This window comes from Bradyrhizobium genomosp. I (2014) (genome assembly GCF_000261685.1).
Classification (GTDB): Bacteria; Pseudomonadota; Alphaproteobacteria; order Rhizobiales; family Xanthobacteraceae; genus Bradyrhizobium.
Map to the genome: position 1 here is coordinate 1 of NZ_AJQE01000098.1, position 57,671 is coordinate 57,671.

Below are 57,671 nucleotides of genomic sequence, written 5' to 3' on the forward strand. Positions count from 1 at the left end.
AGGCGCTTGCGGGCATTCCATCGGTTTAGGCCGCCATGAGCCTCGATTGCATTCGCCAGCAGCGCAATCATCCGTCGATTTTCCTTCGTGAGAACTACCCTGACAGGTATGCCCAAATGCGGATGATCGCTCGTTAAGCGTTGTTAAGTGGCGCTGCATAACCGAAGAAAACGGCGTAGAAACCCGGATCTCTCATCCAAGCAGCAGAGGTGCCGTCCAGCCGAACCTCGGATCGGCCAGGCGGTCGCGCTTCGATCAGACGTCGGCGGTAACGTCCATGATGGCAGCGGCAAATGCCTTAGGCGCCTCTTGCGGCAGGTTATGGCCCACGCCTCCCTTGATCGTGCGGTGAGAATACTTGCCTGAGAACATCTTGGCATAGGACGACGGATCGGGATGTGGAGCCCCGTTCGCGTCGCCCTCCATGGTAATGGTCGGGACACCAATGACAGGAGCCCGTGAAAGTAGCGCCTCATAACCATCATACTTTGCTTCGCCTGCGGCAAGGCCGAGACGCCAGCGGTAGTTGTGGATCACGATCGCAACGTGGTCCGGATTATCGAACGCCTCGGCGCTGCGCTCGAAAGTGGCCTCGTCGAAGCGCCACTGCGGGGACGCGAGCTGCCAGATCAGTTTCGAGAACTCCCGACGATACTTCTCGTAGCCTTCGCGACCACGCTCGGTCGCGAAGTAGAACTGATACCACCACTGAAGCTCTGCCTTAGGCGGCAAGGGCATTCTGCCGGCTTGCTGGCTGCCGATGAGATAGCCGCTTACCGAGACCATCGCCTTGCAGCGCTCCGGCCACAGCGCCGCGATGATGTTGGCAGTCCGCGCGCCCCAGTCGAAGCCGGCGATCGTGGCTTTGTCGATTTTGAGCGCTTCCATCACAGCGATGATGTCCGCCGCGATCGCCGATGGCTGCCCGTTCCGCATCGTCCCATCAGACAGGAAGCGCGTGGTGCCATAGCCACGCAAATAGGGCACGATCACGCGGTAGCCCGCGGAGGCGAGAATTGGCGCGACATCGACGAAGCTGTAGATGTCGTACGGCCAGCCGTGCAGCAGGATCACGGCTGGACCGTCGACCGGTCCTGCTTCGGCATAGCCGACGTTGAGCAGGCCGGCATCGACCTGCTTGAGCGACGGGAACGAAGTGTTGCCGCCTGCTTTGACGGCGGCAGCAGGCTTCGCAGGCTTGGCTACGGCTGTGCTTGACGCAAGCTGGGCTGCTGCGAGCATCGTCGCGGCGCCTGCGAAGAAGCGGCGGCGTTCGTGGTCAACATCATCTGACATGAGAGGCTCCTATCGTGGTTCCGTTGTTTTCAGCGCGGCCAGGATTGTGTTGTTCAGCCCTTCTGCCCCTCGAGCCGTGCAAGAAAGTCGCGGACCAAGGTGGCGATTTCGTCGGTCGCCTCATCCAATGCGAAGTGGCCGGCTTCCAGGATGTGGACGTCCGCAGTCGGGACATCGTCGCGATAGGCGCTCGCGCCGGCGACGGTGAAGGAGGGATCGTACTTGCCCCACATCACCAGGATCGGAGGTTGCCTCCTGCGCAGCCAATCCTGCCATTTCGGATAGGCAGCGACATTGGTCCGGTAGTCCAGGAACAACGTCGTCTGAATCTCGGGTTGGCCGGGACGCGTGAGGAAGGCGTATTCATCGCGCCAGGCGTCGGGTTCGTAGCGCTCGGGATGTGGACTTGAGCCGAGGTGACGCTGACGCGTCGCCTCGAGAGAGGTGAAGTTGGCCTTCAGCGCCTCTAGTTCATGTGCGGGATCGGCCCAATATTTGCGACGCGCTTCCCAGAGCTGGCTCAAGCCCTGCTCGTGTGCAACAGCGTTCTGGATAATCATGGCGCGAACACGTTCCGGATGGTCCAGCGCCATGCGGAAGCCTACCGGGCCACCATAGTCCTGCATCAGCAGAACGTAGCTGGTGAGACCGAGCCGGTTCGCGAGCTCGCCGATCACGCCCGCGATGTTGTCGAAGGTGTAGGTGAAGTCGGAGGGCGACGGCGCACTGCTGTTGCCGAAGCCAGGATAGTCGGGCGCGATCAGATGATATCGGTCCGCAAGCAGCGGCAACAACGGTTCCCACATCCGCGACGACGAAGGGAAGCCGTGCAGCAGGAGCACCGTCGGCGCGTCCGGCGGGCCGGCTTCGCGATAGAAAACCTTGAGGCCGCCGATATCGACCGTGTGATAGCTTATCGTACGGCGGCTCGACCGCAGATCGTGGGCCGAAGCCTGCACGGTCGCGCAAGCCAGGGCCGCTGAGAGGGCGAGGGTCGCTGGAATGCTCATGTCATCGCTCCGATGTCGCGAGCGCAATCTGCACCCGAAGCGGCCTGTTAGCTCGTTAAGTATTGTTAGGCGTTGAGAGCGAGACCCGGACCGCAGCTTTTTGCTTTAACGTGAGCAGCTTATGGCGGTGCCGCGGCAACTCGACAGCGCGCTCGACGATCGTAACAGAATTTCGCAACGTCTAACGAGCCAAACCCACGCTGTGCAGCCAGTATGACGCTCACGCCAGTTTCAACCAACGGGGAGGCTATCATGTCCGCCATCTACTCCATTCCGAACGGCAGCACCGTTCGATCTCAGTTCGTCTCTGCCCTTGAGGAGCAATCGCGGGATTGGGAGCTCGTGCTGCAGGAATCCCACCACCGCATGAAGAACACGCTGACACTGCTGGGCGCCTCGGTCCGCCGCGACTTCACCCGAGCCGGCAGTCGGGACGTCTCCGGGGCGGTGGATCGGTTCGAGCGGCGAATCTGTGCCTTTGGCAAGCTCTACCAACTGCTTTCGAACAGCGACGAGCCGTCCGTGTCCGTCGCAACCTTCTTTGAGAACCTCTGCGAAGCACTTTCGGCAGCGGTCCTGGAGCCCGCCGGCGTGCGGTGCGAGGCTTTGGTCGAAGGCGGCGTTCTCCCGCATCACAATGTCATCGGCTTGCGCTGATGATCACCGAGCTGGTCACGAATGCGGCGAAACACGCCTTCCCGAGCAAGGCGGGAGCCTTGATCCGGATCGAGGTCGTCTGCCGAGATGGCACATGGATCTGCACGGTGGCAGACAACGGCATTGGTGCGACGGATCAGCTCCGGGGCACCGGCAGCCGTATCCTGGAAGGGCTTGCGCGCAGCATTCAGGCCCGCCTGAATGGCGAGGCGGGACAGGGTGGCACTCGGATCACCATCGAGATGCCGACGACCGCCTGAAGATGGACGGCTCTCACGAACGCTGCGCCATAACCTAAGAGCAAATTGGTAGTGCAACAGCGGGTTCGGCTTTCGGCCCGCCTTACATCGGGAGTTCGACATGGCAAAACTTGAAATTGATCGCGAGGCAGAGAAAAGGACCCCGGCATCGCATAGCGCTGATCTGAAGCTCGAAGTCGTCGTAATTCCGGTGTCCGACGTGGACCGCTCCAAGGCGTTCTACGAGCGTCTCGGCTGGCGACTGGATGCCGATTTCGCCTCCGGCGATGGATGGCGCGTGGTCCAGTTCACACCGCCGGGCTCTGCCTGCTCGGTGATCTTCGGCCGCAATGTTACGTCAGCATCGCCGGGCTCGGCACGCGGTTTGTACCTGATCGTATCAGATCTCATTGCCGCAAGGAATGAGCTGATCGAGCGCGGAATTGCTGTCAGCGAGGCTTTTCATGGCGGCGGCGATGTCCATATTGGCGCCGATGACCCCTATCTCTTCGGCAGCGTCCGGATCGGCGGCGTCGATCCGCAGCGCGGCAGCTACAGCTCGTTCGCCTCTTTCAGCGATCCTGACGGCAATGGCTGGTTCCTGCAGGAGGTGACCACGCGGCTGCCCGGGCGCATCGAGCGCGACGGCGCGACATTTGCCTCCATGGCCGACCTGGCTGCCGCGCTGCGTCGTGCGGCGGTAGCGCATGGCGAGCACGAGAAGCGCACTGGCTTGCACGACGAGAACTGGCCCGATTGGTACGCCGAGTACATCGCGCGCGAGCAGGCCGGTCAGTCCCTGTCGTCATAAAGGCAAGAGCATTTTCTGTCCACGGCGCACGACGGCTCGCTGTCGTGCGCCGTTTTGCGTTGGCTCGCCCGAAGCACCATCGCAGCGCGTCTGATTGTGCAGACTCGCAATGGCTAACGAGGCCTAACAACCGATAACTCGCCAAGCAGAGGGGGCTGCGTCAATCTCCATGCACGAAGCAACGACGGCCCGATATCGAGATCGGCCATCGCCACCGACCATAGCAAGGGAGATTCGCAATGACCACGCAGGCACGCGCCGACATCCTCAACCCCGACCGTCGTCAATTGCTGGGCCAGGCCGCGATGGCCGCCGTTGCCGCCGGCGTGTCGAGCCTGCTGCCGCTGCATCCGGCGAAGGCGGCCACGAGCGAGGCGATCCGCCCGTTCCGCGTCAACGTGCCCGAGGAGGACCTGCTCGATCTGCGCCGCCGCCTGGCAGCAACGCGCTGGCCGGATCGGGAGATCGTCAACGACCAGTCGCAAGGTGTGCCGCTGAGGACCGTGCAGGAGCTCGTGCGCTATTGGCAGAGCGATTACGACTGGCGCAGGATGGAGACGCGGCTAAACGCCCTGCCGCAATTCGTCACCGAGATCGACGGCGTCGACATCCATTTCATTCACGTCCGCTCGCGGCACGAACACGCGCTCCCGATGATCGTCACCCATGGGTGGCCAGGCTCGATCATCGAGCAGATCAAGATTATCGGACCGCTCACCGATCCAGCCGCGCACGGCGGGCACGCCAGAGACGCGTTCGATCTGGTCATTCCCTCACTGCCCGGTCACGGCTTCTCCGGCAAGCCGACCACGCTCGGCTGGGATCCGCAGCGCATCGCGCGCGCCTGGATCGTGCTGATGAAGCGTCTCGGCTACACTCGCTACGTGGCGCAAGGCGGTGATTGGGGCAATGCGGTCACCGAACAGATGGCGCTGATCGCGCCGCCGGGGCTGCTCGGCATCCACACCAACATGCCAGCCACCGTCCCCGACGATATCGCCAAAGCACTCCAGCCGGGCGGAACGCGACCGGCGAACCTCTCGGCTGAGGAGCGCATCGCCTACGACCAACTCGACGATTTCTACAAGCACGGTCTCGGCTATGCGATCGAGATGTCCAACCGGCCGCAGACGCTTTACGGCTTGGTCGACTCGCCCGCGGGCCTCGCGTCCTGGATGCTCGACCATGATGCGCGCAGCGCCGCGATGATCTCGCGCGTCTTCGAAGGCAAGACGGAAGGCCTGTCGCGGGACGATGTGATCGACAACATCACGCTCTACTGGCTCACCAACACCGCGGTCTCGTCGGCGCGGCTCTATTGGGAGAACAAGCTGGTGTTCTTCGCGCCCAAGCATGTGAAGATCCCGGTCGCGGTCAGCGTTTTCCCAGACGAGATCTATGCCGCGCCGCGCAGCTGGGCCGAGAAAGCCTATCCCAGGCTGATGCACTACAACCGTCTCGACAAGGGCGGTCACTTCGCAGCCTGGGAGCAGCCCGCATTGTTCACCGCGGAGATGCGCACCGCATTCCGCCCGCTGCGCCAGTCGATCTGAAATCGGCCTAGATCAGGAGTGAGACCATGAACCGTCCCGAAAGCATCTTCGCGACCGACGAGATCCGCCTTGAACGCCGGCTGCCGACCTACTGGCGTGTCACCTTCGACATGCCGCCGGTCAATATCTTCGGACCGAAGCACCTTCCGCTGCTCAGCGACATTGTCACCGCGATCGAGACCGATCCGCAAGTGAAGGTGGTGGTGTTCGACAGCGCCGTCGAAGGATTCTTCATCACGCATTACAATTTCCTCGCGCCGCTGGAGGAATCGCTTGCCGTTCCGCCCGGACGGACGGGCCTGCAGTCACTGCCCGACACCTTGGTGCGGCTCAGCCGGGCGCCTGTTGTCTCCATCGCTTCGATCCGCGGCCGAGCGACCGGTGTCGGCAGCGAACTCGCGCTCGCCAGCGACATGCGCTTTGCCAGCCGCGAGAAGGCCATCCTGTCGCAATGGGAGGTCGGCGCCGGCCTCGTTCCGGGCGGAGGACCGATGGCACGATTGCCGCGCCTGATAGGCCGTGGCCGCGCGCTCGAGGTTCTACTGAGCGCGGACGACGTTCATGGGGACCTCGCCGAACGGTATGGCTATGTGAACCGGTCCTTGCCGGATGCCGAGCTCGACGGCTTCGTCGAGGCGCTCGCGATGCGTATCGCCACGTTCGACAAGGACGCCATCGCCGAGACCAAGCGCCTCGTCGATATCGCGAGCCTGCCGGCCGATGTCGAGATCAAGCCCGAGTGGGACGCGTTCCTGGCCGCTCTCGCACGCCCCGCAGCCCAGAGCCGCATTAAGGCGCTCATGGCGCGCGGCTTTCACCGTCCCGGCGACGTCGAGAATCGACTCGGTTTCCACGTCGGCCAGCTGGGCAAATGAATCAACGGCCCGCGCGCGACTGCGAGTCGTGCCGTTCTGCCGGAATACAAGGAGAATCATATGAGCTTCACGATCGATATAAACGGAATCCCTCGCAGCGTCGACGTCGATGGCGACACCCCGTTGCTCTGGTTGTTGCGCGACGTGCTCGGCATGACCGGTACGAAATTCGGCTGCGGCATGGCATTGTGCGGAGCGTGCACCGTCCATCTCGACGGCGCGGCAGTCCGGTCCTGCATCACCACTGTCGATAGCATCGGCGACGGCAAGGTCACCACGATTGAAGCGATCGGCGGGACTCCGGCAGGTGCGAAGATTCAGAGAGCCTGGCTCGAGCACGAAGTGCCGCAATGCGGCTATTGCCAGTCCGGCCAGATCATGTCGGCCTCGGCGCTGCTTGCTGACAAGCCTCATCCGACCGACGCGGATATCGATGATGCCATGAGCGGCAACATCTGCCGCTGTGGGACGTATGTCCGCATTCGCGAGGCGATTAAGCTTGCCGCCGGATCGCAGGTGAAGGAGCGTTGATCATGACATCGGATCGCACGGCGTCTCACGCCACTGTCGCGCTGTCCCGTCGCAGCTTTCTGGTGAAGACGGCCCTCGCCGGCGGCGGTCTGGTGCTGAGCCTGAGCTTGCCGCTTGGCGAGAGCAGAAGCTCCTCCGCCGGGACGTTCGAACCGAACGCCTTCATCCGGATCGGCCGTGACGGTCAGGTGGTCCTGACCATGCCGTATGTCGAAATGGGGCAAGGCACCTACACCTCCATTCCGATGCTGATCGCCGAAGAGCTGGAAGTCGGCCTCGGGCAGGTGCGGCTCGAACATGCGCCGCCTAACGAAAAGCTCTATGCCAACCCGCTGCTGGGTGTGCAGGCCACCGGCAATTCGAACGCGATACGCGGCGCCTGGAAGCCGTTGCGAGAAGCCGGCGCGACCGCGCGGATGATGCTGATCGAAGCAGCCGCGCGGCGCTGGGGCGTCGATGCGAAACGCTGCCGGGCCGAGGCAGGCGAGGTCATCCATACGCCGAGAGGGCGTCGCCTCAAGTACGGTGAGCTCGCCGCCGAGGCTGCGATGATCCCTCCGCCTGCCAGCGTGGTTCTGAAGAATGCGGATGAGTTCAAGCTGATCGGCACGCCGGCCCGGCGGCTCGACGTGTCGGGCAAGGTGAACGGCTCCGCCCTCTATGGAATTGACGCGCGGCCACCCGGGCTGAAGATCGCGACATTGGCTCAATCGCCGGTGTTTGGCGGCAGACTGAAGAAGGTGGATGACAGTGCGGCGATGGCCATCAAAGGCGTGCGCCAGATTGTCCGGCTCGACGATGCCGTTGCCGTGGTCGCGGATCACATGGGCGCAGCCAAGAAGGGTCTGGCGGCACTCAAGATCGAGTGGGAGGACGGGCGCCATGCTGGTCTCAGCACGCAGGACATCGCCCGCGAGCTCGAGGACGCCACTCTGAAGGCCGGTCCGGTTGCGCAAGACATCGGCGACGCTGCGAAAGCGTTGGCCGGCGCCGCGACCCGGGTCCAGGCAAGCTATCACCTGCCATTTCTGGCGCATGCAACGATGGAGCCGATGAACTGCACGGTCCACTTCCGCGGCAATGAGTGCGAGATCTGGGTCGGCACGCAGGCGATCGCAAGAGTCCAGGCGATGGCAGCGAAGGCAGCTGGCCTGCCGCCCGACAAGGTCACGGTTCACAATCATCTGATTGGCGGAGGTTTTGGACGCCGCCTTGAGGCCGATGGCGCGGTACGTGCGGTCGAGATCGCCAAGCAAGTCGATGGTCCCGTGAAGGTCGTGTGGACGCGCGAGGAGGACATCCAACACGACATGTACCGTCCCTATTGGGTTGACCGCATCGAAGCCGGTCTCGACGAGAGCGGTAGACCCGTGGCATGGACCAATCGTTTCGCCGGCTCCTCTGTGATCGCGCGGTGGCTTCCGCCCGCATTCCGGAACGGGCTCGATCCCGATACGACGGAAGGCGCAATCGACCTGGTCTATTCGCTTCCGAACTTCCATGTCGAATATGTTCGCGTCGAACCGCCGGGCATTCCGACGGCTTTCTGGCGCAGCGTCGGTCCCTCGCACAACGTATTCGTCACTGAGAGCTTCGTTGATGAATTGGCGGCGGCGGCCAAGCAGGATGCCGTCGCCTATCGCCGTGCGCTGCTGGACCACAATCCGCGTGCGAAGGCTGTGCTCGAACTCGCGGCGGAAAAGGCGGGATGGGGCACACCATTGCCCCAGGGGCGAGGCCGGGGCGTCGCCCTGCAAAATGTGTTCGGAAGCCACCTCGCGCAGGTTGCGGAGGTCGAGGTGGCCAAGGACGGATCGGTCCGCGTGCACCGCGTGGTGTGCGCCATGGACTGCGGCATCGTGGTCAATCCCGACACGGTGCAGGCACAGATCCAGAGCGGCGTCATGTTCGGCGTCACCGCGGCCCTGTACGGTGAGATCACGCTGAAAAGCGGTCGCGTCGAACAGGCTAATTTCGACACCTATCAGATGCTGCGCATCGATCAGGCGCCTTCCATCGAGGTCTACCTCGTGAAGTCCGCGGAGCCACCCGGCGGAATGGGTGAGGCGGGAACCTCGGGCATCGTCCCGGCCGTGGCGAACGCGGTTTTTGCAGCCACTGGCAGGCGATTGCGCAAAATGCCGATCGACCCCGACGCGCTCAAGACGTGAGTGCCTGATGCACATCTCGGCAAAGGAGACCAAAATGCATCAGCCTGATGAAGACAGGTTCCGAGCCATCCTGCCCGAGGATATCGCGTGGAAGCCGTTTCCAGCCTTTCCGCCGGGCGCGCGGCTGGCCGTCATGGTCGGCCATCCGGCTGAATCTGGTCCCTACGTCGTCCGAGTGAAAGTGCCGGGCGGCACGAAGTTCATGCCGCACAAGCATCCGGAGGATCGGATTTACACGGTGATGTCCGGCGTCTTCTACATAGGACTCGGCGAGACCTTCGACGGTGGCAAGGTTGAGGCCTATCCGCCGGGCACCGTCCTCGTGCTGCCCGGCGATACCTGGCATTTCCATTGGGCAAAGTCCGGCGAATACGTCACGCAGGTGTCCGCGATCGGCCCGCTTGGCCTCGAATATCGCAATAGGCACGATGACCCGCGCCTGCGTGCGGGAGAGAGCCTCGGCACGCAGTCAGGCTAATGCGCGTAAATGCCGGAGGACGGGCGGAGCGGGCCGGGTTTGTGCGGGTCCTTGAAAGTCTCGAAATCGCTCGAGGGCCCGATGGGCCGAACAAGTGGTACACGGCGGTGGTCACAAAATCCGACGGGACTTTTCTGGAATCCTTGTTTTCCGCGGTTTTTCGAGCAACCTGGCCGAACGGGAAGAGAGTCCCACTCTCTCCGCCGCCTGTAGATCCTAACCTCAAAGGAAGCCGTCCTAAGTCCGCTGACGTGGGCGGAAGCGGTCGCCCGGTTGGCGCAGAAGAGCTTCCGGGTATTGTCCGGCGGAATCACTCCACCTCCTTTGCCGAAACGCATGCTATCGCCTCATCTTCGGCACCGGCATGCCCAATGTAACCGCAATCCGCGCTCCGATCTTTTCCAAAAATTTTGACCTCGAAACGCAGCTTCGCTGAAGATCCCGTGCTACGGGTGTAATGTGATTTATCACATTGCACGAGGGTCATTTGAATTACCGTCGATACATCGTGAGCGATGCCTGGCGCTCCAACAATGAAAGACTGCGCGAACTGAAGGTCGCCGGCGGACACTGTCGCTTGTGTTTCGAGGCGGCGACCGAGTGCTCGCCTCTTCAGGTACATCATGCGACTTATCTGCGCCTGGGATGCGAGGCACGCGGCGATCTAATCGCGCTCTGCGCACACTGCCACCGCGACGTCGAGGACATCCTGCGCCGGCGCCGCTTCGCCCGCGCTGTCCCGTTGCGCGCCGACGTGATCCGTATGCGCGACGTCCGCACGCGCCTGTCCGATCCCACCCGCTAGGAGACCTGGTCCATGGAAGCTGAAAGCGTCACGCTGAAGATCGTCGGCACCAAACGGCTCATCATGCGCAGCGGACGGATGTCGGATCCCCTCGATCCAACGACCAAGGCGCTGGCACGCCTGACGTCCAAGCGCATGAAGACCGCCGCCGATCACGAGGAGATCGCGCGAATCGAGTGGAACGGCTGCTTGTGGCTGGAGTCCGGGCGTCCCTGCATCCCGGCCGAGGCGCTCGCGGCGACGTTCGTCGCCGCGGCTAGGTCGCGCAAGCGCAAGGACGCGGGGCGCGCCGGTCTGGTCGTGGAGCGCAACGCGCAGCTCGATTATGCCGGTCCGCGCGATCTGGATGAACTGTGGCTGTTGCCCGAATTCCGGCTGCGCGCCTCCGTCAAGATCGGGAACTCGCGGACGATGCGCACCCGCCCGTGCTTCCACGACTGGTCGGTCATCTTCACCGCGCACTTTCTCCCCTCGTTCTGGAATCGCGAGGACGTGATCGAGATGTACCGCCTCGCCGGCTTCTCGAAGGGACTGGGCGATTGGCGGCCGACGAACGGCACCTTCTCGGTGGAGGAAATCGCGTGAGAGTTCAGGGTGGGGCGTGGTCCGGCGAGTTATGGCACGGCCCGGCGTGGCGGCTGGGAGGGATCGGCATCGCCGGTGCCTCCCACGTCTCGCTTCGCGACCCCGCGCGCGCGATCGGCCTCGGCGAGAACGAGAGCTTCGAGTTCTCCATCCTGGAGTCTAGCCATGTCTGACGCCCGCGCGCACGCGGCCACGCGCCACGGAGCTTCGAAGGCCAAGAAGACCGGCTTTCGTCCCGCTCCCATGGGGCCGCTGCAACGCGCCGTCTTCCGCCGTGAAAAGAAGCGTTGGGAGGCAGCGCGCGCGACGACGCGCTTGGCGTCGGAGGCCCCCTCGGGCGGCGAGCCGCCGCACGCGGAAACGGCGTGGAATCGCGTACCGACGGCGGACGCGGTCGCCACGAAGCTCATGCTGGCGAAGGCGTTCGACGAGCCCGAGAGCCTAGCGCTGGCGATGCGCTGCGCGTCCCCGGTCGTGATCTGCGACGTGCCGGACCCGGCCGTGCTCGGAATGGTCGCGGCCTGCTGGAAGGAGGTCGTACTCGGGGACGCGGCGGCCGCAAGCCATTCCGTGCTTTCCGACATCCTGCCGTCCATTGCCGCCCGGAGCGCTACGCAATGTCTCCATATGATCGTCGCGGATCCGCCGAAAGAATCGGATCGGCACCGCGCGCAACGGCGCTCCCTGGCTGCGCTATCGCTCGCGATACCCATGGTCGCCTTCTCTCCGCTCGCCGCCTCGTACCTCCCCGACGCCCTGCTCCGCGCCTGCGACGTCAGGCTCGCGGTCGGACGTCCCGACGCGGACATCATCGGAAAGACCGTCCATCTCGTCACCGGCTCGATGCCGCGGGACGTGCCGGACGAGGGCTTGCTCAACGAGATCGGAGCGGACGAGATCTCGCTCGCCGTCAGATTCGATCGTTCCGCCGATGAATGCATGGGCAAGCTGCGCCGGCTCGCGGCGTCCAAGGCGGAAAGCGCGAGCGTCCGCAGCCTCTGCCTCGACGATCTCCGCGGCATGGACGATGCCGTCGCCTGGGCCAAGGCGTTCGTGAAGGACGTCGCGGCGTGGAGACGTCGGGAAATTCCCTGGAGCGCCGTCGAAGCCGGAGTGGTGTTTGAGGGTCCTCCCGGCACGGCCAAGAGCACGCTGCTGCGCCTGATCGCCGCCGAGAGTGGGATCAACCTGGTGATCGCGAGCCTCGCGAAGTGGCAGGGCAGCGGCGAGGGGCACCTCGGCCATCTGCTCCGGCAGATGCACGCGGACGTAGCGAGAGCGAAATCATTGAGTCCTTGTGTTTTCGGAGTAGACGAAATTGAAGCATTCGGCGACAGGTCGTCGATGACGCACGCATGGAGGGATTATTCCCGGCAAGTGATCGACGGCTTCCTAGCCGCCTGTGATACGCTCTCGGCGTCCCACGACTTCCACGGCGACGGACGTGCGGTCGCGCTGATCGGTACGACCAACGACGCGAGCCGCTGTGATCCGGCCATCCTGCGGTCGGGCCGTTTCAATAGGGTGATCCGCGTTGGCCTGCCCGACGGCGCGGCGCTCGAGGCGATCTTCCGGCTGAGGCTGCGCGGCGACCTCGCCGATGCCGACCTCGGCGACCTCGCGCTGGCGGCGCTCGGCTGCACCGGCGCCGACGTCGGACGCATCGTGGACGAAGCCCGACGCAGTGCCAGACACGCCGGACGCGGCATGGTTCTCGACGACCTCAAGCGCGCGCTCTGCGGTGGTGTCGAGACGCCGTCGAGCCTCTTGCCGCGCCACGCCGTCCACGAAGCGGCACACATCCTCGTCGACGTCATCCTGAACGGCCCGGCAGGCGCCGTCGCCATCATGACCGGCTCGGCGAGGACCGCGGCCTCAGTGTTCCGGTTCCGCGCGACGCCGCTGGCCGGCACCTACGCGGAAAATTTCGCACGCCTGCAGGTCAGGCTGGCCGGGCGCGCCGGTGAGCGTCTTGTCTTCGGCGAAGCTGGATGGGGCGGCGCCGGCGTGGACGGCTCCGATCTTCACGAAGCCACCAGGCTCGCGGCAGCGATGGTCGGATCGTTCGGCAACGACGAGGCAAACCTCGTCTACCTGGGTGCGGCGCGCGAAGCGGAATCCCTGCTGGTCTTTCCCGAGGTGCGCGACGCCGTACGGCAGGAGCTCGCCGCGGCCGACGGGGCCGCCTCGCGCATCCTGTCGGATCACCGCGAAGCGCTAGACGAGATCGCCGCCCGCCTCCTCGCCGACGGACGCATCGATGGCGACGCGGTCGCCGAATCGCTCGCCAGACGCGCCGGGCCCCGACGGCCGGCGACGATCCACACCCTCGATCCGAAAGGAGACAAACGATGACGAAGATCGAGAGGGGAAAGTCGTCCGTTCCGGCCCTCCCGCCGGCGCGCCACCAACCGCGCCCGTGCGCCGAAGCCGCACGGCGCAACGACCTCCTCCGCCGCGGGGTGCTCGCCGCGCTGCGCCGATCGGGCCGCTATTCCGTTGTCACCAACATGCGCGTTCCCGTGCCCGAGGAGGCACGCGAGGCGGTCCGCCGCGGCCGCCGGTCCGTCGCGACACGGGCGCGGTGCGACACGGTGGTGATCGACATGGTCGTCGTCGATGCCCCCAATAGCTGGGCCGGCGGCTACGCATTCTGCAGCCCCGGCGCCCAGTCGCTCCGGGCGCGCCGCCGCATCGAGGAGGACCTGCGGGCAGCAGAACTCGTGCTCGGCCCTCACGTGAGCCGCACCATGGCGAGCAGAATCGACACGGTGACGGTCGGCATCATCGACGGGTGCGCCGATCCTGAGGAGTGCGACGACCTCACGATCGCGGCCAGCGAGATCTCCGACCGCTTCGACATCCCGTTCGTCGACCCCGAGGCCAAATCCTTTGAATCTGCGGCACGAGCTAGGCGATCGGAAGACGGCCCGAAGTATTCGTATCCTTCAGACCGCTCGCCGCCCCCCGACGAACACGCGCGGAAGCCAGCCGCAGCAAGCGTCGGTGGATTCGATGCCTTCGATTGCCCCTGGCCGAAATCGCCGCCACGTCACGAGGCATGATGGAAGAGGTTTCCCCGAGACCCCGACGCCGGTTTCGGCGGCTGGCACGAATGCCGCGGGAGCGCGCGGGCACCCTGTTCGCAGTGCCTCGGCCGGCGGCCCGCGGTGACAGCGTCCAGGATCTCGATGCGGGGTATGGACGGCAGGTGGTCCGGATCGTCAATAGGCCGGCCCGGTACCCCAAGGACGGGGTATGGCCGCTCGAGCTTCGCGCCGACATGCTCGCCGCACTTCTCGACTTCGATACGACCCGCCAATTGTGCAAGGCCATCGCCGCGGGAACAGCACCAAAACCGGGTGCCGTACGTCTCGTCGGCCGCTCGACTGAGTTGGTCTGGTCCCTAGCGGCCGTCCGCAGGTTCGTCGCGGCCCGGCACGGTGTGGCGGACGAAAGCCGCGACTGGGAACAATAGCGGTCGGCCCGTAGGACTTCGTCGCCTTGGCTTGGATTCTGCTCTTGGAGGCCGATCTCTTCACCATGCCGACAACCGACCCCGATGGATTCTGCCCGTGCGAAAGTGGTCTCCTCTACCGCGACTGTCATCAGGCCGTTCGGGAGGCATCCCCGGAGGACGTGCTGGACGTGGGACGGCGTGTCTATGCGGACCGCTGGGGTACGAATGCCGGCTTCTACGAGAAGCAGGGTCTCTACCGGAAGCTGGCGGATCACCTCTTCTCGTTCACCCGTGCCACGAAGGTCATCGACATCGGCTGCGGACGCGGTGAAGGTCTGGCCGCTCTCGTGGAGGCCGCCGGCGCCGGCGCCCACCTTTTCGTGGGTCTGGACGAGAACCCCGATTGTTTAGCGGCTGCGGCACGTCGTCTGGGCGTAGGGACGCCCGATACGCGTCTCCGCCGCGTCGGTCTGGACCAACGGGAGTACGACCTCGAATTCGTTCCGGGCCGGTTGCCCGCGCCGGGACGAATCGTGCTCGCGCAAACGGACCTGCTGCGGCAGGATCCCGAGCTGGACGAATTGCTTCTCGTGGCCAGGCCCTACGACGCCGTGACGCAGTGGTTCAGCGGGATGCATTCCGCGCGCGAGCACGACCGCATCATGAAGGACATGCAGATCGGGTCCGACCGGGTGCATCGGATGGCCACCGACCTGGCCGCGCTCGAATACGCCGCCAACGCCGTGCGCGATGGCGGCATCTTCCACGTGGTGACGCGTGTCGCCGGCGACGACGTCCGCCTTCTGCGGGAGGATACCGCGGAGGAGGTGGGGGCGCTTGCCTCCCATGGTCCGATCACGCTGGAGGAGTTGGTCCTGCTGCCCTACACCGAGCCTCCCTTGGGTCCGCGCATCGGCGTGGGCGCGCCCGGGTCGTCGTACGCCGCCAAGAGCAAGTTCGCGGCTTCGGCGATCTTCCGGCTGGACCAGTCGTCCGCGTAGCGCGTCGATCGACGTCGCGAATCCTAGCCGACCTGCGTGGCTTCGGCGAGCCGGCACTAAAAAGCCCCGCCGAAGCGGGGCTTTGGCAACGGTGCCGGTCCGTCAGGTGACGATGTCGATACCCCGCTTGCGCTTCCGGCCGCGAAGATTGATGCGCTTGTGCTGACCGTTCATCGCGAGTTCGGGGTTGTGCTTCTGGGTGTAGTGTTTGGCCACCGTGCCGTAGTTGGCGTGCAACGACGTGGCGGTGAATTCGGCGGGGGTGAGCCCCGCCAGGTGCGCCTCTTCCATGCCGCCTTTCCTGAACTGGCTCAGATTGAGGGGCGGCAGTCCGGCTTCCTCGCAGATCTCCTTAATGGCCGCGCGCAGCTCGGCGGGCCTCCACGGGCGGGTACGGTCGGCCCGCTCCGACAGGAAGAGCGGCTCGTCGCCGAAGCGGTTTCCCTTGAGTTCGGTCAGACGCTCCCTCAGGGCGTGGTACATCTCGTGTCCGTCGTCGTCCCACAGCTCGAACCATCCCTGCTCTCCGACCTTTTCCGCATCGACGAAAATCTGGTCTTCGTGGTTCGGGCCCCTGAACTGGTCGCACGTGAACTTGTACGGATAGTGGGTCACGCGGACTTCCAGCTCCCAGCAGTAGAGAACGATCGCCGAGACGCTCTTGAGACCTTTGCGGTCCGCGGTGCGGACGAACGGAGCGAGCCATTCGAGCTTCACGGGCGGCGGGCTGACCGTCCGGTGCGGCATGTACACGCCTGCGAAAGAGTTCGCCTTGTTGTGCATAACGAGGTTGGGGTGCTTGCGCTTCAATGCGTTGAGCATCGTGCGCACCGTCTGGATGTCGTTTCTCGCCGTCGCGGAGCGCTTCCGGACGGTTTCTTTGCCTTTGTCGTCAACCCCGGTTATGCGGACGTATTCGGAGTAGAAGTTGTCGACGTCGGCTTCGGTCATCCATCGGACGGGAACGGTGCCGAAGCGCCGTCCCGCGAAGCGGCCGGTCTGGGGGACGTAATTGCAGCAACGCCGGATGCTTTTGCCGTAGCTGAGCTTGGTCTCGTCGGCCAGGGCATCGTACCTGTCCGTCGTCTGATACTCGACGTAGGCCCACTCGAGGCTGCCCACGACCGGCTTGAGGTCGAGCGCGACCGCGGCCGCGTTCTCCTTCCACTCCTTGAGGACAGGCGCGAACTGGGCGTCGTAGTTCGACAGTGCCTGATGGAGATCCGTGCCGAGCGAAAGGTTGGGCAGCGGAAATCCCGCCTTCCGCATGCGCGTCGAGACGTCGCATCGGAAGTGGACGCTTCCGGTCCGGCGGTTCTCGTGGGCTCGCATGTAGGGGGGCAGCGGCGGATCCTCGTCCACGATGGACGCCGGCGGCAGCAACCGGACCACCGTGGGTCCGCGGGTCGGCGGAGCCAGCCGGGACCGTGCAGCCGCTCCCTGGGTCCTCGTCTTGGTGTTCGTCTTGGCCATCTGAAGTCTCTCCTGTCGTCGTCGTTGGCATCGTTGTCGCACGACGTTCGGTCGTGATCGGACGAAACGACACCAGAAATCTCGACGGGACGACACGAAGCCGGAGCTGTATTATTGGTAATTTTTTTGGAGCGCCTCGCGGAAGCCTCCGACGCCGGACGGCGGCGCCCCGCCGCCCGGCGTCGGGCCGGCCCGAAGCCGTTACCAATTCGCCGTTTCGAGTCGGGACGATCGTTCGCGGGAGTCGGCACGGACCGCTCCGGACCTAGCCGGCTAGGCTTTCGTTACCGTCGCATGCCCCGGAAAGGCTGGCACGAATAACCAACTGGCTGTCCTGATAATCGCGCGTACCCCTTAATTTATAGGGCTTATTGATAAACGTCCCGACTCAGAAGTCGAAAAGATGGAGCAAAATAGGCAGGATTCGAGACCAAAGAGTCGGTATAGAAGCTGCGAATGCTTGTTACCAATTGACTCGAACTTCATTGCCTTTGGGTCTGTTTTCCTCCTTCCCGCCGGTTAGCCCGGCGGCGAGGTTCGATCCGCTATTCCGCACCAAAGGGCGAACGCGGAAAAGGACTCGGGTAACGCCTGGTTACCATTGATTGAAGCTTCAGGTTGTGTTTGGGGCCCTCTGACGCTACCCGGATGTGGGAAGTGCTGGAGGGAAAAGGACATGCCGGACATCGGTCAGGTGAGGACCGCCTGCTACCGCGTGATGCGCGAGCGGGGTCTGGTCGGTGTTACGATTAGCGCGGTCGCGGAGAAGATGCGGAAAAACCGCATTTCCCCCGGCTCAGACCGCGACCTCAGCGTGATGGTGCGCGCCTGGAGGGCCGAGCAGAAGGACCTTCCCGAACTGCCCGTCCAGGTCGTAGAGATCGCGCAGAACCTTGCGAGGACGGTTTGGGAAATCGCCTTGGCGACAGCCGCCGAACTGGACGTCCAGAAGACCGGGGCGGAGGATTTTCAAAAGCAGGTCCGCGCTCCCGCGAAACGGCCCCCGGTCCTCGTAAAGGTCGCGCTTCTTCGGAAGGGGATCGAGGAGCTCCTGCGCGAAGACGCCAAAAATTCGTTCAAGCGACCGCCCTCGGCGCGCGAGATATTTCGAAGGCTTTCGAACAAATTGGCGGACCTGACCGACGAGCAGCACATCAACCGCGATCTTCAGGAAATCGTTGATTTGTCCAATGTCCTCATCCGGCTCGACGACGGCAAATGGTGGCGCAACGACCGTTCTCTGCCTGCTGACTACGCAGCCGGGCAAAAGACCCAGAAGGGCTACAAGCGGACGGGCACCGCTGCCTCGCTGACCCGGTCTGCAAACAAGCCGATCCTAAACGATATTGCCGCAGTCCTCTACAAGGCCCGGCGCGGGATGGAGCGAAGGGAAATCGCCGCGGCTCTCGACATTCCTCCGGAGAAGCGGACGCGTTTCTATCAGATGCTCCGCAATCATACGAGAAATGAGCCTGAAAACCGCCTGTACGAGTACAAGGACGGTAAGTACACCGTCATTAGGCGGGTTGGCGCGCCAGGCTCGTAACGGCGTTAGCGCCGCTCCCGGGTTTGACCGAGGCGACACGGTCAGCCGCTCCGAATTTCTCTTTCATCTTGTCATAGTCCCGCGGGCGCGCGCCGCTCCAAGGATTGCATTACGGCCGCTCCGCCCGCGCACGGCCGCGTTCCTCGCGCCGGCCCCGTCGACGTTGGCGCGACGGTGGAAATCTCCAGACGAATATCGAATCCTTCCTCCTATGGATGGTAGGTTGGGTATGCTAGTCCGCTCCGTCCGGGAAGCGACGCGCCCCTGATGCAAGGACTCCCGCCCCTTGAACAAGCCGACGAGGACCGCCACGAAGCGCAAGGCCGGACCGAACCGCGGGCCGAGAGCAAAGATCGGCGCCGAGAAGGCCGAGGACGAAAAGACCAACAAGCCATTCGCGGAGAGATTCAAGGAAAGCCGGCTGTCGACCGCAGAGACCCTCGGTGAGAACGTCAAACGGCTCCGGACCGTACTCGATCTCAGTCAGGCCGATCTCGCCAAGGCGATCGGTACCGACCAGTCCGCCATAGGGCTGATCGAAACCAAGCGCGCCAATCCGACGCTGATGACGATCGAGAAGCTCGCGGCGGTTTTGAAGACCACTGTCGTGGATCTTCTAACAAGGCCGGGCCGGCGGCGGACCCGCGCCTAACCGAAGTTGCGATGGACGACCCAACGGTTACTGGCGTGCGCAGGTTGAAGTTTCGACGAAGCATCGGACCAGCCCGGAAAGACCGCGGTCCACCGGAACGCGTCACCGCGCTCGGCAGCCCAGCTCGAAATCCCAAGTTTCGCGAATAATCGCGAGCCATTCGGGCTGCAAAGCCGCGTCGGGGTGGTACGATGAGTTCGAAATGTGCAACCATGGGGAGCTCCAGCGGCGATGGTCCAACTGCGAACCTCGATAGTTGGTAGTGCGCTCGCGTTTCAGATGCGCCGTGCGGCCGCAGCCCGAGCTAACGAAAGCGGTCTGCAGATCCTGACCCTTCCCAATCTCGCGGCGCGCTTGGCCGGAGGCTTCAGGTCGCTTGTACCTTCTGAGCAACTCGATCGCGCTATCCAGCAAGCTCTCGCGGCAGGCGGCTTCCTGGAAATCGAGAAGGTGCGCCACCTCCCAGGCATGACGCGAGCGGTCTCGCGTGCCCTGCGCAAGGTCTGGGATGCCGACATCTCGCTTAGGGCGGACGCGACGAATGCACGTCTCGCCGATCTGGCTTTGATCGAAAACCGCCTGCGACGCGAACTGCCGCTCGCGGCAGCGCTTCCGATCGATCTGCGGGACGCTGCTTTGTCGCGGGTGCTGCACGCGGACCGTACGATCGGACCGCTGATGATCGATCGCCTTTCCTGGATTCCCCCGCTTTGGCGACGGCTTATCGATGCGTTGGCGAGAGAGGTCCCGGTCGAATGGATCGCGTCACCTCACGCGGAAACCGCCTGGTTCGCGGGAAGGATCGTGCGGCCGCCGGAGACAGATAGTCCCGCGCCGGCCGCAGTGTCCTGCGCCGATCCGCATCACGAGGTTATCGAAAGTCTGCGGTGGGCGCGCCATCTGATCGCCTCCGGCGTCGCCCGGCCGGACCAGATCGCGATCGTGTCGGCGGGAACGACCCCGTGGGGCGATCACTTCCGCGCCTTAGGGCCGGACGCCGGCTTCAGATTGGCCTTCCCGCATGGGATTCCCGCGCTTTCGACCCGCGACGGTCAGCGCTGTGCCGCTCTGGCCGACGTCCTCCAACACGGTCTGAACCAGCAACGGTTGCGACGCCTCGTTTCCCTCTGTCGTGGTGAGCGAAGCGCGTTCGAAAGCCTGCCGCCGAATTGGCTCGCCGCGCTGCCACGCGGCGCGACCTTGTCGCGCCCGGAAGAGTGGCGACGCGCGATCTCGGCTGCCGCGGCGAACGAACCATCTCTGGCGGGCGCACTGAATGCATTGCCGATCGTGGATGTCCTCGCGCGTGGCATCTCGGCGGCCGCCGAAGCCGCGGTCCTCATTCTGCACAATCGGGCGCTCCAGCTATGGCAAAGCGCATTGCGCAGTGCCCCTCCAGAGGCCATCGAGCTCTCATTGCGGACCTCGCGCTTCGAATCCGATCACGACCCTGCTGACTCCGTGGTGTGGTGCTCGGCACGGGAGCTGGCCACCTCGCCGCGCCCGTACGTCCGGCTTCTCGGGCTGACGGACCGGCACTGGCCTCGCCGCCAAGCCAACGACTCCGTCGTCCCGGATCACGTCCTTTCGAGCGCCATCGTCGATGTCGATCCGGTCGCCGAAGCCGATCGACGACATTTCCGCATCATCGTCGAGGCGGCGACGGGCCGAGCCGTGCTCTCTCGCGGCCGCCGAAGCGCGCAGGGAGGCCGCGTGGGCCGGAGTCCCCTTTCGGAGGGCCAGCCAGAAGAGTACCTCTCGAGAGCGCGCGTTCCGGAGCACGCCTGGAACGAGGCCGATCGCATCATGGCCCGACCGCAGGATGCGGCCGAGATTGGGCAAGTACGATCGGCCGATGCATGCTGGCGCGATTGGCATCTCGAGCGGTTTACGCCGCACGACGGGAAGTTCGACGCCGAGCATCCGGTCGTCGAAAGATCAATCGAACGCGTGCAGTCCGCAACATCCCTACGAAGGATGCTGCGGGATCCGCTCGGTTTCGTGTGGCGCTACGCGCTCGGCTGGAATGCGCCTCGCGATCGCGAGCAGCCGCTGACTATCTTGCCCGACGAGTTCGGCAAGCTGGTCCACGAGCTTCTTCGGCGCGCGGTGGACGCGCTCGAACCGGTGCCCGGATATGCACGAGCGTCGGACGCTGAGATCGAAACCGCCGTGGCGGACGCCTCATCGGCCGTGAGGGACGCGTGGCCGCTGCGGGGACAGACGCCGCCGGCGCTGCTATGGCGCAACACTGTGGACTTCGCGGCATCGTTGGCTCTCGCGGGATTGCTGCGCAAGGAGATAACGGACGCGGGCACCCGAAGTTGGACCGAAGTACCATTCGGCCAACCGAACGCCGACGCCACTGAGCGGCAACTGCCGTGGGATCCGACCATACCGGTCACGATACCCGGGACGCCCGTCAAGCTCGGTGGCTCCATCGACAGGCTGGATCTCAACAGTAGAGGTACCGCCGTGCGCGTCTGGGACTACAAGACCGGCCAGGCGCCCAGAAACCCGGCGCGCATCGTGATCGACGGCGGAGCCGAGCTGCAGCGGGCATTGTACGGCCTCGCCTGCCGACAACTTCTCGATGGCGAACCGACGGTCGTCGCCCGGCTGCTCTATCTCCGCGGCGATACTCTCGCCGTCAGGCTACCCGATCTCAATGCCGCCGTCGAGCAGATCGCCGCCTTCGTCAACGTCGCGGTCTCGATGATGCGCAAGGGCGTCGTTACCTCTGGCCGGCTTTCTTTCGACAGATCGAACGAACTTCGATTGGCGCTCCCGGCGTCGCCCGGATACGAAAGGCGCAAGCTGGCCGCAAGCAACAAGATCAACGCAACCATCTCGCGATATTGGAGCGCTCCGTGATGGAGATGGTGGACGGGGCCGAACGTCTCAGAGCGTTGACCGATCTGGAGTCCTGCCTGTTGGTCGAAGCCGCAGCAGGCACGGGGAAGACTTCCCTGCTCGCTGGTCGCGTGGTGATGCTGCTCGCGCACGGAGTCGATCCGCAGTCGATCGCGGCCATCACGTTCACCGAACTCGCGGCGGGCGAACTGCGTCAGCGCATCGCCTCCTACCTCCATCGCATAATCGAGGGCCGGATTCCGGACGAGCTCCGGCCGGCCCTGCCCTCCGGTCCCGACGCCGCCCAGACCGAGATGCTGCGCGCCGCCGCGAAGCGCCTCGACGAACTGACCTGCGGTACGATCCATTCGTTCTGCCACGACCTCCTGAAGACGTATTCCGTCGAAGCCGCGATCGATCCCGGCGCGGATGTCCTGGACGGAGATCAGGCCGACTTCGCGTTCGACGCGATCTTCGACAGGTGGTGGCGCGGCAGGCTCGACCGGACCGCGCCGGCGGCCGGGGATCCGATCGCATCGGTTGCTCGGCGTGATCCGATCAACGCCGAAGGACTGCTGCGCAGCTTCGCCAAATTTCGCCGACGCCATCGGGGAGCGCGGCCGTTGCCCGCCGATTTGGATGCGCACGCGGACGTCGAATTCGCGGAGAGCGTACGGGAATTCCGGCGCTGGTGCGACCAGGTCGACGTGCCCCCCGAGGCTGATCCGGACATCGTCGCGCTCGAGACGTTGGTCTCCCACTTCCGAGGACGCTTCGATCCGATGCCCGCCTTCGAAGGCCTGCTGGAGCTCGCGCATCCCGCGTGGCTGCCGATCATGCGCAAGGATACGTCCGATCTTCGGGAATACAGACGCCGGACGCTATGGCGGAAGGCTGGCGGCGCGGACGGCGAGCGATTGGCGAACCAGGCCGAAGAGCATTTCGGCCGATGCCGCCAGGCCTACCGCAAACTGATGGGACGGATCGCGACGGCCATCATCGGGATCTTCTCGGCCGAGCTCGACGACGTGATGACGGAGTACGAGACGTTCAAACGGCGGGCCGCCGTCCTCGATTTCGACGACCTTCTGTTCACGTCGCGCGAGGTGCTGCGCGACCATCCTTCAGTCCGGGCGACCGCCGCCGAGCGCTTCTCGCGACTTCTGGTGGACGAGTTCCAGGACACTGATCCCGTGCAGGCGGAGATCATCTTTCTGTTGTGCGGAACGGCGAAGGATGACCGCGCCTGGCACGCGCGATCGCTTAGGCCGGGCCACCTCTTCGTAGTCGGCGATCCGAAACAGGCCATCTATTCATTCCGCGGCGCGGACCTAGCGACGTATCTCAGGGTGCGCGAGACGATCAAGGCGCAATTCCCCGACAATATCCTCAGGGTCACCGCGAACTTTCGGTCTCGCGGCCAGATTTTGGACCACGTGAACCGGTGCTTTGAGGAGCGGCTCTCGTCGCAGCAGGCCGGTTACGTGGCCTTGCAGACCACGAGGGCGGCCAGCGAGCACGGCTTGCCGTGCGTGGCGAAGGTTTCCATAGAGCTTCCCCCGTTGACGAGGGTCGACAGTGCCCGCGACGAGGAAGCCCAGGCCGTGGCCGAAGTTTGCGCGCGCCTCATCGGTAACGTCGACATCAAGCTTAACGACGGAGAGACCAGGCGCCTTTGTCCGGGCGACATCGCTCTGCTCGCACCGGTTTCCACGGACCTCTGGCGGTACGAACGCGCTCTCGAGGAGGCTGGACTGCCCTTCGCCTCGCAGGCGGGCAAAAACCTCTACAAGCGGCAGGAAGCGCAGGATCTGGTGGCGCTGATCCGCGCCTTGGCGGACACCCGCGACACGCTGGCGCTGGGAGCGCTCATGCGCGGTCCGCTCGTGGGCCTGACCGAACAGGAGCTGCTCGACATCACCGCCGATCTTCCCGTCGACCGCGACCGGATCTCAGGTCTCTCTCTCCGGACCGACCCGGCGGCGGTCCGAAACCCGGTCGCACGGGAAGTGCTGACCGTCCTGACTGACCTGCGCCGCCGCATCAACGCGACCGCGCCCGCCTTTGTTCTCGCCGAGGCCATCGAGCGTCTGCGCATCCGCGCCATAGTCGCGGCTCGCAGCGGCGACCAAGCGGCGCGCGCGCTCGCGAACGTGGACGGCTTCGTCGAACGGGCACGAAGCTACGACGTCCGCGGCTTCGTCCAGTTCGCTAGGGACATCGATGACGAATGGTCGAGCGGATCGGCATCACCGGAAGCGATGATGGAGGCCGACGGACAGTCGATTGAGATCGTCACCGTGCATTCGTCGAAAGGTCTGGAGTGGCCGGTCGTGATTCCGATCAACCGCTCGTCCATGCCGCGGCGGGGGGAGGCGTTCGTTCACCGGAGACGGGACGAAAGCCTGCATTGGGCGCTGGGCCAGGTGGTGCCGCCGGGACTAGGCGAAGCGCTGCGGACGGAAGAGGCCGAGAAGAGGGACGAGAACGTGCGGCTCCTTTACGTCGCATGCACGCGGGCGATGGAGCTCCTAGTCATTCCGGACTTCTCTTGGAGCAACGACGCTTCATGGGCGAAGCTTCTCGACTTCAAACTGGACACCGCTCCCGAACTCGACATCGGCCGTCTTCCCCGCGCGCCCGTCGCCTTTCGCGCTCCTGTGGCGAACGGGCAGACCGCGCAGATCTTCGCGGAAGAGCGATCGCGCATCGAAGCCGCGCCGCGCATCCGTTGGATCAAGCCTAGCGACGGCGATCCCGACGTCATTACGGGCGAACTGTCCTTCGAGACGGGCGAACACGTGCCTCGCGCCGCCGCCACGGTCGAAGGAGGCCGCATCCGGGGCATCCTTCTCCACAAGCTGATGGAGGAGCTCATCTCCGGCGAGTTGAAGGAGAACCTGGAAGCCGCGACGGCCCGGTCCAACGAACTATTTGATCAATTGTCTTCGATGGCGCCGACGCACGCCGCGATCGACGTGCGGGAGCTCGCTTCGACCGCGCTGCAGACCTTGCGACTACCGGACGTCGACAGATACCGCGGAAAGCTCGTTGCGGAGGTGCCGGTCTACGGTACGGCGGCCGGCCCCGACGATCTGATGGGCGGCCGGGCCGACGCGATCGCCCGCGACGACGAAGGCACGGTCGTCTTCGACTGGAAGAGCGACGTAGATCCCAGGGAAGCTGAGTTCTCGACCTATCGGCGACAACTCGCTCATTACCTTCGGGCGGTCGGATCGAGCCGCGGCGCCATCGTCTATATGACTTCGGGCCAAGTCGATTGGATCAAGCTTGCACCCTGACCGACCGAGTTCCGGATCGATCGAGAAGATGTGCAAAAACCTACAGCGCATCTTACCGCGAAGAACTTCACTGCAGTGCGCGCAACCTCTCGATCTTGTCGACGAGGCGGCTGAACTCTCTCTCAGGATCTCGATACCAATCGGTCGACCAAACCCTGTAGATTTTCCAATTCAGCCCTTCGAGGACGTCCTGCCTCAGACGATCCCGATCTCGCGCCGACTTCGAGGAGTGGTAGGTCGCTCCATCACACTCCACACCCAAAATGTAACTACCTGGCTTGTCGGGATGCACAACGCCGATGTCGATCCGGTACTTTGCGACGCCGACTTGAGGATGCGCCTCGTAGTTCGCCGCCTTCAAGCGCGACAGGAACCACCGCTCGAAGTCGCTGTCTGGCTCCTCCCCTGTCCCGCGGCCGGGTGTAAAGGAGCCCCGGCTTGCATATTCGAGAAACTCCTTCAAAACCCTGACGCCTCGGCGATTTCCGTCCGCGACGATGCGACCGGGATCGAGGGAGGTAAACACCGCGAGCCGACGCTTCGCGCGAGTGAACAGCACATTGAGGCGCCGATGACCGTAGGCACGGTTCAAAGGGCCGAAGTGTTGATGGAAAACACCTTCAGCAGTTGGCCCGTAGACCGTCGAGATCAAGATGACATCCCGCTCATCGCCCTGCACGTTTTCGAGATTCTTGACGAAGAAGTCTTCCAATTTATCGGCCCATTTCTCGCGATATGCCTGGACGTCCGGATCGCTCGTAGCCCGTTCGTCCATCAGCGTCTCGATGAGATCCCGCTGGGCTTGGTTCATCGCGACGATGCCGATCGAACGATCGGCCCGCGTCCGCATCAATTCCGCAGCCTCTTCTACGATCGCGCGAGCTTCCGGAAGATTCCGCCCCTGCCCAACCTCGTAGGCGCTGTCGATCTTACGGCACGACACTCCAAAATCCGGGTCTTCGAGCACCGGGCTGGGGTACACCAATAGGCGCTCGCCATAGAATTCGCGATTGGAATACGCGATCAAGCTTTGATGCCGAGATCGATAATGGACCTCCAGCATTCTCATCGGATGCCAACAGCGACGGCCGAGTTCGAGGATCGATTCCTCGGGCGCATCCTCCGCCTTTTCGTCGCTCGGATCGTCCGATGCGCTGAAGAAATCGGTGGGTGGCAACTGTTCAGGATCGCCTACGATGACAGCTTGCTTGCAACGCAACATCGCGCCCAGCGCGTCCTCGGGGCGCATCTGTGAAGCCTCGTCTATCACGAGTATATCGAAGCTATGTCGGCCAGGTTCGAGGTACTGCGCTACAGACATCGGGCTCATCATCACGCAGGGCGTGTACGCTCGAATGGCGTTTCCCGCATTGGAGAACAGTCGGCGCAGTGCGATCCGCGGCTGCTGCAGGCCGGTTTGGTGCGTCAACATCTCATTGTCGGTATAGTCGCGCGTCGAGCCCGCGCGTCGACCGGGAGGAATCGACCGGGCGCGAAGCTGGGCGGCGACCATCTTGCGATTCAGTTGAAGTATCTCGCGATCCAGGTCCTGAAACCGCTTGCGTACCTGCTCGTGAGTGTTCCCGGCATGCCTCGTCAAAACGGGATGCTCCCTCATGAGCTTCTCCGCAGCCGAACGATAGAATGCGGCTTCGATGGCGAGGGCGACGCCCGAGTAGCGCAGCCCTTCCGCCGGCCAGCAACTGATAAGGTCGCTCAAACCAAGGCTTGCGGCTTCCAGCTCCGTCGACAGCAACGCAATTTGCTTTTCGAGAGCGTCGGGAGCCTGAGACGCTCGCTCGCACTTTTGCAATAGCGTCCGGATCGGCACGGCTTTCCAGGGGCCGCCGCACCATTCCTCGGGTCGAAGCTTGAGGAGCTCATCTGCCTCCCCGGCAGCTCGGTCGACGTCGGCGATCGCGACCTTCAGATCCTCTGCGGTGCGCTTTAAGCCGGACGATCGATCGCCGTAGCCCTCTTGTAGGAGATAGCGAGCGGCTGAAGGCGGGAGTTGCATCGACTGCACACCTTCGACGAAGCGAGTCGTCGCTCGAACACGGCCAGCCCGCTCCAGTTCAGATCCCGCAGCAATCGACGCGCAGGCGTTCGTTGCCATGGCATCTGCGGCCATTTGCTGCCGGAGGACCTTGGCCTCTGTCTGCATCTGCAGGGCCTTCGGAAGAGAGGCCACCGGCTGGCTGGGCTGAATACCAAACTGTTGACTGGTCGTGACGATCAAATCGAGGGCTGACGCGCGAGCTTCGTGGCGATCGGCCTCCGCGTGGATCGTGGATCGCGCAGCGAATGCCGTCTGGAACGCATCGGCGAGATTCAAACTGCCGGCGGCTTCCGCGAAGCGGACGAGCATCGCGAATTCGTCGGGGCCGCCTTCGAACGCCAACCGTCGCAATTCTCGCGCGCCTGACTCGCCCGGAGGAGTTACTTTTTGGACCGACCGCATCCATTCCGATACTTCAATGAGGCGCTCGAACGGAGTTTCAGCCCCTTTCCAGTGTCGACCGGCAGCAGCTTTTGCTTCGGCGCATTCCTCCAACCGCTGCAACCGATCCTTCCACAGAGCCGCCGCTATGAGCCTTTTTGCAGCATCGACCGGAGGAAGCTTGGGATCGTCCGGAAAGGTTTGGCGGCAAACGGCGCGTGCAGCCCGCCATTCTCTTCCGAAGAGTTTGCCGAAGAAGCCGGTAGAGCGAAACGTTCCTGCAGCTCGACGCAGTTCGGCCACGGACGGAATGGAGTCAGCAAGCCGCGTCGTAGCCTGCTCCGAGAAGCTTGCTTCGGCCGCCGCGGATTTGACCTCACCAGCAAGCTCGTGGGCGGCAGCCAAATCGTCGATCGCCGCTTCCGCCGTGAGTGCCTGCGAGCGATAGCGAAGATTGTCCTGCCGGATCTTGGGAACGACGAGAAGGTAGCCCGCGGCCATCGCCTCTGACTTGACGTCGGATGGGGCATTCGGATCACGCTTCGCCGCACTGAGCAGGTCCGCCATCAGTTGAACCAGGGAACCGAGTCTGGTTGCGGATTCTCTCGCCAATTCGAGAGCCCTCGATATCCCTTCGACGGGTAAACCGGCTACTCCGAGAGCCGTCGCCCGCTCAAGCAGCGGCCCGACGGCTTCGCCGTCGGTTTCGAGCGCCTGCTTGGAGCAAATTCCGTCGACCTGCAGTTCGAGATCGTGGGCTCTTATGCAGCGATCGACCCAATCGTCTAGCGACTTCCGAGCCGATTCGCCGGTCGCGAGGGTGAGCAACTTCTCCTCCACATCCGCTGGGGTTGCTGGCAGATCGGAAACGACCCTCGCGGCCGCGGAGGCGTCGGCCGGCGAATTTAGGCCGTCCCACGACGCCGCGCTGGCGAGTGCCTCGACGTGCTGCAGAAGCTGCCTCAGCGCGGTTCCCCAACCCGCCACGACCTCAACGGCCTTGGTCCGATCGAAGCGGTTTAGGTTGAGGTTGCCGACGCCGCGCCAAGGCTGATGCTTCGGCTCGGCGGCGGCCCCCATCGCCGTCGCCCAGTCGTCCAAGGCCTTGCCGAGTCCGACTAGTTCGGCGAGCTTGAATCGATCGATGCCCAACGGGTCCGGAAAGCGGAACTCCGTCGTCGGTTTTGGAGGTGCCGGCTCCAGACCGGCTCTGGTGAAGTCACCCCAAAGAACCTGATGAATGCTGAGGCCGGTAGCGCCGGCCGGGCTGTTGATCAGACTCGCATATTCGGTGAGACGCTGACGCACCTGGCGAAGAGCTTCGCGGGCGCTCTCGACTTCCTGGACGTTCGCGGCGCTGCGCGGGGTTTCCATGCGCTCGCGTATCGATTTGAGGACCGACGCCTTCGAAGCTTTTGCCGAGTGCACCTCGAGGCAATAGAGGCCGAGGCCCATATGATCGAGCCGGTCCTTGACCACCTTCAGCGCGGCCATTTTTTCGGAGACGAACAAGACCGTCTTGCCGTGCCAAAGCGCGTTGGCGATGATGTTGGTGATCGCCTGCGACTTGCCGGTGCCCGGCGGCCCCTGGATGACGAGGTTCTTTCCGCTTGTGGCGTCGATCACGGCGCTGAGCTGCGAGGCGTCGGCCTCGATGACCAACGCGGGAGCTTGAGACTCGAGCTCTGGATGGTCGACGTCGTAGACCGCAGCGACGTTGTCGCCGTGCTCGCCGGCGACATCCCCGTAGACTTGCCCCAGCAATTCGTGAGACTCGGGACGGGAGTCGGCCGGCCATCGAGCCGAGTCGAGATCGCTCCACATCGCCTGCCGGGCGAACGAAAAGAGCCCGACGGTCGCGAAGCGCCGAACCGTCCATCGAGGTTTGTTGGTGAGGCAGGCAGCTACGCCGGAAAGATAGGCTTCAATTCCGGCCTCTGGATCGTACTCGGGCAGATCTATCGCGAAGCGCTTCAGCTTTTCGCGAAGCGCGACATTGCTCGCTTCGTCGTCGTCCCGTCCGGCGATGGAATAGACGTACTCGCCGCTCGCGATGCGCTTCTCCATGTTGATGGGCAACAAGACGAGGGGAGCGTACGATGGATCAGTCGAATCGTCCTGTTCGTACCATTCGAGGAAGCCGACCGCGAAGTATAGCGCGCTGAGGCCGGCATCCTCCTGGAGCGCCCGCGCGGCACTGTGGATGCTGGCCAGTTTCGGCTCCAGGCGATCCGGAAAAAAGAGTGTCTGCAGAGTGTTGTCTGCATGGTGCTTTTGCGCGGAGCGTTTGGACGGCGGCAGATCGTACGATGGGTCGATTCCGAGTTCCCGGGCTCTTGCTTTAGCATCGGTCGCGACCCGCCATTCCGGCATCCCGAGCTTCGCCCTCACACGATCGCGCAGCGCTCTTTCAGCGACTTTATCCTTCGTTCGACGGCGGTTACCCGCGGCGCGACGCGCATCTTCAGCGGCCAGCCAGTCGGGATCGGTTTCCTTAGCCGTCTTCAGAGCGGCTCGGAATTCGTCCGTCTCCTCGTCGTGAGGAACCTGCTCGACAGGCGGGACCGGAATGACATCGAGGGACTTGCCCGTAGCCAAGGCTCCGATGAGGAGCGTCAAATCTTCGTCGACGATGCGAACGTGCTTTGCCGATGTCTCCGAATGACGAAAGTTCAGCATGGTATTGCGCATGCTGAGGTCGATCAGCTTATCTCGGGCTTTGCGGACGCCTTCTCGCACCAACTCGGCGATGCCAGAGATACCCTCACTGGATCTGGTCGAGCGAGAAGAGTTGTCGCCGCTAGTTTGCCCGAACGTCGTCATGAACTGGAACTGCCACCTGAACTGAGTCGCCAGGCATGCCGTCTCGTTCTTCCTGAATTGCCGACTTCCGGCCCCTCAGAACAAGCTATGCCCCCTTGATTTCGCTTGCATATTGCCTCGCGGACAACCGGCTCGCAAGCAAAAGGGACTCCCTCTTTGGTTCAATGGTGGAAATACGTTTTCGCGACATCGCGACTAAACGCAGCCGAACGAAAGTTACCGAGCGTTTGAGCAGTCCTTAGGCTGCGCCTGCCTCGATTGCCCAGGCGGCAAGACTCGCAATTGCGCATTACCCGCCCCCAATGCCCGACCTCTGCGATGGCACCCGGTGCTTTTCGGTGGACACGGTTCAACCTCCCCTCCTCGGCCGGACAAACGGAAGGATTCCCGGCCTAGTCAATGCGTGGCGGTGGCCGGTCGCGCGACGACAATTCGTCAGTGACACGTCGGCGAGATCAACGAAGCCACCATCGCTGACGGCCCGACAGGCCTGGGCCACCTGGATTGCGGCCGCGACGACCGCTGTCGACGGCACGCCGAGACTGCGGCCAGCAATCATCAACGCCCCGCAGTGATCGATTCGACCGGCGTCGACGAGCTCTTGGAGAGCCGGGACAAGAGGAACTTCCAAGTGACCGTCCTGCTGGAGCCAAGCCTTCTCGGGCGAGCGCCTCCCGGGGAAGCCGTGGAGCCGAATGTCGAAGATCTCCGACGGCGTGGAACCAAGGCCGGCGTCAACGACGAGATCGAAGTTCGAACCGGCCGCGGCGCGCCGAGCTGCGAGATTGTCGACGCCGACGATCGCCAGGCCGGGCTCGTCCGCCGAGCGCTTGGTGCCATCGACGAACCGGCTTTCGATGACCGTGGTGCCGAAGCCACGCGCCTCCGCCCACGACGCCGCGTTGCGGGCCTTTTTACGGCCGATCCAGTCCGGCTTGGTCAACAACTGGATGGCGAGATTGCCGACTTCGGACTTGTCCACGTCCTGAAGAAACAGGGAGACCATACCCGGATCGGCATACGGGAGAAGTCCAATGGTCCACAGCGCGGCCTGACCGAGATTGCCGAGCCCCAACATCCAGTACGCCGCTGGCAGGTAGGCGAGATCGATGCCGGCAGCGTCTTCGCAGCCCGGCGACAACGCCGACAATCTCGAAGTCCTGCGACAGGCGAGCTTGTCTCCGAGCACGACACTGCGGAAGACCTCGCCGATGCCCATAGCGGCCGCGATCACGCCGCCGATTTCGTTGCCGTCCCTGGGCGGATCGGCCGGCGCTGCGATGCCGACGACGCCTGCCCAGCCATCGGCCCAGCACAGCGCCCCGCCCTGTATCCGCCGGCGCTCGATACCGACGTGCAAGGCGACGGCGTGCGCGGGCGCAGCCGTAGAGCGGCATCCCGCGAGTTCGAGATGCCGACGGACGGGCCATCTGCCGAATTGCCCGACCACAGTCGTGTCGCCGAAATCGGAGCCGAGATAGACGCCACCGGGAAACATCCGCACGCCGCATTCCGCCGCTGTCAACAGCGCCGCCTGGATCCACGGCGCGCCAGTCGCGGCATCGGCGGTGAGAACAAGCGCGGCTTGATCGAGCCTTCTCCGCGCCTCGTCGTAGCGGAGATGACCGTCGCCGCGCATGAGCAGCTGCGCCAAGCGATCGTCTTCGATCGAAAGGTTCATGCGAACCTCCTGACCGCGAAGTAACTGCCGGCATCATCGCTGCGATCGGCCCACTGCCGACGACCGCGATATTCGTAGATGCCGATTTCGCCAGGCAGATACGCGCGATCCGCGAAATTCGGCACGATGATCGCGACGTGCCCGACTTCGGGGATCATCGGGTTGTCGCGATCGGTCTGGCTCTGGCCGACACCGCCGCCGGGATGGGTGTGGACGTCGGCCACGACCTCCAGTCCTTCGCGCCGGCATAGATCCCAGACGATGTCCATCTTCGAACCATCGAACAGGATCGCACCCTGCAACGCGTGCGGATCGACATCGTCGTATGGCAGAAACGCTTCTATCGTCCTGAGGCCGTCGACCCCGCGGCCGAGAAGGAAACCGCCGCTCTCGCGATGACCCCGGCCGCGCTCACGCAGCAGTGACAACGTTTCCAGCCACAAACTCCTGCGGCAGTTCAAGCGCCGCGGCGGGAAGACTAGCGCTCGAATATTCCGTAGAATCGAGAAGGCCATGCACGGTCTCCAGCAGAAAGATGATCGTCTTGTCGGCAGTCCAGCAGAGTTCCTGGTACTGACCGGGCCAGTGGCTCCGCGCCAGCCGGTCGACTGGATGATAGAGGCACGGCGTCGACCACTGGGCGAACGAGACCATCGTGCCGCCTTGCTTGTTCTTGGGCCGGTGCGCATCAGCGAGCGCCTGGTCGTCGCGGCCATGCCAAAGCTGAGAGGTCGGCGCCGTCGCCGGGTATCCGGAACAGTCCGACCGCAGCAGGAAACCGGTCGGACCGCCGAGACGAACCGGTGCCGCGACGAAGAACATCGCGATCGGAAACTTGATGCCGAGCAAGGCCCAGCGACCTCGGCGCATGCCGACCTTAAAGGTCGGCGATGCCAGATCGCGCATGAGCGCGTTATGATCGGGTCCCATGGTCTAGCCCTGCGGCTTCACCTTGAAGACGAGATCGAGGACGATCGACTTCTCGCCGCGAGCCACCTGGCCCAGATGCGAGTCCGGCGGCAGCACGTGGCCGTCGTGCTTCAGCTGGAAGTCGATCGGGTCCTCGGTCGAGGCAAGCTGGCTGACCGCCCACTTCGTCACCTTCGCGATCGTCGCCGACGGACGGAAGGGATGCTCGACGTGACGGCCCTGGTAGCGGACCGTGGTCGCGATCTTGCCGGGCTTGGCGACATGAAGCGGCGCGAACTCGACCGACAGATGCTCGATCAGGACCGCGTCGTGACCGAGCGGCTCCTCGGCGTCCTCGACATAGACCTCGATCAAGCCTTCGATCCCGGTCTTGGTGACGGCGATCTCGACGAACTCCGTCACGGTGGTGGTGGAACCGATCTCCGCTTCGTAATGGCCGGTGCCTTCTGTCGCAAACACGACCATCAGGCGGTCTTCAACAATATCGCTCATGGGTAGTCCTTCTCGCTGGCGGTCGGGGAAGCCGAACCGCGCGGATTGCACTCTTACGGACAAGCCGTCCTCCAATGCCGTTCCGCTTCCCCGGCTCGGATCGCCGGACTAGAATGTGATTCGGGTCCAGCACTGGACTATCCATATATAGACTAAATCTTTAAAAAGTCTACAACGAGACAGGAGGAGGTATGACAGCACCACCCCGAGAACAAGAAGAAGAGAGACGTGAGCACGATGCTGAGGCCGCTCTCAGAGCATTCTTCGGAATTGCCGCACTGTGGGAATTGTCGACCGACGAGCAGATCAAACTTCTTGGTTCGCCGCCTCGCTCAACGTTCTTCAAATGGAAGAAGGAAGGCGGCGCGCTTTCGAACGACACCGTCGAGCGTCTGTCGCACATACTCAACATCCACAAATGTTTGCAAATCTTGTTCACCGACGATGGCGCCAGCGACGGCTGGATCAGAAGGCCTAACCAAGCGCCGTTCCTGAATGGGATCTCAGCAATCGACTACATGACCGAGACAGGCCATGTAGCGGACGTGTTCAAGGTTAGAAGCTACCTAGACGCGCAGCGCGGGGGTTGAATTGAAGCGTGAGCCGAAGAGGCAGATCGATTGGTCAAGCTGCTACAGGCTGATTCCGTCGCGATTCCCCCCCGTGGAGCTTTACGCCGGTGTGGCTTCACCAGAAGATTGGGACGCGATCAAACGCATCGAAGCGTCCACTAACCCTCGCCTTCGGAAAGGCGTCCTTCTGCCTGAGGATGAAGGTAGGGTGGAGCAGCACTGGTTGGTCGCGCCATTTGCCTACCCCGATCCGGAACCGTCCGCTTACGGTGATGGATCTTTCGGCTTTTCGATCGTTGCCGAGACGCTTCACTCGGCTCTCTTGCTCGCAATCGCGCGACGCGAAATCTTCCTTCGTCGCACCGCCGAAGGACCATGCCGGCTAGTGATGCGCGTGATCAAAGTACCGTTGAAGGCAGCTTTCACCGATCTCACCGACCTGAAGACTGACGACCCAACCCTGAGAACGCGTATCGCCGAACTGCGCGCCAACAAATCATACGGAGTGCTCGTGCGGGGACCGCGAGGAGCGGGCAACCCGTTGGCGGTGGTGCTTAGACCAACGGCCTTTGTGCCGCCCGCCGCACAGACTGAGCACTTCTGCTTCCTGTGGAACGGCGAGAGGATTCACAAGCTGTTTTCGCTTCCAGCCGAAACCAAAGTCATCGTACCCGAGGACCTTTTGAAATCGGAATCTGACACCGCCGCCTGATCCGGCCAAATCTCGCAATGCGGATTGTTCGCCCAACAAACGAGAGGGAGGATAGGTTCGGCTGGTACGCGGTCATGTAGGCGGTCCGCACGGTGCTGCTGCTGCTGATGCTGATCCTGTGGGTGGTGCGCGACCTGCGTGCCAACGTCGGTCTGGCGGCTTACGAGGAGACCAGCGCATCCGGGCGCCACGACCGCCCGACCGTTCAGGTCCCGGCGTCGGCACGGGTGGGCCATGATGCTGGTCGCGATGCGGAAAAAGCGGCCGATGACGATGGTACCAAGGCATCCAAGCTCGGCATTAGTTTTAAGTCATATTGCCTGATTATGAGCTAAAACTAATATCCTCAAGATATTGCGTAAAACTCATAAATCCGTTATATGTCTTAAAACTCATAGGGATGATCGGCATGATTTTAAAGACAATCAGCGACTTAGGGCTGGCTGTCCGGGAAGCCCGTCATCGGCGGAAGCTGACCCAAAAGCAACTTGCCGAGACGCTAGGGACCACTCAGGAATGGATCTCGCAATTCGAGACCGGCCGCCTAGAGAACCCGAGCCTCGGAACGGTGCTAAAGGCCTTCGCCACGCTGGGGATCGACCTGAACATCGACAGTCTGCCGAAGTCTGCACGGAACGACGACTTGGACACCGGTGATCTCGCGCTCGACGAGCCAAGCTTCCTCAAGGGACGGCGGCGATGAGTAAATTCATGAACGTCCTGATGGGCGGCGTACCGATCGGCCGTCTCGAGCAGATGGATACCGGCGTCCTCGCCATCGAGTACGCCGATCGTTGGCTCGCCGCCGACAGGGTCCAGATCCCGCTTTCGATGTCCCTGCCTCTCGCCGCCAAGAAGCACTCCGGCGCGAAGGTGGCCAACTATCTCTGGAATCTGCTTCCGGACAACGACCAGACCCTGCAGAAATGGGGACAGATATACGGCGTGTCCCCGAACAGCGCGTTCGCTCTGCTGTCGAAGGTCGGAGAGGACTGCGCGGGCGCGATCCAGATCGTCACCGACGAGTGGATGGACGCCAACGCTAATTCGCCCGGGGAAGTCCAGTGGATCGACGAGGCGGAGGTCGCGAACCGCCTCAAGCGCTTGCGCGAGGAGAGAACCTGGACGGGCCGTCGCGACGGCGACCGAGGACATTTCAGTCTCGCCGGCGCGCAGCCGAAGATGGCCTTGCTGTTCGACGGAAAGCGGTGGGGCGTACCGAGCGGCCGCCTGGCGACTACGCACATCCTCAAGCCGCCGATGCCTCACCTCCGAGGCACGACCGAGAACGAGTACGCGTGCCTGCGTCTCGCGAACCACGTCGGGATCACGGCGGCCGAAGTTAAGGTCGGGAAATTTGGCGAAGAGGTCGCGATCGTCGTCACCCGGTACGACCGCGAGATCGACAAGGACGGCGTCGTCAGACGCTTCCACCAAGAAGACATGTGCCAGGCGCTCGGTGTGCATCCGGCCGTCAAGTACCAGAGCGATGGCGGCCCCTCGATCGAGCAGATCTCCAACGACGTGCTGCGCTACGCCACCGATCCAGAGGCGGACAAGGCCGCGTTCGCCGACATGATCGCCTTCAACTTCCTGGTGCTCGGTACCGACGCGCACGCGAAGAACTTCTCTGTCATCCAGCTCCCGGGTCGGCGGATGTTTCTTGCGCCGCTCTACGACGTTCTGAGCTTCGTGCCTTACGACGACGACGAACATGAGCGGCGGCGACTGCGCATGGCGATGAAGATTGGCGGCTATTACAAGTTCTCAGAAGTCCTGCCGCGGCATTGGAGACGCCAGGCGGAACTGATGAAAATGGATCCCGACGAGATGATCGCGCGATTGGTGGCGCTCGGCGAGAAGATTCCCGACGCGCTAAGCGACGTAGTGAAGGAGGCGAGGGTCGAGGGCCTGAAAGAACCGGTGCTTGACACGATGCTGGACGGAATCTCCGCGCGCGGCAAAGCGATCGTGCAGCAATACTCGGCGTGAACACGCCGCGCCTGAAATCGTCGACTACTTGCAGGTGAACGATGGCCTACCCGGATCTTTGCGCGAAATTGAGGAAGGCTCTCGCTCGCTATGCGAGAGTTGCATTTGGGAAAAATCTAGATGCGATCCTCCAAGCCCGTGGCCATGAATTGGTTTTGATTGGGATAGATTCCAAGAATAGCGCTACCTCGATATTTGCGGAATGAACCCAAACGACTTCAAAATCATCGAAAGCAAGGGTTTCTTCGACAACGACGCCGGCTTCCGGGTCGGCGCTCACAAGCTGCTGGGCCTGTCCAAGCCGACCGATGTCTTCTTGTTAAACGCCGATTACTTCACGGTCGACGAAAAGCGCGCAGTGCCCCTGATCGTGCATGAGTTGGCGCACTTTTTCGACCAGATCGACGAAGAGCCAGCCATCGAAACAAATGACGATGAAAATGCTGAGGCGATACTAAAGTCGCTACGGCCGGAAGTCTTAGTGCGAGAACACACTAAGCGATGGGCGCTACACTTCGCCCGCGCTGCTCGCGTGCTGCAGGTTAAGAACCTGACACCATATTCCACGATTGGAAAGTTCTTGGACGCGGCGATCCCATCAGACGATCGGGATGGTCCAGTTCGGGCTCGAAAAGGCTGGTAAGGGCACGTTGCAGGACGACCAGAGCGGCGACCGATAACATCCTTACGGATATCCGCGATCATAATCGTCGGTATCGTCGTCGGCACCATGATGATGGTGAAGCCGACGTGCTGTTGTCGATACCGGCGGCGATTAACTTCGATGGCGGGCATGCCGACACGCCATCCGCTAGATTCTGGATAACTATTTGTACGAGGGTTGTACGCAAATTACAGAATCGGCGAGGCTTCGGGACGCGGAACGTCCGTAAATGCCTTATTTTACTGGGCAAAGGCGTGTTGGAGCGGGCGAAGGGAATCGAACCCTCGTATGCAGCTTGGGAAGCTGCCGTTCTACCATTGAACTACGCCCGCTCATGCGCGCTTCGCGCCCATCCTGATTAGCCGAGACGGCGCCTCCCGCCAAGCGGTTTGGCGCGCCCGGCCCGACGGTTGTTAACGTCCTGACAAGATTTCCAGGTGCGCCGGATTGTGGCGGTGTTATGATCGCGCGTCTGGGGAAAAACGTGCACTGAGCGGGGCGTGTGCATGGTGGGGCGCGCGTACGCGATATTCGACACGGCGCTGGGGCGCTGCGCCATCATCTGGAGCAGCACCGGCGTGGTCGCCGTGCAATTGCCGGAGGCGCGGGAGATCGATACCCGCCGCCGGATTTTCCAGGTCCATCCCGAGGCGCGCGAGCAGCGCCCGTCCGAGAACGCCGAGCTTGCGATCGAGGGCATCACAGGCCTGCTGCAAGGCGCCGAGCCGGATTTCTCCGGCGTCAGCCTGGACGCCGGCGGGGTGCCCGGCTTCAACCGGCGGGTCTACGAGCACACCTGTACGATCCCGCGCGGCGAAACGCGCACCCACCACGAAATCGCCAAGGCACTGGGCGCGTCCGGCGCCGTGCACTCGGTGGCGCAGGCAATCGCCAGAAATCCCTACATGCTGATCGTGCCCTGCCACCGGGTGCTGGAGGCCGGCAATTATACCGATCGGCACTCGCCCTATGGCGGCGTGATCTCCAAGCGGCGGCTGCTGGCGCTCGAAGGCGCCCATCCCATCGCCAGCAAGACGCTGTTCGAGGTGCTGCTACCCGTTGCTCCGCCGAGACCGTCCACCTAGATAAGACGGCATGGACGCCACCACGCTGTTGACGACGCCATCGATGACGGTCTCCGAATTTCGCTGCGATGCGGGACCGGACGACACGCCGTTTGCCGAATGCCGCGGCGGCCATTCCATCGCCTATGTTCGCTCGGGCAGCTTCGGCTGCCATTGCCGTGCGGGCTTCTTCGAGCTGGTGGCAGGCTCGATGCTGGTTGGTGCCCCCGGTGAGGAATACACCTGCACGCATGAGCATGTCAGCGGCGACGTCTGCCTCGGCTTCTTCCTCAGCGCGGAGCTGGTCGAGACTCTCGGTGGACAGCGCGCGGTCTGGCAGGTCGGCGCGACGCCGCCGCTGCCCGAGCTGATGGTGCTGGGCGAGCTGGCCCAGACGGCAGCAGATGGCAACAGCGACCTCGGCGTCGACGAGATCGGCCAGATCCTGGCCGGCCGCTTCGTGGATGTTGTGTCCGGCAAGGCGCGCAAGCCGGCGACGCCGACCGCGCGCGACCGCCGCCGCGCGGTGGAGGCCGCGCTGTGGATCGACCACAACTCGCATGCCGAAGTCGATCTCGAACAGGCAGCAAAGCAGGCCGGTCTCAGCCCGTTCCATTTCCTGCGGCTGTTCTCGAGCGTGCTCGGCGTCACCCCGCACCAATATCTGGTGCGCTCGCGGCTGCGGCACGCCGCGCGCAAGCTTGCCGACGACGACATCGCGGTCACCGACATCGCCTATGACGTCGGCTTCGGCGATCTCTCCAATTTCGTCCGCACCTTCCATCGCGCCGCCGGGGTATCGCCGACCAGGTTCCGCCAGGCCTCGAAGGGGATGCGCAAGATTCTCCAAGAGCGGCTTGCGCTCAACTGATTAGGGTCGTTTCCGGCGCGCGCCAGTTTCGGCGCGCCTTGCAATGGAGACGATCATGTATGACCACATCGGATTGCGCGTTGCCGACCTCGACGCCGCCACGCGCTTCTACACCGCGGTGCTCGCCCCGCTCGGCTATGTCCTCTGCTCCAGCGGCGACGGTTATGCCGGCTTCGGGCCGAAAGGCGAGACGGCGCTGTGGCTGCATCTCAACAAGGGCCGCAAGGCCGATGGCGCGCATATCGCGTTTCGCGCCAAAGATCATGACGCGGTCAAGGCGTTCCACAGCGAAGGGCTGAAGAGCGGCGGCCGCGACAATGGCGGTGCCGGGCCGCGCAGGGATTACAGCCCGACCTATTACGCGGCGTTCCTGATCGACCCCGACGGCAACAATGTCGAGGCGGTTTGTAGCTGAGTTTGTTGCACCGTCATTCCGGCGTGATCCGAAGGACCGAACCCGGAATCTCGAGATTCTCCGGCGCGCAACGGCGCGCCGTAGTTCGCGCTTCGCGCGCCCCGGAATGACTCCATCTGATGAGAAAGAATCATGGCCTCCATCCTGAACGACATCCCCCTTCCCGCCTCCGCGCACGACGTCTGGGATGCGGTGCGCGACTTCGGCGCGCTGCATCAGCGGCTGGTGCCGGGCTTCGTCACCGCCTGCACGCTCGACGGCGATGCGCGCATCGTCACCTTCGCCAACGGCTCGGTCGCGCGCGAGGTGCTGGTCGATTGCGACGATGCGCGGCAGCGCCTCGTCTATGCAATCAACAACGAGCGGCTGAAGCATTACAGCGCCTCGGTGCAGGTGATCGCCGACGGCGAGCGGAGAAGCCGCCTGGTGTGGATCATCGACATGCTGCCGAACGAGCTTGCGCCTTACGTTCAGGGACAGACCAAGGACGCCGTCATCGCCATGCAAAAGGCTTTTCCGGCCGCCGCGGCCTGACTGCCCTCTGTGAGTTTTCTCACAGAGCTCCGCCCTCGCCGTCCGCAATCATGCCCGCGTGCGTCCGGTTGGCTCCGCTCTCCCGGCGGCGCAGCGCACGCGAGGAGCATGCCATGAAAGGTGCGGACAAGGTGATCTGCCAGGCAGCCGCCGTGCTGCTGCTGTTTTCCTTCGCGAGCACGCCGGCGAAGGCGCAGTTCGCAGGCTTCGGCGGCGGGGGTGCCGGCGGCGAGGACATGATGACCCAGATGGCGCCGATGCTGGAGATGATGAAGGCGAAGATGGGCAAGCGCCGCTTCGCCATGCTGATGCAGACCATGGGTCCGATGATGAGCCGCATGATCGAGAACGGCGGCGGCGGGCCCGGCGGAGTGACAGGCGGCAGTTTTGGCGGCGGATTCGGTGCGCCCAATTACGGCGGCTACACGCCGATGGGCGGAGGCACCATGCCGGCCGGGTTCGGTGGCGGCGACATCATGGGCATGATCGGCGGCGCCGGTGGCAGCGAGATGATGGCGATGATCCCGCAACTGATGCGGCTCGCCAATGTCGGTGGCGGCCATCGCCGCCGCAAGCATCGCTAGTCTAGTCGGTGGCGCCGGACAGAGCCGGCCTGATCGCAGTCTTGCTCCCGTGCGGCCCCCAACGCGTCAGCACCACGCTGGAGCATGACAGCACGCCGAGCACGACCATCGAGCTCGCGGCCAGCCAGAAGAAGCTTTGCGCACTGGCCTCGTGCGTCGACAGCCACCAGCCGACAGCGGCGATGTAGACCAGCCGCGCCGTCTGCGCCAGCACCGGTCCGATCACCTTGGCCGCGCCTTGCGAGGAGAAATACATCGTCGTTGCAAGGCCGAAGAAGGCGTAGAACGGCCCGACTGTCGAGAGATATTGATGGCTCGCCGCGCGCACGGCCACGCTGTCGGTGAAGATGTTGACCCAGAGATCGGGGAAGATCGCAACGAGACACGCCGGCGCGCCCACCGCCACGAAAGCGGCGGCACTGGCGGTCCAGGCGATGCGCCGGGCGCGCGCGATGCGGCCGGCGCCGATCGCCATCCCGACCATCGGCACACAGGCGATGCCGAACGAGAACGCGATCGAGGTCAGCAGAAACTCGAGTCGCGCGCCGATGCCGTAGCCGGCGAGGATCGCGGTACCGAACTTCGCCAGCATGTGGGTGAAGATCGAGATCGTCAGCACCGATTGCAGCGGCGAGAAGCAGGCGATGGCGCCGACCTTGAGGATGTCGAAAAACATCGCCCACTGGATGCGCAGGCCCCGAAGCTTCGGTGCGATCCGTGCGCGGCCGGAGAACAGGTACCAGCCCATGATGCAGACGTTCATGGAGTAGGCGATCAGCGCGCCGGCCGCGACGCCGCGCATGCCCAGCGGCGGAATGGGGCCGAGACCGAGGCCGAGCGTGCCGCCGAGCGCGATCTGCCAGACCGCGGAGTTGAGGATGAGGAACGACGGCAGCTTCATGTTGCCGGTGCCGCGCAGGACGCCCGCCATGGTGTTGAGCAACCAGGGCAGCACGGCGCCGCCGAAAAACACCTGCGTGTAGGCGATCGCATGCGCCAGCACATTGCCGCGGCCGCCGAGCATTTCGAGTACCGTGGGCCCGAAGATCAGCATGCCCAGCATGAAGACGAGGCCGAAGCTGATGCCGATCAGCATCGCATGCACCGCGAGCGTGCCGGCACGCTCGCGATCGCCGGCGCCGAGCGCGCGTGCGATGGCCGAGGCCACCGCACCGCCCATGGCGCCGCCCGACATCGTCATGGTCAGGATCACGGTCGGAAACACCAGCGCCATCGCCGCCAGCGCCTCGACACCGAGCCGGCCGACATACGAGGTCTCCGCGATCACCACGCAGATGCCGGCCGACAAGCCGATCACGTTCGGCCAGGCGAGGGACAGCAGCGTGCGCAGGATCGGCCCGTCGGTCAGCGCGCTCTTGACGGGGCGCGGGGGCGGCCGCAACGGTCGCTCTTGCTCATCGACCGGGATCTCGGCGATGTCCGACATGTCCTCTCCCGGGCAGGAGCACCATTTGCGGCGCGGCAATGAACAGGTGTGCCAATCAATCTATTCGCGCGCAGGGCGCGGCGGGGGCTTGTTAGCATGGTGCGCGCCGGTTCCTCCTGCGTCGGATGCAGGCGTGCCCTGCGGCAGCGCATTCCAATAGGTGAACTTACCCGATCGTCCAGACCAGTGGCGGACGGCCACCGACTGCGGAACGCATGTGCACGCCGATATGCCGGCCGCAACCCGCGGCGAGCCCTTCGACCAGTCCCTCCAGCACCCTCGTGCAAGCGCGGTGATGGTCGGCGACGTCGTCCATCAGCTTCCAGCTCCGCTGGCGGATTTCGAACGTGCCTTCTGATCGCGTCATCTCGGCCGCATCATCCTGCGCGGCGAGCAACGCGCTCAGGAACGATGCGAACTCGCTCGCACCGCCGCGGGTCATCGCCAGCGCCGAGGCAACCTCGTCGAAATATTGCATGCCGATCAGCTTGCCGGTGAGATGCAGGAGATAGCCGGCATCCTCCGGGCCGAACAGCTGCACCATCACGGGCGCAGCGGTGCGGACATATTCCATCGCGTAGTTGCGATAGGCTTTTTCCAGACGCGGCTTCGGCCAGCTCTCGACCGGCAGCGCCGGCGCGGTCTTCGCATCGAACAACGGCGCCTCCAGATGCCGCGAAAACACCAGGCGCTGGTCCAGCTCGAGCGGGTGGTCGTACTGGTGGTAGTAGCCTTCGAGCCCGTCCTGGCCGTCGACGCTCTGCTTGGTGCAGACGAAGCCCAGCCTGAGGTCGCCGAGCGCAACGCCGTTGTTGGCGTGCCAGCCGCGCAGCATCGCGCGGCTGACTTCGCCCGGCACGCCGCAGATCGCGGTGCCCTTCCAGATCCAGCGCGGCGGCGGATAGCGGATCCAGGCCTTGGTGTCGCTCTCATACATGTATTCGACATGCACGCCGCCGATCCAGTTGGAGAGGTAGTGATATTGCGCGGCGGCGACCGCCGGCGGCAGATGATCGATCCCGAGCTTCTTGAGGCCCGGCAGGAAGCGCTCCTGCTGCTGACGGCGAAACACGCGGAAGACGAACTCGGCGGCATCAGCGCTGCCGCGCCGCGTGACGACGGTGAGGATGAGGCCGGTGAAGCAGGCGTGATAGAGGTCGGCGACCGCGCGCCAGCGCTTCCATTGGGCTTCCTGCGCGGCGTCCAGAGCGGCGGCCATGTTCACTCCCGATCGTTGGTTTGATCGAGTGTGTCACTGCACCCGCCGGCAGGCAACATGAGGTCCATGCAGGGCGCTCTGCGCGAGCGATCGTCAATTCCGCATCACGAAGTTTGCGGCGGCGCCTTGGCCGCGCGCTCTCGCTCGACCCGCTCGGTGACATCGCGCGCCATTGCCACGGATCCGACCACGGCCCCACCGGCGTCCCGCACCAGCGCGAAGGTCATCTCGATGTAGAGCTTGCGGCCGCTCTGGTGCAGCGCGCGGGTCAGCGTCGGCTTGCCCGCAAGCTTCAGCGCGCCACTGGCGAGCGCGGCCTCGAAACCCTTCCAGTGCGCGGCGCGGAGATGCTCGGGAATGATCAGGTCGAGGTTCTGGCCCAGCGCTTCCGCGGCGGAGAAGCCGAACAAGACGGTCGACGCACGATTCCAGCGCGTGATCGTACCGGAGCGATCCGAATAGATCAGCGCGTCCGCGACATCGTTGAGGATGTTTGCGTCGAGTTGGGAATGATCGGTCATGTCATCACCTCGCAAGCAGCCCGGATTGGTTACGCATCCTGCCACACATTGGATGTCATCGCCCGACTTGATCGGGCGATCCAGTATTCCGAGACAGCAGTGATCGGATCGAGAGGCTGCGGCGTACTGGATGCCCCGGTCAAGCCGGGGCACGACAGTAGAGTGGGGGGCTACACCCGGAAATGCTTCGATAGTTTGAGGCCCTGGGCCTGATAATTGGAGCCGATGCGCTGGCCGTACATCGCGTCGGGGCGGGCGAGCATCTTTTCGTAGACGAGACGGCCGACGATCTGGCCGTGCTCGAGGATGAACGGCACCTCGCGCGAGCGCACCTCGAGCACGGCGCGCGCGCCCTGCCCGCCGGCGCCGGCATAGCCGAAGCCGGGATCGAAGAATCCGGCATAATGCACGCGGAACTCGCCGACCAGGGGATCGAACGGCACCATCTCCGCGGCGTAATCGGGCGGCACCTGCACGGCTTCCTTGGAGGCGAGAATGTAGAACTCGCCGGGATCGAGGATCAGGCTGCCGTCGGGGCGCGCCGAGATCGGCTCCCAGAAGTCTTCGACCGCGTAGCCGGAGCGGCGATCGACGTCGACGACGCCGGTGTGGCGCTTGGCGCGGTAGCCGACGAAGCCGTTGGCTTTCTCGCCCGATAGATCGACCGAGACGGCGACGCCGCCGGAGAGGTCGGCATCGTCGACGTCGACGAGACGCTCAGTGGCGTGCAGTGCATCGAGCTCGTCGGCGTTGAGGATGGCGTCGCCGGTGCGGAAGCGCACCTGGCTGAGGCGCGAGCCCTCGCGCACCAGCACTGGAAACGTCTTCGGGCTGATCTCGGCATAGAGCGGGCCATGATAGCCGGCGCCGATCATGTCGAAGCGGCGGGTGCCGTCGGCGATCACGCGGGTGAAGACGTCGAGCCGGCCGGTCGAGCTCTTCGGGTTGGCGGCCGCGACGATCTCCGGCGGCAGTGCCAGGCTTTCGAGCAGCGGCACGATATAGACGCAGTTGGTCTCCAGCACCGCGCCGTCGGCGAGGCTGAACTCGTGCAGCTTCAATTCGTCAATGCGCTCGGCGACGGTGGCGCCGGGACCTGGCAGGAAACTGGCGCGGACGCGATAGGCGATGTCGCCGAGACGCAGATCGAGGCTCGCCGGCTGGATCTGGCTCTCGACGAAGTCGTATTCGGGCAGGATGAGCCCCGCTTCCGCCATCGCCGCGATCATGCGGTCGGGCAGGATACCATTGGCGTCGGCGGCGACCGTGAAACTCAACCGGGGGCCCTCGTCAGGGGTCAAACGCATCCGCACATGCGGAAAATACCAAGCTTTTACGGCTATCCGATGGACGCCTTGACGGAAAGGGCATTGCGGAATATGAGCATCACTTATCCCGTGGTGATTTGAGCCGGCCGGCTTGCAGCCACGTTAAATAAGTCGCTAAACAGGCCGGGGACCTCTGTGATCCCGGCCCGTGGAGATATATCCAGGCCGGTTTTTTTGTGACCATTTCTGCTCGAATGGTCATGTCGGAGGGTCCTATGTCGAAGTCGCCTGCCAACTACCGTCCCGAAACCCGCCTGGTCCATTCCGGGACCCTGCGCTCGCAATTTGGCGAGACGTCGGAGGCGCTGTTCCTGACGCAAGGCTACGTCTACAACAGCGCCGAGGAGTGCGAGGCGCGGTTCAAGGGCGAGGATCCGGGCTTCATCTATTCGCGCTACTCCAACCCCACCATCGCGATGTTCGAGCGCCGCATGATCGAGCTCGAGGGTGCCGAGGCCGCCCGCTCGGCGGCGACCGGCATGGCCGCGGTGACGACCGCGATCCTGGCGCCGCTGAAGGCCGGCGATCACGTCGTGGCCTCGCGCGCGCTGTTCGGCTCATGCCTCTACGTCGTGCAGGACCTGTTGCCGCGCTACGGCATCGAGACCACGCTGGTCGACGGGCTCGATCTCGACCAGTGGCAGCGCGCGCTGAAGCCGAACACGAAGACGTTCTTCCTGGAGAGCCCGACCAACCCGACGCTGGATGTGCTCGACATTCCTGCCATCGCCGAGATCGCGCACAAGGGCGGCGCGCGGCTCGTCGTCGACAACGTGTTCGCCACGCCGATCTGGCAGAGCCCGCTCGCGCTGGGGGCCGACGTCGTCGTCTATTCCGCGACCAAGCATATCGACGGCCAGGGCCGGTGCCTGGGCGGCATCATCCTGTCCTCGGAGGCCTTCATCGCCGAGCACATCCACAATTTCATGCGCCAGACCGGCCCCTCGATCTCGCCGTTCAACGCCTGGGTTCTGCTCAAGGGCCTGGAGACGCTGGGCGTGCGCGTGCGGGCGCAGACCGATAACGCGGCGCGCATCGCCGACGCGCTGGCGAGCCATCCGAAGATTTCGCGGCTGGTTTTTCCCGGCCGCGCCGATCATCCGCAGGCGGCGCTGGTGAAAAAGCAGATGCGCGGCGGCTCGACGCTGGTCGGCTTCGAGGTCAAGGGCGGCAAAGCGGCGGCGTTCCGCGTGCTCAACGAACTGAAGCTCGCGAAGATCTCGAACAATCTCGGCGACGCCAAGAGCCTCGTCACGCATCCGGCGACGACGACGCATCAGCGCCTGAAGCCGGAGGACCGTGCCGCGCTCGGCATCAGCGAGGGGTTCATCCGCTTCTCCGCCGGGCTCGAGCATGCGGACGATCTGATCGAGGATCTGACGGCGGCGCTGGAGAAGGCGTGAGCGCTCTTACCCTCCCCTGGAGGGGGAGGGTCGCTTCGTATGGAGCGAAGCGAAATGCGAAGCGGGGTGGGGTGACGGTCTCTCCACCTCGTACGGTGCCCGAGTGGAGAGATCACCCCACCCCGCTCGCGCTGCGCGCGATCGACCCTCCCCCTCCAGGGGAGGGTGAAGTAAACCTACATCGGCCGGTACGTCCTCACGTCCGCGGGCACGTTCACCCCGAGCTTGATCTGGCCGACGGAACGGATGATGTCGTCACCCAACAGCTGAGCGAAGCAGGCGTAGCCCCAATCGTTCATGTGCAGCCCATCGGCGATCACGAAGCCCTCGACCGGAATGGCCTGCTTCTCATGCCAGTCGCGCATCACCTCGAAGCGCGGGAAGATTCCGACGTGACGGAGCTCGGCGACCTTGCCGAGCAGCTTCACCATCTTGCCGGCGCTCTCGGCGCGCTGATTGACGGCCGGCGAATATTGCGGATCGACCAGCACGATGTCGGCGTCGCCCGCAGCCTGGATGCGGCTGATGCCGTCCTCCACCAGCTTGGCGGTGTCGCCGGGATCGAGATTGCGCAGCACGGCGTTGGTGCCGACCTGCCAGATCACGAGATCCGGGTGCACGTCGATCACCTGCGTCTGGAGGCGCCTCATCATCTCGGGGGCGTCCTCGCCGCCGACGCCGGCATTGATGACGCTGATGTCGGCGGTCGGATAGTGCCGGCGGAGCTGCGCCGCGAGACGATTGGGGTAATTGAACTCCGGCGAGCTCGCGCCGAACCCTTGAGTCGAGGACGAGCCGAACGCGACGATGACGACGGGCCGGCCGGCGACGAGCTTGCCGGCAACGTGCGGCAGCGAGCCCATCGCCTTCGAGCCGCCCTTCGGCGGCAGGCAGGGCACACGGTTGAAGATGTCGGCGGCGGATTTGGCGGCCTGCTTCACCTTGTCGAGGGCGCGCGCCGCGATGCCACGCGGCTCGGGCGAAGTCGCGGCGACGGTGGTCTGGGAGGGCGATGTCGGGGCGGGATCAGCCGACTGCGCGGCGGCGGGCGTCGCCGGCGCGGCTTGCGTCTGCGCATGCGACTGCGCGGCCGGCGTCAGCACCAGCAGCACTGCTGCTGCGAACCCGGCCAGCCATGACGTCAGGCAAAAAGGGCGGAGAGAACTCATTAACGCTAGACCTCAATTTTGCTGCTGGGCCGGCTCGAGGCGGGCTGCGTCGAACACGAACTGTGCCAACGCCCGGCCAAGGCAATCATGGACCTGCTTCGCCAGGTCGGGTCCACGGGACGGGCTGAACAGGTCGAACTGGCCCTGATCACTCCATTGCCGCATGATCGCGAAACGATCGAACAGCGGGATACCGTGCTCCTGCGCCACCACCCGCATATTATCGAGGAAAGGCTGCGCCGAGATCATGGTTTCGGTGCGTGGACTGTACTGCAGATTCATCAAGACGACGTCAGCCCCCGCATTTTGCAGCGCGGCAACCCCTTCGGTGACGGCACTGCGAAACTCGTCGGGATCGCTGGCTCGGATAGCGTCCACGGTCCCGGTCTGCCAGACGACCAACGTAGGCGTTTTTGCTTCCATCAGTTTAACGAAAGTGGAGGCAGTCTCCTCCGCCGTTTTCTTGCTCTGTATTTCTACGGAGACACGCACCACTTCCGACGGCGGCAGCTTCTCCTTGAGGATCGCCTCCATGCGCGCCGGATACGAGCTGTTCTCCGAAGCTGGAATGGTCGTCGAGCGGCTGCCGATCACCAGGATCTCGAGCGGTTTGCCGGCCCTGATGGCATCGGCGACCTTGGGCAGCGGGCTTTCGCTGGTCAGCAGATAGGCCGGCACTTCGCAGGAAGCGGGTGGAGGGGAAGCGGCGGGCGCAGCATCGCCCGCACGCGCCGCAGGCGCGGCGAGGCCACCGCATAGCAGGATCAGGCTCAGGAGAACCTTCGCCTTCATCAGCCCCCTCCCGCCAGATCGGCGTTGCCGACGGCGTTTTTGGTTTTCGCGCCGCTCTTGTCAGCCACGCGCTTGTACCACGAAATGACCCAGGCCACCCCCCACATGATCAGGACTCCGGAGAGACTAATCAAGGCATGCATGGCTGCGCCGCCGGAGACTTCGGCCAGGATGAAGTGGCCGGCGAAAGCAAGGAAGACGCCGAGACAGAAGATCTCGAGGGAATGCTGGCCGCACAGGATCAGCGGCCGCAGCCAGGGCGACTTCAGGCCCGGCCAGTCCCGCGGCAGAAAGCGCACCGTGAGCGCGGCCAGCGCCAGGAAATGCGTGAAGCGCAGCACGTCGAGATTGGTCTTGTCGATCGGATACATCCATTGCTCGATCAGCTTCGGCATGAACTGGGACAGCTGCGGCACATACCAGGTCAGCGTCACGTAGAACGACGCGGCGAGATAGGCGATCGCCATCCACATCGTGACGCGTGACGACAGAATACGCGACATGCGGCGCGCACCTCCCAGCGCACACCATGCACCGAACACGAACAGCAATTGCCAGGCGAAGGGATTGAAGGCCCAGAAGCCGTTCGGATAGGCCGATAGATAAAGATCGTACTCCCAGGTGACCGCGTAGAGTACGACCGAAAGGCCGAGGGTGACGTCGGGTCGCCATTTCATCGACCACAGGATCAGGGGTAGCGCCAGCATCAGCACGATGTAGAGCGGCAGCACGTCCATGTTGACGGGACGGAAGCGCAAGAGCAGCGCCTGCACGATCGTGACGTCCGGCTGCTTGAGGAAGTCCATGATGCCCATCTCTTCGGTGTAGAGCGGGTTCTCGAACCTGGTCGCCACGTAGGAGATTTCGGCAAGGAAGATCGTGAACAGGAAGACGTGGGCGACGTAGATCTGCCAGACCCTGCGCAGGATGCGCGCGGTGGCGATGACGACGCCGCTCTCCAGCATCGCCCGTCCATAGACGAAGGCGGCGGTGTAGCCGGAGATGAAGATGAATATCTCCGTAGCGTCGCTGAAGCCGTAGTTGCGGATCGTGAACCAGGTCAACAGACTCGGCGGCAGGTGGTCGATGAAGATCAGCCACAGCGCGAGCCCGCGGAACAGATCGAGCCGGAGCTCGCGCTCGCCGATGGCGGGCAGCGTGATGGCCGGCACGGCGGTGCGCGGCCTGGTCCCCGCGGGTCTGGCCTCTGCGGCCCCCGCGATCGTCGATCCCGTCACTCGGTCGGCAATGGTCATCGGGGGCTCAAAAACCCTTCCGCAAATCGCGACGTTGAAGGAATGTAGCGATCCAGCCGTCGTCTCGCAAAGCGGCCGGATCATATAGGGGAATCTCCCTCTGGGATGTCCTTCCCTTCGAATTCTGGCGGGACGATGTCGCCTGAGCCGTCTGCAGCGTTTGGTTCCCGGGACGGATTTGGCTATTATGGCAACCATGTACCGCGCCGTGACCCGCCAGATCGAAGTGACCGTCGAGCCGAACTTTGTTCCGGAACAGTCGTCGGCCGACCGCTCGCGCTATTTCTGGTCCTACACCATCGTCATCACCAATTCGGGCGAGGAGACCGTGCAGCTCAAGACGCGGCACTGGATCATTACCGATGCCTCCGGCCGCCAGCAGGAGGTGAAGGGCGAGGGCGTCGTCGGCGAGCAGCCGATCCTGGCTCCCGGCGAGCGCTTCGAATACACCTCCGGCGTGCCGCTCACGACCGCCTCCGGCTTCATGACCGGCCGCTACCAGATGGTCAGCGAAAGCGGCGAGCGCTTCGAGATCGACGTGCCGACGTTCTCGCTGGACAGCCCGGACCATAAGCGGGTGTTGAACTAGGGGGCGCAGTAGGGTGTGGCACGCTCTCTCCCCACCGTCATTGCGAGCGCAGCGAAGCAATCCAGAATCCCTCCGCGGCGGCAGTCTGGATTGCTTCGCTGCGCTCGCAATGACGGAAGAAAGACTTACGCGTCTTCCACGCCCGCCTCATGCGGCGTGAACTGGTAGACCGACGAACAGAACTCGCAGGTCACGACGACCTTGTCGTCCTTGACCATGGCAGCGCGGTCGTCGGGCGAAAAGCTCTTCAGCATGGACGCGACCGCATCGCGCGAGCAGGAGCATTGCGCCTGCAAGGACAGCGGCTTGAACACGCGCACGCCGCGCTCATGGAACAGGCGGTAGAGCAGCCGCTCGCCGGAGAGCTCGGGATCGATCAGCTCGACGTCCTCGACGGTCTCGATCAGCGAGCGCGCCTCGACCCAGGCGTCGTCCTCGGCGACGCTATGCGCCTCGACGCCTTTGGGTGCATCGCCCGGATGCAAGTCCGCCTGCCGCGCGCGCTCCGGCGCCTTCGGCAAAAACTGCATCAGCATGCCGCCAGCGCGCCAGCGATGCTTGCCGCCGTCGCTCGAGCGCCACTCCTCGCCGACCGCAAGGCGCACTTTGGTCGGAATCTGCTCGGAGCGCAGGAAATATTCGTGGGCGGCGTCTTCCAGGCTGCCGCCGTCGAGCGCGACCAGACCCTGATAGCGGCTCATGTCGGGGCCCTGGTCGATGGTCATGGCGAGATGGCCGCGACCGAGCAGCGTGCCGGAATCCTTCGCCGTGCCCAGACGCGAGGCGTCGTAGCGGGCATAGGCGCGCAGATGGTCCGGCGCCTTGTAGTCGACGACCAGGAACGACACCGGGCCGTCGGTTTGGGCCTGCAGGATGAAGCGGCCTTCGAATTTCAGCGCCGAGCCGAGCAGCGTCGCCAGCACGATGGCCTCGCCGAGCAACTTGCCGACCGGCGCTGGGTAATCGTGCTTGGTCAGGATGTCGTCGAGCGCAGGGCCGAGCCGCACCAGGCGGCCGCGCACGTCGAGCGCGTCGACCTCGTAGGGCAGCACGGCGTCATCGATCGGAACCGCTGATGGCGCGCGAACCGGGCCTTCGGACCCGGTCTTCATGTCAGGGAATTGGGAAACCATGGCGCTCTATCTGGGGTCGGAGAGTGGGGATTGGAAGGGGCACGGAGATGGTGTGTTCCGGATGCGGATTGAACGGTAACAAGCCGCCTCAAATTCGGTGTCGTCCCGGGGCGCGCGAAGCGCGAACCCGGGACCCACCACAGGATGACGTTGTGACCGGCGATGACAACTCCGAGTCTTCGCCAAACTCAATCCTGTGGCTATGGATCCCGGATCGGCGTGCCGCTGCGCGGCGCTTGTCCGGGATGACAGCGGAGAATGGGGCCATCGAGGCGGCCCCACCACCGCAATTACTTCACCGCGTCAAAGCACCAGGCCAGAATGCCTTTCTGCGCATGCAGACGGTTTTCGGCCTCGTCGAACACGACCGATTGCGGGCCGTCGATCACCTCGTCCGTGACCTCCTCGCCGCGATGGGCGGGCAGGCAGTGCATGAAAAGCGCATCGGGCTTGGCGAGCGACATCAGCTTGCTGTTGACCTGGTAGGGCTTGAGCACGTTGTGGCGGTGCTCGCCCTCCTTGTCGCCCATCGACACCCAGGTGTCGGTGACGACGCAATCGGCGCCGCGCACGGCGGCTTCCGGATCGGTGCCGAGCGCGATCGGCGCATTGGTCGTCTTGATCCAGTCGCGCATCGCCTTTTTCGGCGCGAGCTCCGGAGGTGTTGCGACGTTGAGCTGGAACTTGAAGCGCTCGGCGGCGTGCGCCCAGGACGCCAGCACGTTGTTGTCGTCGCCGGTCCAGGCCACAGTCTTGCCCTCGATCGGGCCGCGATGCTCCTCATAGGTCATGAGGTCGGCCATCACCTGGCAGGGATGCGACCGCCGCGTCAGGCCGTTGATCACGGGCACGGTCGCATAGGCCGCAAGCTCCAGCAGCGCCTCGTGATTGAGGATGCGGATCATGATGGCGTCGACATAGCGCGACAGCACCCGCGCGGTGTCGGCGATGGTCTCGCCGCGACCGAGCTGCATCTCGGCGCCGGTGAGCATGATGGGCTCGCCGCCGAGCTGGCGCATGGCGACATCGAACGACACCCGCGTCCGCGTCGAGGGCCGCTCGAAGATCATCGCCAGCGTCTTGCCTTCAAGCGGCCTGACCGGCTGATGCGCCTTCTGCTTCGCTTTCATGGCGGAAGAGGCGGCGAGCATGCTCTTGAGCTCCGACAGCGGCAGCTCGTTGATATCCAGGAAGTGCTTTGGAGTCTTGTTGGGCGTCTTGTTCATCAGCTTGCCGCCCGCTTGGTCTGGCTGGATGAGATCGCAGTGCAGGCGCGTTCGAGCCGCCCGACGCTGTCCTCGATCTCCGCTTCAGTGACGATCAAGGGTGGCAGGAAGCGCACGACATTGTCGCCTGCTCCGACGGTGAGCAATTTTTCGGCGCGCAGCGCCGCGACGAGGTCGCCTGCGGGCACCACGGCCTTGATGCCGATCAGGAGGCCCTCGCCGCGCACCTCGCTGACGACATCGGGATGACGGTCGATCACCGAGGCGAGCTTCTGCTTCAGCAGCAGCGACATCTTCTGAACGTGATCGAAGAAGCCGGGCTCGAGCATGACGTCGAGAACGGCGTTCGCAGCCGAGATCGCGAGCGGATTGCCGCCGAAGGTCGAACCGTGCGAGCCCGGCCCCATGCCGCGCGCCGCGTCGGCGGTGGCGAGCACCGCGCCGATCGGGAAACCGCCACCGAGCGCCTTCGCCAGCGACATCACGTCGGGCACGACGCCGGTGCGCTTGTAGGCAAAGAGTTCGCCGGTGCGGCCCATGCCGGTCTGCACCTCGTCGAAGGCGAGCAACAGGCCGCGCTCATTGCAGAGCTCGCGCAGTGCCTTGAGGAAGGTGGGAGGCGCAGAACGAACACCGCCCTCGCCCTGGATCGGCTCGATGAGAATGCCGGCGGTATGCGGGCCGATCGCCTTCTTCACAGCTTCGAGGTCGCCGTGCGGCACCTGGTCGAAGCCGTCCATCGGCGGACCGAAGCCCTCGAGATATTTTGCAGATCCGGTAGCGGCGAGCGTTGCCAGCGTGCGGCCGTGGAAGGCGCCCTCGAAGGTGATCATGCGATAGCGTTCGGCATGCCCCTTGGAGAAGTGATGATGGCGGACCAGCTTGATCACGCCTTCCAGCGCCTCGGCGCCGGAATTGCAGAAGAACACGAAGTCCGCAAAACTCTCGTTGCAGAGGCGGCTTGCGAGCTTCTCGCCGTCGGGGCTCTGGAACAGGTTCGACATGTGCCAGAGCTTCGTCGCCTGCTCCTGCAGCGCCTTGACCAGCGCGGGATGAACATGGCCGAGCGCATTCACCGCCACGCCCGAGGTGAAATCGAGATAGCGATCCCCGTTGGTCGCGACCAGCCAGCAGCCTTCGCCGCGCTCGAAACCGAGATCGGCCCTGGCGAAAACGGGGAGCAAATGCGGCGCGGCGCTGTTGGTCATGACGTCACTTGAATGTTGCGGACGGCGTGAAGCGTGCATTGCGCAACGCACCATTGCCCGGCCCGGAAAACGAAACGTGCCGCCTTTTAAGGGCGGCACGTGACGCCATCTTATGCCTGACAAAACGGGTGTCAATGCCGCCCGGAAAGCCTCGCGAAACGCTGAATCCGTAGTCTTGCGGTGCCGGTTTTGCGGGGTTTTCACCACGGAACATGTGGAAGCGAGTCGGCGGACTCTTGCGCGGGAGTCACGCCATATTGTAGCGTTTGGACTGTCAGATACGACATCTCGTGCAGCGGTCCTGATCCCAAGAGTCCTCATGTACCGGCGTAAACGTTCGGGCGTCTTTAGTGCGCCCGGCGAGCCTTAAGGGATTCTGGCGGCACGGGTTTTCAAGGCTTAGGCATTCGCTGCGAAGGCTCCAGGATGGCAGGCTCGCAGCGAGGGAAAGGGTGCAATGACGGTTTTGACCTGGTCCGATGATCGCGTCGAGCAGCTGAAGAAGCTCTGGGAGGCCGGACTTTCGGCCAGCCAGATTGCGGCGGAGCTCGGCAATGTGACCCGCAATGCCGTGATCGGCAAAGTGCACCGGCTCGGCCTGTCCGGCCGCGCCAAGAGCCCTTCTTCGGCAGCGCCCCGGCCGCGCAAGGCACGGCCCGCGCAGCACATGATGCGGGTGACCCGCCCCGTTGCGCGCGGCAACACCGCGCTGGCGCAGGCCTTCGAGGTCGAGGTGGAGGCCGAGCCGGTCACCTACGACAACGTGGTGCCGATGAGCCAGCGACTGTCGCTGCTGGAATTGAACGAGGCGACCTGCCACTGGCCGGTCGGCGATCCCTCGAGCCCGGATTTCTTCTTCTGCGGCGGCAAGGCGCTGTCCGGCCTGCCCTACTGCGCCCAGCATTCGCGCGTGGCCTATCAGCCGGCGGCAGATCGCCGGCGCGCACCGGCCAAGCCGGGCACGCGCTGAGTACGCGGAAGTCTCTCGTCGCCAGGACTGCAGCCGTCACACGATGACGGCTCCAACTACTCGGTGTCATCCCCGCGAACGCGGGGATCCATAACTACAGGGCGCAATTGTTGCGCGCGATGGTCACTCCGAGTCTTCGCCAAACCACGTCCTGTGGTGATGGGGCCCGGGCTCGCGCTGCGCGCGCCCCGGAACGACAGCTGCGGTTGTGGCCCGAGCTGCCAACCCACAACTCGCCCGACCTTACGTCTGCTCCGCCTTCGCAAAGCGATCGTCGAGCGCATAACCGGCGCCGCGGACGGTGCGGATCGGGTCCTGCTCGCGGCCGAGATTGAGCAGCTTGCGGAGACGACCGATATGAACGTCGACGGTGCGTTCATCGATGTATATGTCGCGGCCCCAGACGCTGTCGAGCAGTTGCTCGCGCGAGAACACCCGGCCGGGATGCTCCAGGAAGAACTCCAGCAGGCGATATTCGGTCGGGCCGAGGTCGATCGGCCGGCCCGAACGCGCGACGCGGCGCTTGTCACGGTCGAGCTCGATGTCGCCATAGGCGAGCACCGTGGCGAGCCGCTCGGGGCTCGCGCGCCTGAGCAGACCCTTCACGCGCGCCAGCAGTTCCGGCACCGAGAATGGCTTGACGATATAGTCGTCGGCGCCGGTCGCAAGTCCCCGCACCCGCTCGCTCTCCTCGCCGCGCGCGGTGAGCATGATGATCGGCAGCTGCTTGGTCTCGGAGCGGGTGCGCAGCCGCCGGCACAGCTCGATGCCTGACAGGCCCGGCAGCATCCAGTCGAGCACGATCAGATCGGGAATGTGCTCCTTGAGGCGGGTGTCGGCGTCATCGCCGCGCATCACCGTCTCGACGTCATAGCCGTCGCCTTCGAGGTTGTAACGGAGAAGCTCGGTGAGAGCTTCCTCGTCCTCAACCACCATAATGCGTGCGCCCATGGTGCCGTCGCTCCTTAAGTCTTCAGGTATTCGGGATCGTCGTGGCGAACGTGGTCATGTCGCCCTTCGGCCGCTTGTCGGTGATGGCCTGGCCCTCGATCATGTAGAACACGGTCTCGGCGATGTTGGTGGCATGGTCGCCGATCCGCTCGATGTTCTTGGCACAGAACATCAGGTGGATGCAGAACGAGATGTTGCGCGGATCCTCCATCATGTAGGTGAGGAGCTCGCGGAACAGCGAGGTGCAGATCGCGTCGACTTCCTCGTCGCCCTTCCACACCGCCATCGCCGCCGGCAGGTCGTGAGCGGCATAGGCGTCCAGCACCGACTTGACCTGCTGCTGCACGAGGTCGGTCATGTGCTCCAGGCCGCGGAACAGCTTGAGCGGGTGGAAGTCGGTCTCCAGCGCGGCGACGCGCTTGCCCATGTTCTTGGCGAGGTCGCCGATGCGCTCGAGATCGGTCGCAACGCGCATGGCGCCGACGATCTCGCGCAGGTCGACCGCCATCGGCTGGCGGCGGGCGATGGTGAGCACCGCGCGCTCCTCGATGCGCTTCTGCAGCGTGTCGAGATCGGCGTCGGTGGCGACGACGCGCTGGCCGAGCGCGACGTCGCGGCGGATCAGCGCGTCAACGGAATCGACGATCATGCGCTCGGCGATGCCGCCCATTTCGGCGACCAGGCGGGTGAGCTCCTGAAGGTCGGTGTCGAAAGCCTTTGCGGTATGTTCAGTACCCATGTCCCGTCTCCTCAGCCGAACCGGCCGGTGATGTAATCCTGCGTTCGCCGGTCGGTCGGCGACGTGAAGATCTTGCTGGTGTCGTCGAACTCGATCAGCTCGCCAAGATACATGAAGGCGGTCTTGTCGGAGACGCGCGCGGCCTGCTGCATGTTGTGGGTGACGATCGCGATCGTGTAGTTCTCGGACAGTTCCTGGATCAGCTCCTCGACCTTGGCGGTCGAGATCGGATCGAGCGCCGAGCAGGGCTCGTCGAACAGGATCACCTCGGGGCGCACCGCGACGGTGCGGGCGATGCACAGGCGCTGCTGCTGGCCGCCCGAGAGCGACAGTCCGGAGGCGTTGAGCTTGTCCTTGACCTCGTTCCACAGCGCGCCACCGCGTAGCGCCTTCTCGACGCGGTCGTCCATCTCGGACTTCGAGATCTTCTCGTAGAGGCGGATGCCGAAGGCGATGTTCTCGTAGATCGTCATCGGGAACGGCGTCGGCTTCTGGAACACCATGCCGACCCGGGCGCGCAGCAGATTGAGGTCGAGCTTGGGGTCGAGAATGTTGGTCTGGTCGAGCATGAGCTGGCCGGTGACGCGCTGGCCCGGATAGAGGTCGTACATCCGGTTGAAGATGCGCAGCAGGGTCGACTTGCCGCAG

The 57,671-nt window shown here is 64.1% G+C and carries 51 protein-coding genes, 1 tRNA gene, 1 pseudogene and 1 riboswitch (1 of these 54 running past the window's edge); of the genes and pseudogenes, 31 read left to right on the top strand and 22 right to left on the bottom strand.

What is annotated here, in order from left to right; genetic code table 11:
* Positions 1-255 precede the first annotated feature (255 nt).
* Positions 256-1,296 (bottom strand): alpha/beta fold hydrolase, encoded by a 1,041-nt coding sequence (locus IC50_RS09355; protein ID WP_035703294.1) that lies wholly within the window; start codon positions 1,294-1,296, stop codon positions 256-258.
* Between the two features lie 53 nt (positions 1,297-1,349).
* Positions 1,350-2,306 (bottom strand): alpha/beta fold hydrolase, encoded by a 957-nt coding sequence (locus tag IC50_RS09360; RefSeq protein ID WP_035703296.1) that lies wholly within the window; start codon positions 2,304-2,306, stop codon positions 1,350-1,352.
* 252 nt (positions 2,307-2,558) lie between these two features.
* Between IC50_RS09360 and IC50_RS09365 the strand changes: the two are divergent.
* From IC50_RS09365 to IC50_RS09425, 13 genes and pseudogenes are all read left to right on the top strand, one after another.
* Positions 2,559-3,223, top strand: a pseudogene (locus tag IC50_RS09365) (sensor histidine kinase).
* Positions 3,224-3,323: 100 nt separating this feature from the next.
* Positions 3,324-4,013, top strand: a complete 690-nt coding sequence (locus IC50_RS09370; RefSeq protein ID WP_035703298.1) for a VOC family protein — start codon at positions 3,324-3,326, stop codon at positions 4,011-4,013.
* 239 nt (positions 4,014-4,252) lie between these two features.
* The gene (locus tag IC50_RS09375; RefSeq protein ID WP_035703299.1) at positions 4,253-5,566 is read left to right on the top strand and encodes an epoxide hydrolase family protein; all 1,314 of its coding nucleotides are present in this window, start codon (positions 4,253-4,255) and stop codon (positions 5,564-5,566) included.
* A 26-nt stretch (positions 5,567-5,592) separates the two neighbouring features.
* A complete protein-coding gene (locus tag IC50_RS09380; RefSeq protein WP_035703301.1) occupies positions 5,593-6,441 on the top strand; it encodes an enoyl-CoA hydratase/isomerase family protein in 849 nt (282 codons plus the stop codon).
* A 60-nt stretch (positions 6,442-6,501) separates the two neighbouring features.
* On the top strand, positions 6,502-6,972 hold the full coding sequence (locus IC50_RS09385; protein WP_035703304.1) for a (2Fe-2S)-binding protein: 471 nt from the start codon (positions 6,502-6,504) through the stop codon (positions 6,970-6,972).
* A gap of 2 nt (positions 6,973-6,974) precedes the next feature.
* Positions 6,975-9,143, top strand: a complete 2,169-nt coding sequence (locus tag IC50_RS09390) for a xanthine dehydrogenase family protein molybdopterin-binding subunit (RefSeq protein ID WP_035703307.1) — start codon at positions 6,975-6,977, stop codon at positions 9,141-9,143.
* Positions 9,144-9,177: 34 nt separating this feature from the next.
* Complete coding sequence (locus IC50_RS09395) at positions 9,178-9,621, top strand: cupin domain-containing protein (RefSeq protein WP_050990955.1); 444 nt, start codon at positions 9,178-9,180, stop codon at positions 9,619-9,621.
* 487 nt (positions 9,622-10,108) lie between these two features.
* A complete protein-coding gene (locus IC50_RS09400; RefSeq protein WP_050990947.1) occupies positions 10,109-10,426 on the top strand; it encodes a hypothetical protein in 318 nt (105 codons plus the stop codon).
* Positions 10,427-10,438: 12 nt separating this feature from the next.
* Positions 10,439-11,011, top strand: a complete 573-nt coding sequence (locus IC50_RS09405) for a hypothetical protein (protein WP_035703309.1) — start codon at positions 10,439-10,441, stop codon at positions 11,009-11,011.
* Positions 11,008-11,184 carry a hypothetical protein gene (locus IC50_RS41200; RefSeq protein WP_157460925.1) on the top strand — a complete coding sequence of 59 codons (177 nt, stop codon included), beginning with the start codon at positions 11,008-11,010 and terminating at the stop codon, positions 11,182-11,184. The genes IC50_RS09405 and IC50_RS41200 overlap by 4 nt, the downstream gene beginning before the upstream one ends.
* A complete protein-coding gene (locus IC50_RS09410; protein ID WP_035703311.1) occupies positions 11,177-13,366 on the top strand; it encodes an AAA family ATPase in 2,190 nt (729 codons plus the stop codon). The genes IC50_RS41200 and IC50_RS09410 overlap by 8 nt, the downstream gene beginning before the upstream one ends.
* Positions 13,363-14,076 (top strand): hypothetical protein, encoded by a 714-nt coding sequence (locus IC50_RS09415; protein WP_035703314.1) that lies wholly within the window; start codon positions 13,363-13,365, stop codon positions 14,074-14,076. The genes IC50_RS09410 and IC50_RS09415 overlap by 4 nt, the downstream gene beginning before the upstream one ends.
* 457 nt (positions 14,077-14,533) lie before the next feature.
* The gene (locus IC50_RS09425; protein ID WP_035703318.1) at positions 14,534-15,472 is read left to right on the top strand and encodes an SAM-dependent methyltransferase; all 939 of its coding nucleotides are present in this window, start codon (positions 14,534-14,536) and stop codon (positions 15,470-15,472) included.
* A 102-nt stretch (positions 15,473-15,574) separates the two neighbouring features.
* On the opposite strand, the gene IC50_RS09430 is transcribed toward IC50_RS09425, so the two are convergent.
* The gene (locus IC50_RS09430; RefSeq protein ID WP_035703320.1) at positions 15,575-16,945 is read right to left on the bottom strand and encodes a hypothetical protein; all 1,371 of its coding nucleotides are present in this window, start codon (positions 16,943-16,945) and stop codon (positions 15,575-15,577) included.
* 676 nt (positions 16,946-17,621) lie between these two features.
* Between IC50_RS09430 and IC50_RS09435 the strand changes: the two genes are divergently transcribed.
* The 4 genes from IC50_RS09435 to IC50_RS09450 all read left to right on the top strand — a co-directional run bounded on the left by IC50_RS09435 (position 17,622) and on the right by IC50_RS09450 (position 25,298).
* Positions 17,622-18,491: a hypothetical protein gene (locus tag IC50_RS09435; RefSeq protein WP_035703322.1), complete on the top strand. Its 870-nt coding sequence runs from the start codon at positions 17,622-17,624 to the stop codon at positions 18,489-18,491.
* 286 nt (positions 18,492-18,777) lie between these two features.
* Positions 18,778-19,143: a helix-turn-helix transcriptional regulator gene (locus IC50_RS38985; protein WP_050990948.1), complete on the top strand. Its 366-nt coding sequence runs from the start codon at positions 18,778-18,780 to the stop codon at positions 19,141-19,143.
* 279 nt (positions 19,144-19,422) lie between these two features.
* Positions 19,423-22,017: a PD-(D/E)XK nuclease family protein gene (locus IC50_RS09445; RefSeq protein WP_085973651.1), complete on the top strand. Its 2,595-nt coding sequence runs from the start codon at positions 19,423-19,425 to the stop codon at positions 22,015-22,017.
* Positions 22,017-25,298, top strand: a complete 3,282-nt coding sequence (locus IC50_RS09450) for a UvrD-helicase domain-containing protein (RefSeq protein WP_035703326.1) — start codon at positions 22,017-22,019, stop codon at positions 25,296-25,298. The genes IC50_RS09445 and IC50_RS09450 overlap by 1 nt, the downstream gene beginning before the upstream one ends.
* 67 nt (positions 25,299-25,365) lie before the next feature.
* On the opposite strand, the gene IC50_RS09455 is transcribed toward IC50_RS09450, so the two are convergent.
* The 5 genes from IC50_RS09455 to IC50_RS09475 all read right to left on the bottom strand — a co-directional run bounded on the left by IC50_RS09455 (position 25,366) and on the right by IC50_RS09475 (position 33,664).
* A complete protein-coding gene (locus IC50_RS09455; RefSeq protein WP_035703328.1) occupies positions 25,366-30,561 on the bottom strand; it encodes a DUF4011 domain-containing protein in 5,196 nt (1,731 codons plus the stop codon).
* Positions 30,562-30,910: 349 nt separating this feature from the next.
* Positions 30,911-32,242 (bottom strand): hypothetical protein, encoded by a 1,332-nt coding sequence (locus IC50_RS09460; RefSeq protein ID WP_035703330.1) that lies wholly within the window; start codon positions 32,240-32,242, stop codon positions 30,911-30,913.
* Complete coding sequence (locus tag IC50_RS41205) at positions 32,239-32,670, bottom strand: Mov34/MPN/PAD-1 family protein (protein ID WP_157460927.1); 432 nt, start codon at positions 32,668-32,670, stop codon at positions 32,239-32,241. The genes IC50_RS09460 and IC50_RS41205 overlap by 4 nt, the downstream gene beginning before the upstream one ends.
* A complete protein-coding gene (locus IC50_RS41210) occupies positions 32,654-33,172 on the bottom strand; it encodes a DUF7665 family protein (protein WP_035703333.1) in 519 nt (172 codons plus the stop codon). The genes IC50_RS41205 and IC50_RS41210 overlap by 17 nt, the downstream gene beginning before the upstream one ends.
* A 3-nt stretch (positions 33,173-33,175) precedes the next feature.
* Positions 33,176-33,664 carry a hypothetical protein gene (locus IC50_RS09475; protein ID WP_035703334.1) on the bottom strand — a complete coding sequence of 163 codons (489 nt, stop codon included), beginning with the start codon at positions 33,662-33,664 and terminating at the stop codon, positions 33,176-33,178.
* Between the two features lie 191 nt (positions 33,665-33,855).
* Between IC50_RS09475 and IC50_RS09480 the strand changes: the two genes are divergently transcribed.
* The 6 genes from IC50_RS09480 (at position 33,856) to IC50_RS09505 (ending at position 37,583) form a co-directional block, all read left to right on the top strand.
* Entirely contained in the window at positions 33,856-34,254 is a 399-nt protein-coding gene (locus IC50_RS09480) for an antitoxin Xre-like helix-turn-helix domain-containing protein (RefSeq protein ID WP_050990952.1), read from the top strand.
* A 73-nt stretch (positions 34,255-34,327) separates the two neighbouring features.
* Complete coding sequence (locus IC50_RS38405) at positions 34,328-34,948, top strand: RES family NAD+ phosphorylase (RefSeq protein ID WP_050990953.1); 621 nt, start codon at positions 34,328-34,330, stop codon at positions 34,946-34,948.
* 92 nt (positions 34,949-35,040) lie between these two features.
* Entirely contained in the window at positions 35,041-35,283 is a 243-nt protein-coding gene (locus IC50_RS09490; RefSeq protein WP_035703337.1) for a hypothetical protein, read from the top strand.
* Positions 35,284-35,357: 74 nt separating this feature from the next.
* Positions 35,358-35,651, top strand: a complete 294-nt coding sequence (locus IC50_RS09495) for a helix-turn-helix transcriptional regulator (protein ID WP_157460931.1) — start codon at positions 35,358-35,360, stop codon at positions 35,649-35,651.
* Positions 35,648-36,940, top strand: a complete 1,293-nt coding sequence (locus IC50_RS09500) for a type II toxin-antitoxin system HipA family toxin (RefSeq protein ID WP_035703343.1) — start codon at positions 35,648-35,650, stop codon at positions 36,938-36,940. Before IC50_RS09495 ends, IC50_RS09500 begins: the two co-directional genes overlap by 4 nt.
* Positions 36,941-37,142: 202 nt before the next feature.
* Complete coding sequence (locus tag IC50_RS09505; RefSeq protein WP_035703345.1) at positions 37,143-37,583, top strand: hypothetical protein; 441 nt, start codon at positions 37,143-37,145, stop codon at positions 37,581-37,583.
* 279 nt (positions 37,584-37,862) lie between these two features.
* Here the strand turns inward: IC50_RS09505 and IC50_RS09510 are convergent.
* Positions 37,863-37,936 (bottom strand) — tRNA-Gly (locus tag IC50_RS09510).
* Between the two features lie 174 nt (positions 37,937-38,110).
* Between IC50_RS09510 and IC50_RS09515 the strand changes: the two genes are divergently transcribed.
* The 5 genes from IC50_RS09515 (at position 38,111) to IC50_RS09535 (ending at position 41,072) form a co-directional block, all read left to right on the top strand.
* Positions 38,111-38,689: a methylated-DNA--[protein]-cysteine S-methyltransferase gene (locus tag IC50_RS09515; RefSeq protein WP_035703405.1), complete on the top strand. Its 579-nt coding sequence runs from the start codon at positions 38,111-38,113 to the stop codon at positions 38,687-38,689.
* Between the two features lie 10 nt (positions 38,690-38,699).
* A complete protein-coding gene (locus IC50_RS09520) occupies positions 38,700-39,539 on the top strand; it encodes a helix-turn-helix transcriptional regulator (protein ID WP_035703347.1) in 840 nt (279 codons plus the stop codon).
* A 55-nt stretch (positions 39,540-39,594) separates the two neighbouring features.
* Positions 39,595-39,954 (top strand): VOC family protein, encoded by a 360-nt coding sequence (locus IC50_RS09525; RefSeq protein ID WP_035703408.1) that lies wholly within the window; start codon positions 39,595-39,597, stop codon positions 39,952-39,954.
* 132 nt (positions 39,955-40,086) lie between these two features.
* Positions 40,087-40,488 carry an SRPBCC family protein gene (locus IC50_RS09530; RefSeq protein ID WP_035703348.1) on the top strand — a complete coding sequence of 134 codons (402 nt, stop codon included), beginning with the start codon at positions 40,087-40,089 and terminating at the stop codon, positions 40,486-40,488.
* A gap of 113 nt (positions 40,489-40,601) precedes the next feature.
* Positions 40,602-41,072, top strand: coding sequence for a hypothetical protein (locus IC50_RS09535; protein WP_035703410.1), 471 nt, complete (start codon positions 40,602-40,604; stop codon positions 41,070-41,072).
* A 1-nt stretch (position 41,073) separates the two neighbouring features.
* On the opposite strand, the gene IC50_RS09540 is transcribed toward IC50_RS09535, so the two are convergent.
* The 4 genes from IC50_RS09540 to IC50_RS09555 form a co-directional block, all read right to left on the bottom strand.
* The gene (locus tag IC50_RS09540; RefSeq protein WP_035703349.1) at positions 41,074-42,519 is read right to left on the bottom strand and encodes an MATE family efflux transporter; all 1,446 of its coding nucleotides are present in this window, start codon (positions 42,517-42,519) and stop codon (positions 41,074-41,076) included.
* 166 nt (positions 42,520-42,685) lie between these two features.
* Positions 42,686-43,738 carry a hypothetical protein gene (locus tag IC50_RS09545; protein WP_035703350.1) on the bottom strand — a complete coding sequence of 351 codons (1,053 nt, stop codon included), beginning with the start codon at positions 43,736-43,738 and terminating at the stop codon, positions 42,686-42,688.
* Between the two features lie 104 nt (positions 43,739-43,842).
* Positions 43,843-44,259, bottom strand: a complete 417-nt coding sequence (locus IC50_RS09550; RefSeq protein WP_035703351.1) for a PAS domain-containing protein — start codon at positions 44,257-44,259, stop codon at positions 43,843-43,845.
* 170 nt (positions 44,260-44,429) lie between these two features.
* A complete protein-coding gene (locus tag IC50_RS09555; RefSeq protein ID WP_085973654.1) occupies positions 44,430-45,566 on the bottom strand; it encodes a 2'-deoxycytidine 5'-triphosphate deaminase in 1,137 nt (378 codons plus the stop codon).
* A gap of 80 nt (positions 45,567-45,646) precedes the next feature.
* Positions 45,647-45,726, top strand: a riboswitch (SAM riboswitch).
* A gap of 76 nt (positions 45,727-45,802) precedes the next feature.
* Here IC50_RS09555 and IC50_RS09560 point away from each other — a divergent pair.
* A complete protein-coding gene (locus IC50_RS09560) occupies positions 45,803-46,990 on the top strand; it encodes an O-succinylhomoserine sulfhydrylase (RefSeq protein WP_035703355.1) in 1,188 nt (395 codons plus the stop codon).
* A 176-nt stretch (positions 46,991-47,166) separates the two neighbouring features.
* On the opposite strand, the gene IC50_RS09565 is transcribed toward IC50_RS09560, so the two are convergent.
* The 3 genes from IC50_RS09565 to IC50_RS09575 are packed head-to-tail and all read right to left on the bottom strand — an operon-like array spanning position 47,167 to position 50,207.
* On the bottom strand, positions 47,167-48,159 hold the full coding sequence (locus IC50_RS09565) for an SGNH/GDSL hydrolase family protein (RefSeq protein WP_035703358.1): 993 nt from the start codon (positions 48,157-48,159) through the stop codon (positions 47,167-47,169).
* Positions 48,160-48,171: 12 nt separating this feature from the next.
* Complete coding sequence (locus tag IC50_RS09570) at positions 48,172-48,951, bottom strand: SGNH/GDSL hydrolase family protein (protein WP_035703360.1); 780 nt, start codon at positions 48,949-48,951, stop codon at positions 48,172-48,174.
* Entirely contained in the window at positions 48,951-50,207 is a 1,257-nt protein-coding gene (locus tag IC50_RS09575) for an OpgC domain-containing protein (RefSeq protein ID WP_035703362.1), read from the bottom strand. The genes IC50_RS09570 and IC50_RS09575 overlap by 1 nt, the downstream gene beginning before the upstream one ends.
* Before the next feature lie 196 nt (positions 50,208-50,403).
* Between IC50_RS09575 and apaG the strand changes: the two genes are divergently transcribed.
* Complete coding sequence (gene apaG, locus IC50_RS09580; RefSeq protein WP_035703363.1) at positions 50,404-50,796, top strand: Co2+/Mg2+ efflux protein ApaG; 393 nt, start codon at positions 50,404-50,406, stop codon at positions 50,794-50,796.
* 125 nt (positions 50,797-50,921) lie between these two features.
* On the opposite strand, the gene IC50_RS09585 is transcribed toward apaG, so the two are convergent.
* From IC50_RS09585 to IC50_RS09595, 3 genes are all read right to left on the bottom strand, one after another.
* A complete protein-coding gene (locus IC50_RS09585; protein ID WP_035703365.1) occupies positions 50,922-51,929 on the bottom strand; it encodes an Hsp33 family molecular chaperone in 1,008 nt (335 codons plus the stop codon).
* A 290-nt stretch (positions 51,930-52,219) separates the two neighbouring features.
* Positions 52,220-53,155 carry an ornithine carbamoyltransferase gene (argF, locus tag IC50_RS09590; RefSeq protein WP_035703367.1) on the bottom strand — a complete coding sequence of 312 codons (936 nt, stop codon included), beginning with the start codon at positions 53,153-53,155 and terminating at the stop codon, positions 52,220-52,222.
* Positions 53,155-54,363 (bottom strand): aspartate aminotransferase family protein, encoded by a 1,209-nt coding sequence (locus tag IC50_RS09595; RefSeq protein ID WP_035703368.1) that lies wholly within the window; start codon positions 54,361-54,363, stop codon positions 53,155-53,157. Before IC50_RS09595 ends, argF begins: the two co-directional genes overlap by 1 nt.
* Before the next feature lie 457 nt (positions 54,364-54,820).
* Here IC50_RS09595 and IC50_RS09600 point away from each other — a divergent pair, with 457 nt between their 5' ends.
* The gene (locus IC50_RS09600; protein WP_024337097.1) at positions 54,821-55,333 is read left to right on the top strand and encodes a GcrA family cell cycle regulator; all 513 of its coding nucleotides are present in this window, start codon (positions 54,821-54,823) and stop codon (positions 55,331-55,333) included.
* Between the two features lie 243 nt (positions 55,334-55,576).
* On the opposite strand, the gene phoB is transcribed toward IC50_RS09600, so the two are convergent.
* The 3 genes in view from phoB to pstB are tightly spaced (at most 22 nt apart) and all read right to left on the bottom strand, a layout consistent with a single transcriptional unit that may run on beyond the window.
* The gene (phoB, locus tag IC50_RS09605) at positions 55,577-56,284 is read right to left on the bottom strand and encodes a phosphate regulon transcriptional regulator PhoB (protein ID WP_035703370.1); all 708 of its coding nucleotides are present in this window, start codon (positions 56,282-56,284) and stop codon (positions 55,577-55,579) included.
* Positions 56,285-56,306: 22 nt separating this feature from the next.
* Positions 56,307-57,023 carry a phosphate signaling complex protein PhoU gene (gene phoU / locus IC50_RS09610; protein ID WP_035703371.1) on the bottom strand — a complete coding sequence of 239 codons (717 nt, stop codon included), beginning with the start codon at positions 57,021-57,023 and terminating at the stop codon, positions 56,307-56,309.
* An 11-nt stretch (positions 57,024-57,034) separates the two neighbouring features.
* Positions 57,035-57,671: the 3' portion of a phosphate ABC transporter ATP-binding protein PstB gene (pstB, locus tag IC50_RS09615; RefSeq protein WP_035703373.1), read on the bottom strand. 185 nt of this gene lie beyond the right edge of the window; the window shows 637 of its 822 coding nt (coding positions 186-822); its start codon lies beyond the right edge, outside the window — the gene reads right to left on this strand; its stop codon occupies positions 57,035-57,037.

Coding starts and splice junctions, on each gene's coding strand:
- IC50_RS09355 (WP_035703294.1), bottom strand. CDS start 1,296: ATGTCAGATGATGTTGACCACGAACGCCGCCGCTTCTTCGCAGGCGCC.
- IC50_RS09360 (WP_035703296.1), bottom strand. CDS start 2,306: ATGAGCATTCCAGCGACCCTCGCCCTCTCAGCGGCCCTGGCTTGCGCG.
- IC50_RS09370 (WP_035703298.1), top strand. CDS start 3,324: ATGGCAAAACTTGAAATTGATCGCGAGGCAGAGAAAAGGACCCCGGCA.
- IC50_RS09375 (WP_035703299.1), top strand. CDS start 4,253: ATGACCACGCAGGCACGCGCCGACATCCTCAACCCCGACCGTCGTCAA.
- IC50_RS09380 (WP_035703301.1), top strand. CDS start 5,593: ATGAACCGTCCCGAAAGCATCTTCGCGACCGACGAGATCCGCCTTGAA.
- IC50_RS09385 (WP_035703304.1), top strand. CDS start 6,502: ATGAGCTTCACGATCGATATAAACGGAATCCCTCGCAGCGTCGACGTC.
- IC50_RS09390 (WP_035703307.1), top strand. CDS start 6,975: ATGACATCGGATCGCACGGCGTCTCACGCCACTGTCGCGCTGTCCCGT.
- IC50_RS09395 (WP_050990955.1), top strand. CDS start 9,178: ATGCATCAGCCTGATGAAGACAGGTTCCGAGCCATCCTGCCCGAGGAT.
- IC50_RS09405 (WP_035703309.1), top strand. CDS start 10,439: ATGGAAGCTGAAAGCGTCACGCTGAAGATCGTCGGCACCAAACGGCTC.
- IC50_RS09410 (WP_035703311.1), top strand. CDS start 11,177: ATGTCTGACGCCCGCGCGCACGCGGCCACGCGCCACGGAGCTTCGAAG.
- IC50_RS09415 (WP_035703314.1), top strand. CDS start 13,363: ATGACGAAGATCGAGAGGGGAAAGTCGTCCGTTCCGGCCCTCCCGCCG.
- IC50_RS09430 (WP_035703320.1), bottom strand. CDS start 16,945: ATGGCCAAGACGAACACCAAGACGAGGACCCAGGGAGCGGCTGCACGG.
- IC50_RS09435 (WP_035703322.1), top strand. CDS start 17,622: ATGCCGGACATCGGTCAGGTGAGGACCGCCTGCTACCGCGTGATGCGC.
- IC50_RS09445 (WP_085973651.1), top strand. CDS start 19,423: ATGCGCCGTGCGGCCGCAGCCCGAGCTAACGAAAGCGGTCTGCAGATC.
- IC50_RS09450 (WP_035703326.1), top strand. CDS start 22,017: ATGGAGATGGTGGACGGGGCCGAACGTCTCAGAGCGTTGACCGATCTG.
- IC50_RS09455 (WP_035703328.1), bottom strand. CDS start 30,561: ATGACGACGTTCGGGCAAACTAGCGGCGACAACTCTTCTCGCTCGACC.
- IC50_RS09460 (WP_035703330.1), bottom strand. CDS start 32,242: ATGAACCTTTCGATCGAAGACGATCGCTTGGCGCAGCTGCTCATGCGC.
- IC50_RS41210 (WP_035703333.1), bottom strand. CDS start 33,172: ATGGGACCCGATCATAACGCGCTCATGCGCGATCTGGCATCGCCGACC.
- IC50_RS09475 (WP_035703334.1), bottom strand. CDS start 33,664: ATGAGCGATATTGTTGAAGACCGCCTGATGGTCGTGTTTGCGACAGAA.
- IC50_RS09480 (WP_050990952.1), top strand. CDS start 33,856: ATGACAGCACCACCCCGAGAACAAGAAGAAGAGAGACGTGAGCACGAT.
- IC50_RS09495 (WP_157460931.1), top strand. CDS start 35,358: ATGATTTTAAAGACAATCAGCGACTTAGGGCTGGCTGTCCGGGAAGCC.
- IC50_RS09500 (WP_035703343.1), top strand. CDS start 35,648: ATGAGTAAATTCATGAACGTCCTGATGGGCGGCGTACCGATCGGCCGT.
- IC50_RS09505 (WP_035703345.1), top strand. CDS start 37,143: ATGAACCCAAACGACTTCAAAATCATCGAAAGCAAGGGTTTCTTCGAC.
- IC50_RS09515 (WP_035703405.1), top strand. CDS start 38,111: ATGGTGGGGCGCGCGTACGCGATATTCGACACGGCGCTGGGGCGCTGC.
- IC50_RS09520 (WP_035703347.1), top strand. CDS start 38,700: ATGGACGCCACCACGCTGTTGACGACGCCATCGATGACGGTCTCCGAA.
- IC50_RS09525 (WP_035703408.1), top strand. CDS start 39,595: ATGTATGACCACATCGGATTGCGCGTTGCCGACCTCGACGCCGCCACG.
- IC50_RS09530 (WP_035703348.1), top strand. CDS start 40,087: ATGGCCTCCATCCTGAACGACATCCCCCTTCCCGCCTCCGCGCACGAC.
- IC50_RS09535 (WP_035703410.1), top strand. CDS start 40,602: ATGAAAGGTGCGGACAAGGTGATCTGCCAGGCAGCCGCCGTGCTGCTG.
- IC50_RS09540 (WP_035703349.1), bottom strand. CDS start 42,519: ATGTCGGACATCGCCGAGATCCCGGTCGATGAGCAAGAGCGACCGTTG.
- IC50_RS09545 (WP_035703350.1), bottom strand. CDS start 43,738: ATGGCCGCCGCTCTGGACGCCGCGCAGGAAGCCCAATGGAAGCGCTGG.
- IC50_RS09550 (WP_035703351.1), bottom strand. CDS start 44,259: ATGACCGATCATTCCCAACTCGACGCAAACATCCTCAACGATGTCGCG.
- IC50_RS09555 (WP_085973654.1), bottom strand. CDS start 45,566: ATGCGTTTGACCCCTGACGAGGGCCCCCGGTTGAGTTTCACGGTCGCC.
- IC50_RS09560 (WP_035703355.1), top strand. CDS start 45,803: ATGTCGAAGTCGCCTGCCAACTACCGTCCCGAAACCCGCCTGGTCCAT.
- IC50_RS09565 (WP_035703358.1), bottom strand. CDS start 48,159: ATGAGTTCTCTCCGCCCTTTTTGCCTGACGTCATGGCTGGCCGGGTTC.
- IC50_RS09570 (WP_035703360.1), bottom strand. CDS start 48,951: ATGAAGGCGAAGGTTCTCCTGAGCCTGATCCTGCTATGCGGTGGCCTC.
- IC50_RS09575 (WP_035703362.1), bottom strand. CDS start 50,207: ATGACCATTGCCGACCGAGTGACGGGATCGACGATCGCGGGGGCCGCA.
- apaG (WP_035703363.1), top strand. CDS start 50,404: ATGTACCGCGCCGTGACCCGCCAGATCGAAGTGACCGTCGAGCCGAAC.
- IC50_RS09585 (WP_035703365.1), bottom strand. CDS start 51,929: ATGGTTTCCCAATTCCCTGACATGAAGACCGGGTCCGAAGGCCCGGTT.
- argF (WP_035703367.1), bottom strand. CDS start 53,155: ATGAACAAGACGCCCAACAAGACTCCAAAGCACTTCCTGGATATCAAC.
- IC50_RS09595 (WP_035703368.1), bottom strand. CDS start 54,363: ATGACCAACAGCGCCGCGCCGCATTTGCTCCCCGTTTTCGCCAGGGCC.
- IC50_RS09600 (WP_024337097.1), top strand. CDS start 54,821: ATGACGGTTTTGACCTGGTCCGATGATCGCGTCGAGCAGCTGAAGAAG.
- phoB (WP_035703370.1), bottom strand. CDS start 56,284: ATGGGCGCACGCATTATGGTGGTTGAGGACGAGGAAGCTCTCACCGAG.
- phoU (WP_035703371.1), bottom strand. CDS start 57,023: ATGGGTACTGAACATACCGCAAAGGCTTTCGACACCGACCTTCAGGAG.